Source organism: Micromonospora sp. NPDC050795 (assembly GCF_044456785.1).
Lineage (GTDB): Bacteria > Actinomycetota > Actinomycetes > Mycobacteriales > Micromonosporaceae > Micromonospora.
Genome location: NZ_JBITGE010000012.1, coordinates 1 through 57,671 on the forward strand (window position 1 = coordinate 1; position 57,671 = coordinate 57,671).

Consider the following 57,671-nt stretch of genomic DNA (forward strand, 5'->3'; position numbering starts at 1 on the left):
CCGGCGAGGACGCCCGAGCCAGTCGTCGATCTTCACGTACAGTGCGGTCAGAAGGGTGTTGAGGTCTGTCGTCACAAACAGATCTTCAACACCCTTCGTCTATGCCCACACCCCGGGGTCGTTAGGACTTACTCGTCTAGGGGTGGTCCCGGGGGACTATTTCGGTGGCTGTCCCGGATTCGGCTGGGGTGTGTGCGGCGACAGGCTCAGAGGCATGCCTGTTACCCGGAGTACCGGCCTGCTGGCCCTGGGCGGGATCGCCCTGGCGGCGCTGCTCACAGTGATCGGCCACCTCGAAGTCAACGACGACCTCAACCCGTGGGCGTTGACCATCAGCGACTTCGCGGTCTCCGACCGCGGCGGCGTCATCGACATCGCCATGGTGGTGCTCGCGCTCGCCACCGTGGCGTTGCTGTACGGACTGCGCCGCGCCAGCCCACCCCGACCGCGCTCCGGTCGAACGGCAGAGCTGCTGCTCGGCGCGTGGGTGGGTGGGCTGCTGCTGGCCGCCGTGGTGCCGACGAACGAGCCGGGCACCGCCATGACCACCGCCGCCTACCTGCACCGGTACGCGTCGGTGATCGCCTTCCTGGCGCTGCCGGTGGCCGGTTGGTTGCTCGCCCGCCGACCCGACCTGACGCCCGCCGCCCGGACGCTACGCACCCTGGTCCTGTTGAGCCTGGCCCTGGCGGCGGCGATGATCTGGTCCGCCTACCCCGGCGACCGGATGCTCATCGGCCTGGCCGAACGCCTCCTGATCCTCGCCGAGGTGGCGGTCCTGGTGACGGTGGCGACGAGCCTGACCCGGCCCGCACGCCGGTCGGGTCACTCCAGCTCGTGCAGCATGAGCTGACGGGCCGCCTCGGTGATGGAGCCGGACAGGCTCGGGTAGATGGTGATGGTCTGGGCCAGCTCGTTGACCGTGAGGTTGTTCTCCACCGCCATGGTGATGGGCAGGATCAGCTCGCTGGCCTTCGGCGCGACCACCACACCGCCGATCACCTGACCGCTGGCCGGACGGCAGAACAGCTTCACGAAACCGTCGGAGAGGTCGTCCATCTTGGCCCGGGCGTTGCCGGACAACGGCAGCATCACCTGCCGGGCCGGCACCTTGCCCGCGTCGACCTCGTCCTGCGAGACACCCACGGTGGCCAGCTCCGGGTCGGTGAAGACGTTCGCCGCGACGGTACGAAGCCGCAGCGGGCGGACCGCCTCACCGAGCGCGTGCCACATGGCGATCCGGCCCTGCATGGCGGCGACACTGGCCAGCAGCAGCACGCCCGTGCAGTCGCCGGCGGCGTAGATGCCGGGCACGTTGGTCCGGGAGGCCCGGTCGACTGTCACGTAGCCGCCCCGGCCCAGCTCCACCCCGTACTCGGTCAGACCCAGGTTGGCGGTGTTCGGGATCGAACCGACGGTGATCAGCGCGTGTGAGCCGGTCACCTTGCGGCCGTCGGAGAGCTCCACCTCGACGCCGTCGGCGGTACGCCGGACCGCGTCGGCCCGGGAGTTGTTGAGGATCTCCATGCCCCGGTTGCGGAACACCCGCTCGATGGCGGAGGCGGCGTCGGCGTCCTCGTGCGGCATCACCCGGTCCCGGCTGGAGACCAGGGTCACCTCGACCCCCATCGCCAGGTACGCGCTGGCGAACTCCGCGCCGGTCACGCCGGACCCGACCACGATCAGGTGCTCGGGCAGCTCCGGCAGGTCGTACACCTGTCGCCAGGTCAGGATGCGCTCACCGTCCGGTACGGCGGTGGGCAGCTGACGGGGCGTCGAGCCGGTGGCCACCAGCACGGTGGACGCGTCGATCGAGTATTCCTCCGCGCCGTCGGCGGGGGTGACGACGACCCGGTGGGTGTGCCCGAGGGAGTCCTCGCCGAGCCGGGCGGTGCCGGCCACGAAGGTGACTCCCGCCTTCAGCAGCTTGGCGTGGATGTCCGCGGACTGCGCCAGGGCCAGTCGCTTGACCCGCCCGTGCACCGCGCGCGCGTCGACGGTGACCGCCTCCAGGCCGTCCGAGTGCACCCCGAACTCCTCGGTGTCGCGGTAGCCGGTGACCACCCCCGAGCTGGCGATGAACGTCTTCGACGGTACGCAGTCGGAGAGCACGCAGGCACCGCCCGCACCGTCGGCCTCCACCACTGTGACATCGGCGTCCAGCTGGGCGGCGACCAGTGCCGCCTCGTACCCGGCCGGCCCCCCACCGATGATCACGATCCGGCTCACAGCGTTCGCCCTTCGTTGATGCTCACAGTGACTTTCTTCTCCCGAGCGCATTCGACACGCACTGTCGTATTCTCCCCCACCCGTCGGCCGGGCTATCGTCATCGCCGTGCGTCATCACGCCGCCTACGGCTCAAATCTCGATCCCGCCCGGATGCGCGCCTACTGTCCGCATTCGCCGATGGTCGGCACCGGCTGGCTGGAGGGCTGGCGGCTGACCTTCGCCGGGGCGGACGTGATCGGCTGGGAGGGCGCGGTGAGCACCCTCGTCGAGTCTCCCGGCGACCGGGTCTTCGTGGCGCTCTACGACATCCACCCCTACGACGCGGGCCAACTCGACGAGATCGAGGGGGTGACCGCCGGCACGTACCGCAAGCTGCACGTCCGGGTCTCCGCCCTCGACGGCGACGTGACCGCCTGGATCTACGTCTTCAACGGGTACGAGGGTGGCCTGCCGACCTCCTGGTACCTGTCGGAGATCGCGAACGCCGCCGAGAAGGCGGGCGCCCCGGACGACTACGTCACCGAGCTGCGGGCCCGCCCCACCGGCACCGCCTCGGCGTAGCAGCGCGTATCGCACGCCCCCAGTGTGCTACCGCTGTCGACCGGAGCGCCGGTCGGGCCGGACCGGGGTCGTCAATCACACACCGGTCGCCGGCACGGAAAGTTCGTACATGTCGGTCCACTGCGTCTCCCGCAGGCCCACCGACCGGTACAGCGACAGCGGGGCGGTCGGGTTGGTGAGGTCGACGCCAGGCCGACCGCGCGCCGCCCCTTCTCGGCGTAGCGGGCGAAGGCGCGGCGCAGCAACGCCGCACCCACACCCCGACGACGGTACGCGGACCGCACCGACAGACTCTTCACCCAACCCGACTGCTGGTCGAGCGCCTGGTCCGAGGACTGCAACGCGCCGACCGGCACCCCGTCCACCTCGGCGACGAACCACTCGTCCCAGGCGGTCAGGTCGCCGATCCGGGCCCGCCACCGCTCGTACGACAGCGGCTCGTGGTCCGGAGTGTCGCCGAAGGCGTCCTCGTAGATCCGGTGGAACTCCACCAGATCGGTCTCGTCGTCCGGACGGACCGGCCGCACCGTCACGGCCGGCGGCCCGGTCGGCTCGTCGGGCAGGTCGTCCAGCGGCCGGCTCATCCGGACGTACCGCTTGACGAGGGCGAACCCGAGCCCGCGCAGGGCGTGTTCCCAGTCACGTTCCGGCGCGAAGACCGCGCAGCGGACGGTGAGTGACGGCAGCCCCCGCTCGGCAGCGCGCTCGGCGACGCGGTCCAGTTGGCGCAGCAGCAACGGCGCGCGGACGGCGGCGGCCCGTACCGGATCGACGTAGACCTCCACGAACTCCCGGCCCACCCCGGTCGGGTTGTCCACCGTCGCCCAGCCGACAACGGTGTCGTCGGGGTCGATGGCCAGCCAGGAGTCCCGGGTCGGGTCGAAGTGGGCGGCGGTCAGCGACGCCGCGACGTCCTCGGCGTCGAAGTCGGGATGACCGATGGCGAAGGTGTCGGCGGCGTGCACCACCGCGAGGATCGCCGACACGTCGTCGAGGGTGGGTCGGCGCGTCGTCCAACCAGCGGGAAGGGTCACGGCAGGACATCCTGGCAGCCGATCCGCTCCGGCGCCGCCCATTTTTCCGGCCGACGGGAGGCTCAGCCGAGGTCGACCCGGGTGCGGTGCAGCAACTCCACCAACTCCGCGCCGTCGGCGGGCCCGAGGGCCGTGAACGCCGGCGCGGCCAGTCGGTTGGTCACCGCCTCCGCCCAGAGCCGGCGGCGCACCAACGGCCCGATCGGCGGGTACGGCGGCGGCCAGCCACAGGCCACGGCCCCGGCCTCGCCCTCCGGCCCGGACAGCACGGCCTCCAGCGGGGTCATCCCGGCCGCGCGTACCGCCAGCAGGTAGGCGCCGGTGAAGTGTTCCCGGAGCAGCCGCAGCCCGGCGGCGCTGCGAGCCCCGGGTGAGAGATCCGGAAGCGGCATGGCCCGCCACGCGGCGAAGAGCGGCATCCCACTGGCCTCCGCCGCCACCACCGCCCGCTCGACGAGCGCCGACAGGCGCTCGGTGCCGGGCAGCGGCCCGAGCTGCTGCGCCCCCCACCGGCAGCATTCGGCGAGGCTCGCGGCGGCCACCTCGAACGGCGGAACGACCCGGGCGGCGGCGTCCCAACCGTCGGCGACCGCGTCCGGGGCGATGAACCCGAGGGCGGCGGCGGCCGTCTCGGCCCGCACACCGCCGAGCGCGCCGGCCCGGCCGCTGATGTAGAAGGCCCAGCCGGAGATGCCGAGCAGTCGGGCCCGGCGCAACGTCGTCGGATCCCGACTGAAGGCGTCGCCCAGGTCGAGCACGACAGGCTTACTGGCGGCCGCGACCTGCTCCGGAGTCACCGCGCCGCCCCGCTCGGGCAACCCGGCCCGGCGACCACGACCACGCCCCGACCCGGGGCCACTCGCCGTGTACGGCGCGCACACTCGTCGTCGTCCATCGATGCTCAGTCTGCCGCGCCACCGCCCGCGTCCGCATCCCCCTCTTCGGCCGCCAGTGCCTCGACCGCCGCCTCGACCTCACCGGCGCGCCGCCGGGCCACGGTGACTGCCCGCTCGGCGGCACGCCGCGCGAGCCTGGCCCGGCTGAGGTCCTGCTCGGCGACCGCGCGCCGCCGCTCCAGCTCGGCCAACTCGGCCTCAAGGCGATCGAGTACGGCCACACCGTCGCGCTCCTGCCCGGTCGCCTCGGTCAGCTCGGTCTCCGCCCGCTCCTGGTCGGCCTGGGCCTTCGCCAACTCCCGGTCCAGGGCGCGGCGCTGCCGGGCCCGCTCGGCTCGGGCCGCCCGCTGTGCGGCCCGTTCGGCCTGCTCGGCACGCTCGGCCGCCCGGTCCGTACGGGGTGCCGCCTCGGGACGGCCGCGTTGGGGGCCGGGTCGGCGGGTCGGGCGTTCCTCCTCGTGCTCCTCGTCATCGTCGGTGACCAGCCGCAGTTGAGGCCGGGGCACCTCACCGAAGCCGGCGTAGCTGGCCGCCCGCAACAGGCGCCCCGCCCGCACCTGCTCGGCGACCTCGACGTCGGAGAACGCCGCGTTCAGCGTCGCCTCCACCTTGGCCAGGGGCAGCCGGCTCGCTGGTGGCGCGTCCGGCTCGGCAGCGGCGAGCTTGCGAACCTCGGCGACCAGGGCACCGACCACCGCCCGGCGTTGCGCTGACAGCTCCCGCAGTCGGGGCCCCCGCAACTCACGTTGGGCGACTCGCAGGGCGTCGGCGAGCTGCACCAGATCGGCGACCAGCTCCGGGCGTTCGATGGCAAGCAGGTTCACCAACCAGGCGGCCACCGTCGGGCGACGCAGCCGGGCCAGTTGCCGGGCGGTGGTCGGGTCGCCGGCCCGGCGGGCCTCGGCCACAGCGGCGTCCCGGGCGGCCACGAACCGGTCCGGTGGGGTGCGGTAGAGCTGCTGCACCAGCTCCGCGGAGAGGCCGGGCATCGGGTCAGACGTCCACCCGGCTACCCGGCTCCAGTCGCTGGTACTCGGTGCCGGACAGCGCTGTGTACTGCCGGTCGAGCACACCCAACCCGTTGTCGTTGAGCAACGCGTCGTGCAGGGCGTACGCGCGCCGCGGCGCGACCGCGCGGATGAAGTCGACCACCTCGGAGAACTTCGACCAGGGGGCGTGGATCGGCGCGAAGAGCGTGTCGACGGGGGTCTCGTCGGGCACGACCAGAGAGTCGCCCGGGTGGTAGACCACGTCGTTGATCAGGTAACCGAGGTTGTCGACCACCGGGATGTCGGGGTGGATCACAGCGTGCCGCCCCCCGTACGCGCGCACGGCGACCCCGGCGGCGGTGAACGACTCACCGGCGCTGACCGGGCGCAGCACGTCGGCCGCGTCGCCCAGGGCCTCGCCGAGCGAGGCGGGCCCGTGGATCGGGAACGGCTGTCGGTCGAGTTGGAGGCGTACCGCTGCCAGATCGAGGTGGTCGGGGTGTTCGTGGGTGATCAGCACCGCGTCCGCACCGTCCAGCGCCGCCGCTGCGTCGCTGAACACCCCGGGATCGACGACGAGCACTCCCCCGTCATGTTCCATCCGAAGGCAGGAGTGGGCGTACTTGGTGAGCCGCATCGTGACTCCTCGATTATCGAATCGTGACGTCCTCAGCGCAGTCTGCCGGAACCAGCCGGCGTGCGCGTCGCGTCCGAGCTATCGCCACACCGGTTGACGACGATGGGAGCGGGGATGGACGGACAGGTGGGACGACGACGCAGTGCGCTGCTGGCGGCGACGACACTGGCGGCGGCCCTGGCGCTGACGGGGTGCGGTGCCGGCGACAGCGGGGCGCAGGACAGCGCGGGCACGGCGGCCAAGGCGCCAGCCGCCAACGGCGGTGAGGTGAACCGGGACGCCGCCGCGGGCGCACCGGAGGGGGCCGGTGCGGGCGCACCCGACCTACGGGTCGACCAGCGGGCGATCATCTACACCGGAAAGATGCGGGTGCAGGTGGACGATGTGGACTCTGCCGCCCGCGAGGCCACCGCGGTGGCCGGTCGGGCCGGCGGCTTCGTCGGGGGCGACCAGCGGCACAGCGCCGACGCCGACGCGGTGGCGGAGTTGGAGTTGCGGGTGCCGGCGGCGAAATTCACCGGCGTGGTGGAGGAGATCGCGAAGCTCGGTCGGCAGCAGAGCCGGGAGATCAACACTCAGGACGTCACCGAGGAGACGGTCGACCTGGAGGCCCGGATCACCAGTCAGCGGGCCCGGGTGGAGAGCGCCCGCCGGTTGCTGTCCCGGGCCACCTCGATCACCGACCTGGTGTCGCTGGAGAACGAGTTGGGTCGACGGGAGGCCGACCTGGCCTCGCTGGAAGCCAAGAAGCGACGCCTGGCCGACCTGACCGCCCTCTCCACGATCACCGTGTCGCTGGCCGGGCCGGCGGCGAAGGACGCCGACGAGAAGGCCGAGACCGGTTTCCTGGTCGGGCTCAGGGGCGGCTGGAAGGCGTTCGTCGTCTCGATGACCGTCCTGCTCACGGTGCTGGGCGCACTGCTGCCGTGGCTGGTGGCACTGGGCGTACCGCTGGTGGCGCTGCTGGTGGTGCTGCGCCGGCGGCGCAAGCCCTCGGCTCCGGTCGCGCCGGTCAGCGCGCCGCCGCCAGTGCCCGCAACGCGGTCTGCACCATGACGCGGACGCCGACCGCGATGGACCGCTCGTCCACGTCGAAGCTCGCCCGGTGCAGGTCGACGTTGGGGCCGCTGCGACCCACTCCGAGCCGGGCGAGGGCGCCGGGGACGTACTCCAGGTACCAGGAGAAGTCCTCGCCGCCCATGCTCTGCGGTGTCTCGGCGATCCCGTCCGGACCCAGGGCTGCGGCGGTGGCGGCGGTCAGCACCTGGATGGCGCGGGCGTCGTTGCACACCGGCGGTCGGCCGCGCAGGTATTCCAGGTCGACGGTGGCACCGGTCGGCGCGATCACGTCCCGCACCACCTGAGCGACGATCTTGGGAGCCTTCTCCCAGGTGTCGCGGTCCATCACCCGGAGGGTGCCGGACGCGCTCGCCTCCGACGGGATGACGTTGTAGCGGGTGCCGGCCGAGGCGTGGCCGAAGACCAGCAGCAGGCCGCTGTTGGCCGGCACCCGACGACTGACCAGGGCCGGAACCTCGGTGATCAGCCGACCGAGCGCGTCGACCATGTCGACGGTCAGGTGCGGGCGGGCGGTGTGCCCGCCCGGGCCGGAGAGTCGGACGGTCACGTTGTCGGCGGCCGCGGTGATCGGGCCGACCCGCAGGCCGACCTGGCCCACCGGCAGGTTCGGGTCGCAGTGCAGCGCGAAGATCTGCACCACGTCGTCCAGACCGCCGGCCTCGATGACCTCCAGCGAACCGCAGGGCAGGATCTCCTCGGCCGGCTGGAAGATGAGCCGGACCCGACCGTCCAGCTCACCGAGGTCGGCAAGCTGGGCCAGCAGCATGCCGACGCCGAGCAGGACCGAGGTGTGCACGTCGTGCCCGCAGGCGTGGCAGACGCCCTCCACGGTCGACCGGTACGGAACGTCCTTGGGGTCGTCCAGCGGCAGCGCGTCGATGTCGGCGCGCAGCGCCACGACCGGGCCGTCCGGCCTGCCGTTGACGTCGCAGATCACGCCGTTGCCCTTGGGTAGCAGGCGCGGGCTCAGCCCGGCCAGCGACAGCTCCCGGGCGATCAGCGCGGCCGTCTCGAACTCGTTGCCGGAAAGCTCAGGGTGCGAGTGGAGGTGACGGCGCGTAGCGATCAGCCCCGGTACCCGGAGCGCGAGAAGGTGGTCCAGCTCGCGGGGCAGAGGCTCGGATCCCGGTGGCGTCTCCGGCCAGGACGACGCCAGCTGGCCACTCGTGGGCAGCGTCAACGCACTCGTCACGTCGAATTCTCGATCACTAGGAATGGATGGATCATCGGGGACAGCAGACAGCCTAGACCTCCGACGGTGACGCTGCGCAACCTCGTTACGGTAATGATCGGACCGCGCAGAGTCACGTATGCCCTGATGAGGCCGCTCGTCAAGGTGGGGGACCGCAGGTAGATCACGGTCGAATGCCGTCATCAGCCCCTCACCTCCTACAACGCGTAACCGATCGGGGTGGTCCCGAATCCCGGTCGACAGTCGGAGACCCGTTGCCAAATTGTCGCATTAGTCGGGGTGATGAACTGACACTCCGACAATAAGCCGACCACACAGCGCAACGAGCCGGATAAGGACGCTCACACGCACCCACCCACCGTGGGCGCACAGGGTGTGCGTCCCGGCTCAACCGACCGGATACCCGCTGAGGGCGCCGGACACACCGCAGCCCGAGGCCGCAGTCGCGGCGCGCCCCGAGGCCGCAGTCGCGGCTGGACGCTCAGAAGCGGTCGGTGGGGCGGTACAACCCCCACACCTCACGCAACGTCCCGCAGACCTCACCCACTGTCGCCCGGGCCCGCAGTGCCTCCTTCATCGGGTACAACACGTTCTCCGTACCCTCGGCGGCGGCCCGAAGATCGGCGAGAGCCCGTGCCACCGCGTCGGCGTCACGCTCGGAGCGCAACCGGGCCAGCCGGTCGGCCTGGGCCGCCTCGATCGTCGGGTCGACCCGCAGCGGCTCGTACGGCTCCTCCTCGTCCACCGTGAAGCGGTTGAGCCCGACCACCACCCGCTCCCCCGAGTCGATCTCCTGGGCGATCCGGTACGCGGACTGCTCGATCTCCCGCTTCTGGAACCCGGCCTCGATCGCGTCCACCGCCGAGCCGTGGTCGGCCACCCGCTCCATCAACTCGACGGCGGCAGCCTCGATCTCGGCGGTCATCGCCTCCACCACGTACGACCCGGCGAACGGGTCGACGGTGGAGGTCAGGTCCGTCTCGTAGGCCAGCACCTGCTGGGTACGCAGCGCGAGCCGGGCCGCCTTCTCGGTGGGCAGCGCGATCGCCTCGTCGAAGCTGTTGGTGTGCAGCGACTGGGTGCCACCGAGCACGGCGCCCAGACCCTGCACCGCCACCCGAACCAGGTTCACCTCCGGCTGCTGGGCGGTGAGCTGCACGCCCGCGGTCTGGGTGTGGAACCGCAGCATCATCGACTTCGGATCCTTGGCGCCGAAGTCGTCACGCATCAGCCGAGCCCAGATCCGCCTGGCGGCGCGGAACTTCGCCACCTCCTCCAGCAGCGTGGTGCGGGCCACGAAGAAGAACGACAGCCGGGGAGCGAAGTCGTCGACGGCGAGCCCGGCGGCCAGCGCCGCCCGCACGTACTCCACCCCGTTGGCCAGCGTGAACGCGATCTCCTGCGCGGGCGTCGCGCCGGCCTCCGCCATGTGGTAGCCCGAGATGGAGATGGTGTTCCACTTCGGCACCTCGCTGCGGCAGTACGCGAACGTGTCGGCCACCAGGCGCAGCGACGGCTTCGGCGGGAAGATGTACGTCCCCCGGGCGATGTACTCCTTGAGGATGTCGTTCTGGATGGTGCCGTTGAGCGCCGTGCCCGGCACCCCGTTCTCCTCGGCGACGAGCTGGTAGAGCAGCAGCAGCACCGAACCGGGCGCGTTGATGGTCATCGAGGTGGACACCTTGTCCAGTGGAATGTCGGCGAAGAGCAGCCGCATGTCCTCGATGGAGTCGATCGCGACACCCACCTTGCCGACCTCGCCGTGCGCGATCGGCTCGTCCGAGTCGTAGCCCATCTGGGTCGGCAGGTCGAACGCGACCGAGAGGCCCATCGTGCCGGCCCGCAACAACTGGTGGTACCGCGCGTTGGACTCGGTGGCGGTGCCGAAGCCGGCGTACTGGCGCATCGTCCACGGGCGGGAGGTGTACATGGTGGGGTAGACACCCCGGGTGTACGGAAACTCGCCCGGGCTGCCGAGCCGGGAGTCCAGGTCCTCCGGAAGGTCGGCCTCCGTGTAGACGCCGTTGATCGGAAAACCGGACTCACTTGACCGCCGTTGGTTCATCCCCGGATGGTAGGACGCCTGGCCACGTCGTCGGGTGAGGGATACCGCACAGTGCGTCCCGACCGGTCGACACCAGGTGAACGACAGGGCACGTTCTGTCGACTTCGACAAACGTCCGCCGCGTCGGCTTTCGCATCCGGCGTCGGAACCAGCAAGATAGGGGGGTTGTGTCCCAGCCCCCCTCGATTTCCCCCGGTGGCTTTTCTGTGACTCAGATCCCGACGTGGAGCGGCGGACCAGTCAGTCCCGCCAACGGACGAGCGGCGCCCGGCACCACCATTGGTGACCGGTACTCGCTGCGGTCCTCGGTGGGCAACGGCGGCATGGGCACGGTGTGGCGCGCCACAGACACCCTGCTGCGCCGTGACGTGGCGGTGAAGGAGGTCGTCCTGCCCCCGGGGCTGGCCCCCAGCGACCGCGACGCGATGTACGAACGCACCCTGCGCGAGGCCCGCGCCGCCGCCGCCATCCAGCACCCCGCCGTGGTGCAGGTGTACGACGTGGTCACCGAGGCGGGCCGGCCGTGGATCGTGATGGAGCTGCTGGACGCCCGCAGCCTCGCCGACATGGTGATCGAGGACGGGCCGGTCGCGCCCCGGGCCGTCGCTAAGATCGGCATTGCGCTGCTCGGCGCGTTGGAGGTCGCGCACGCGATCGGCGTCCTGCACCGCGACGTCAAACCCGCCAACGTGCTGATCTGCACCGACGGGCGCTGCGTGCTGACCGACTTCGGGGTCGCCCGGATGCCCACCGACGTGCAGCTCACCACCCCGGGCATGGTGCTCGGCTCGCCGCACTTCATCTCGCCCGAGCGGGCCATGGGCCAGGAGTTCGGGCCGCCGAGTGACCTCTTCTCGCTGGGTGTGACGCTCTACACCGCTGTCGAGGGGCGCCCCCCGTTCGACAAGGGCGACCCGATCGAGACCATGCACGCCGTGGTGGAGGACCCGCCCGCCCCACCGCAGCGCAGCGGCCCGCTGACCCGGGTGCTGATGGGTCTGCTCGAGAAGGACCCGGCACGCCGACTCGACGTGCACACCTCCCGGGCCATGCTTCGCGAACTGCTCGCCGGCCCGCTGGGCAGCACCGCGACGGCCGTGCACTCGGTCACCGACCCGTACGCCGTGGTGCCGGTGCAGCAGCGCCCCATCCCCGTCCTCCCGCCGCCCCAGCCGGAGCCGAAGCCGGACAGCCAGATCGGTGGCAAGGCGATGCTGGCCCCGGGCGAGTCCCTGACCGACCGGCTGGCGTCGCTGCGCCGGGGCGAGCGCCCGCAGGCGGCAGCTCGCCCGGCCGGCACCACCGGGGGTCTCGACGAGACCAGCGCCGACGCGTTGGCCGGCCCGCTGCACACGCCGACCGGCGCGATGCCGACGACGGGCCGACCGGCCGCCGGGCGCACCTACGGCGGCAACGCGGACGCCACCCAGCGGGTGGACGCCGGCGGGCACCCCGACGCCACACAGCGGGTCAGCTACGGCAGCCCCGCCGATGCCACCCAGCAGGTCGGGTACGGCGGCGCAGCACCGGAGGCCACCCAGCGCGTCGGCGGCACCTACGGCGGCGGCAACCAGTGGTCGGTGCCGGGCACCGGCCAACCCTGGGCGACCACGCCCGCCGCTTCGGGCGGCAGCGCGCTGGACAAGGCCCGGGCCACCGGTGGTCAGCTCGTCACCACGGTCAAGGGCTGGCCGCGCAAGGTGCAGCTCGCCGCGGCCGGCGGCCTGGTCCTCGTGCTGCTGCTCACCGCGGTGGCGCTCTCCGGCGGCGACGACGCCCCGCCGAGCACACCGGCCGCGCAGCCCACCACGTCCGCCCCGGCGGCCCCCACTGTCGAAATGCAGGAGCACACGGCCCGCGGAATCCAGGTCATGGTGCCGAAGGGCTGGAAGAAGGCCACCGGCGGCTCGTACACCGACTACATCGACCCGGCCGACAGCGGCCGCAAGGTCCGCATCATCACCGAGAAGTGGACCAGCAGCTCCGTCCGGTGGGCCGAGACGGCCGAGAACGGCCTCAAGACCCGGAGCACGTCCTGCGTCAAGCCGTACAACCAGATCTCCTCCACCGAGACCGAACTGGCCAGCAAGCCGGCAGCCGAATTCGAGTACACCTGCGGCGCGGGTGACGCGATGCGGCACGGTGTCTGGCGGGGCGTCGCGCAGGACGGCAAGGCGTACTCGTTCTACCTCACCGCCACGGACGCCAAGTTCGCGGAGAGCAAGGCGATCTTCGACGAGATGGCACGGACCTTCCAGCTCACCGGGAACGGCTGAGCCGGAGGGAACCCACAGGGGTGATCCGTCGCCGTGCTATCAAGAGGCATGGCGGCGGACAGCACTGACATCGACGACATTCGTGAGCAAGCCCGGCGTTGGCTGGCCGACGACCCCGACCCGGCCAGCCGGGACGAGCTGACGGCGGTGATCGACGGTCTCCCGGCGAGCGGCCCGGAGCTGGCCGACCGGTTCGCCGGCCCGCTGACCTTCGGCACGGCGGGCCTGCGCGGCCCGCTACGCGCCGGCCCGAACGGGATGAACCTCGCCGTGGTCACCCAGGCCGCTGCCGGCCTGGTCACCTGGCTCGCGGCCCAGGGGGGCACCGGCCCGCTGGTGATCGGGTACGACGCCCGGCACGGCTCCCGGCAGTTCGCCGAGCGCACGGCCCAGGTGGCGACCGGTGCTGGCCGCCCGGCGCTGGTGCTGCCCCGCCCGCTGCCCACCCCGGTTCTGGCGTACGCCGTGCGGCACCTCGGCGGTGTCGCCGGCGTGATGGTCACGGCCAGCCACAACCCGCCGCAGGACAACGGCTACAAGGTCTACCTCGGCGCCGAGCTGGGCGGCGAGTTGGGCGCCGGCGCGCAGATCGTGCCACCCGCCGACGCCGGTATCGAGGCCGCCATCCGATCGGTCGGGCCGCTGGCCCAGGTGCCGTTGGGCGAGCCCGGTCAGGTGCTCGGCGACGACCTGGTCGCCTCGTACGTCGAACGGGCCACCGCGGTGATCGACCCGGACGGGCCACGGGACCTGACCGTGGCGTACACCCCGCTGCACGGGGTGGGCGCGGCGGTGCTCACCGCCGCGTTCGCCAGCGCTGGTTTCCCGACCCCCGGGGTGGTGCCCGACCAGGCCGAGCCGGACCCGGCGTTCCCCACCGTGTCGTTCCCCAACCCGGAGGAGCCGGGTGCGGTGGACCGGCTGATCGCCCTGGCCGACTCCACCGGGGCGGACCTCGCCATCGCCAACGACCCGGACGCCGACCGTTGCGCGGTGGTCGTCCGGGACCGCGACGGCTGGCGGATGCTGCGGGGCGACGAGGTGGGCGTCCTGCTCGCCGATCACCTGATGCGCCGGGGGGTGACCGGGCTCTACGCCACCACCATCGTGTCGTCGTCACTGCTGCGGGCGATGTGCGCGGCGCGGGGCCTGCCCTACGACGAGACGCTGACCGGCTTCAAGTGGATCGTGCGGGCCGGCGGAGGAAGCGCGCCGCTGGTCTTCGGCTACGAGGAGGCGCTCGGCTACTGCGTCGCCCCGGAACACGTGCGGGACAAGGACGGCATCACCGCCGCGCTGACAGTGGCCGAGTTGGCCGCCGGCCTGAAGACGCAGGGTCGCACGCTGACCGACCGGCTGGACGAGCTGGCTGCCGAGTTCGGCGTACACCACACGGACCAGCTCTCCGCCCGGGTGGACGACCTGCGGGTCATCACCGACGCGATGGCCCGGATCCGGGCGGCCACCCCGGCCACCCTGCTCGGGCAGCCGGTGGACAGCGTCCGGGACCTGCTGCCCGAGTCGGACGTGGTGATCCTGCGGACCGCGGTGGCCCGGGTGGTGATCCGCCCGTCCGGGACCGAGCCGAAGCTCAAGGCGTACCTCGAGGTGGTGGAGCCGGTCACGGATGGTGACGTCCCGGCGGCCCGCAGCCGGGCGGCGCAGGCGGTCGTCGCGCTGCGGGCCGAGATCGGCGCCGCTCTCGGCATCTGACGCCGCAGGACCCATCCACCCGGCACGTTCCCTTTGCTCTGCACCCGCGGATGCGCCATGTGCCATCGGGGGGCCGGCATGCGGCCGACGCCAAGCGCCGGCCGCTCGTGGTGCATCTTCGGGTGCAGAGCAAAGGACGGCAGGGGCGTGCCGGGTCCGACCGTCAGGCGCGTTTGCCGAGGGCCTGGTCGACGGCCTTGGCCAGGGCCGCGACGACCAGGCCGACCGACGGGCGGACCACCGAGTCGTCGGTGCTCACCTCGCCAGAGAACCCGGCGCCGGTGGCTATCTCCGTCAGCCGGCGGCGGGCGTCGGCGGCGGCCTCGCCGCTCACCCCGAGCGCGGACTCCATCCGGAGCACCACCACCAGGGTGGCCAGCGCGGCGGTCCGCTCGTCCGGGGCTGCCGCGCCGGTCAGCGCCTCGGCCAGCCGCTGCCGGGTCTCCGCCTCGACGGAGGTGTCCACGACCGGGTAACGGTGCACGTGGATGAAACCCAGCTCGGTCTCGTCGACGTCCCGGACGACGCCCTGCCGGCACAGGTCGGCGAGGATGCGGTCGCGCAGGCCGTGCCGCAGACGCTGCACCCAGGACGCCGGGCTGTGCGGGGTGTCGGCGGCGATCCGGCCGAGGACGTCGTCGCTGAACGGCTCGCCGGTCGGCGTCGGGTCGATCACCGCCAGGGACCCGTCGGCGTACGCGATCCGGCCGGTCAGGGCCAGCTCGACCAGCACCGCGGCGGCCATGCCCAGGTCCAGGCTGATCCGTGGCATCGTCGCCTTGCCGGTCGTGTCGTCGTAGGCGAGGAGCAGCAACTCCTCGGCGAGCGCAACACCAGTCATGGCCGGAGACGGTAGCGGGTCCGCGCACCCCGTGCACGGACCCCGCCGGACCCGGCACCGACCGGGTCTCCCGTCAGAAGCGGGGCATGCCACCGAACTGGCGGTCGCCGGCGTCGCCGAGGCCGGGAACGATGAACATGTGGTCGTTGAGCCCCTCGTCGATCGAGGCCGTGACCAGGCGCAACGGCAGGCCGGAGCGCTCCAGCCGGTCGATGCCGACCGGGGCGGCGAGCACACAGAGCACTGTGATGTCAGTGCAGCCGCGGTCGGCCAGCAACTGGCAGCAGTGCTCCAGCGAACCACCGGTGGCCAGCATCGGGTCGAGCACCAGCACCGGCAGCCCGGCCAGGTCGCGTGGCAGCGACTCCATGTACGCGCGGGGCTCGTAGGTCGCCTCGTCGCGGGCCAGGCCCACGAAACCCATCGAGGACTCGGGCAGCAGACCCAGCGCGGCGTCCGCCATGCCCAGCCCGGCGCGCAGCACCGGGACCAGCAGCGGCGGGTTGGCCAGTCGGGTGCCCTCGGTGCCGGTGACCGGCGTCTGCACCGGGTACCGCTCGACGGGGAAGGAACGCGCCGCCTCGTACACCAGCATGGTGGTCAGTTCGTGCAGCGCCGCCCGGAACGTCGAGGAATCGGTGCGCGCGTCCCGCATGGCGGTCAACCTTGACTGGGCCAGCGGGTGGTCAATGACGTGTACGTCCACGATCGCTCAACCTACCGGTCCGTACCGCGCGACGGTGCGGGTGCGGTCGGACCAGGGACGCCGCTCACGTCGGAACGTCACCGAGCGGTCGTGAGCAAGATCACTCGGCGGTCTCGTGCGTAGACTTCTCGGCATGACGGCGACAACGACGTCGGCCCGGTCGGAGCTCTCCGAGCTGGGACGATCCGAGACCGCTCTGCGGACCTTCCTGCACGGCTTGCCCGGCGTGGACCAGGTCGGCGCGGAGCAGCGGGCGGCACAGCTCGGCACCCGCTCCATCAAGACCACCGCCAAGGCCCAGGCGATCGACCTGGCGATCCGGATGGTCGACCTCACCACCCTGGAGGGGGCGGACACCCCGGGCAAGGTGCGCGCGCTCGCCGCGAAGGCCCTGCGTCCGGACCCGGCCGACCCATCCTGCCCGCACGTCGGCGCGGTCTGCGTCTACCCGGCGATGGTCCCCCACGTGGCCGAGGTGCTGCGCGGCTCTGGTGTGCACCTGGCCAGCGTGGCGACCGCGTTCCCCTCGGGTCAGGCGCCGTTGGAGATCAAGCTGGCCGACACCCGGGCCGCCGTCGCGGCCGGCGCCGACGAGATCGACATGGTGATCAACCGAGGTGCGTTCCTGGCCGGGCGGTACAAGGAGGTCTACGACGAGATCGTGGCCACCAAGGAAGCCTCCGGGGACGCCCATCTCAAGGTGATCCTGGAAACCGGCGAGCTGGCCACCTACGACAACGTCCGGCGGGCCTCCTGGCTGGCCATGCTGGCCGGCGGCGACTTCATCAAGACCTCCACCGGCAAGGTCCCGATCGCGGCGACGATGCCGGTGAGCCTGGTGATGCTGGAAGCGGTGCGCGACTTCCGCGAAGCTACCGGGCGGCAGGTGGGCGTGAAGCCCGCCGGTGGCATCAAGACCACCAAGGACGCGATCAAGTACCTGGTGATGGTCAACGAGACCGTCGGCCCGGACTGGCTCGACCCGGACTGGTTCCGCTTCGGCGCGTCCAGCCTGCTCAACGACCTGCTGATGCAGCGCACCAAGCTGACGACCGGCGTCTACTCCGGTCCCGACTACTTCACCCTGGACTGATAGCCGATGTTCGAATACGCCCCCGCCCCCGAGTCCCGCTCGGTGGTGGACCTCAAACCCTCGTACGGGCTGTTCATCGACGGCACGTTCGTCGACCCGACCGACGGTGGCAGCTTCAAGTCGATCAACCCCGCCTCCGAGGAGGTGCTGGCCGAGGTCGCCGAGGCCGGCGCCCAGGACGTGGAACGCGCGGTGCGCGCCGCCCGCAGGGCGTACGACAAGGTCTGGGGCCCGATGCCGGGCCGGGACCGGGCGAAGTACCTGTACCGGATCGCCCGGCTCATCCAGGAGCGCTCCCGCGAGCTGGCCGTCCTGGAGTCGCTGGACAACGGCAAGCCGATCCGCGAGTCCCGCGACGTCGACCTGCCGCTGGTCGCCGCGCACTTCTTCTACTACGCGGGCTGGGCCGACAAGCTTCCGCACGCCGGCTTCGGTGCCAACCCGCGCCCCATCGGCGTGGCCGCGCAAGTCATCCCGTGGAACTTCCCGCTGCTCATGCTGGCCTGGAAGATCGCCCCGGCGCTGGCCGCAGGCAACACGGTGGTGCTGAAGCCGGCCGAGACCACCCCACTGACCGCGCTGCTCTTCGCCGAGATCTGCCAGCAGGCCGAGCTGCCGGCCGGTGTGGTCAACATCCTCACCGGCGCTGGCGACACCGGCCGTGCGCTCGTCGAGCACCCCGGCGTGGACAAGGTCGCCTTCACCGGCTCCACCGACGTGGGCCGGGCCATCGCCCGTTCCGTCGCCGGCACCCGCAAGAAGCTCACCCTGGAGCTGGGCGGCAAGGCCGCCAACATCGTCTTCGACGACGCACCCATCGACCAGGCCGTCGAGGGCATCGTCAACGGCATCTTCTTCAACCAGGGGCACGTCTGCTGCGCCGGCTCCCGACTGCTGGTTCAGGAAAACGTGGCCGACCGGGTGCTGGACTCGCTGAAGCGACGGATGGCTCAGCTCCGGGTCGGTGACCCACTGGACAAGAACACCGACGTCGGCGCGATCAACTCGGCCGCCCAGCTGGAGCGGATCCGTGAGCTGTCCGACGCCGGCTCGGCCGAGGGCGCCGAGCGCTGGTCACCGCCGTGCGACCTGCCCGACCGGGGCTTCTGGTTCGCGCCGACCATCTTCACCGGTGTCACCCAGGCCCACCGGATCGCCCGCGAGGAGATCTTCGGCCCGGTGCTGTCGGTGCTGACCTTCCGCACCCCGGCCGAGGCCGTGGAGAAGGCCAACAACACGCCGTACGGGCTGTCGGCCGGGATCTGGACCGACAAGGGCTCCCGGATCCTGTGGATGGCCGACCGGCTGCGCGCCGGCGTGGTCTGGGCCAACACCTTCAACAAGTTCGACCCCACCTCGCCGTTCGGTGGTTACAAGGAGTCGGGCTACGGTCGCGAGGGCGGCCGGCACGGGCTGGAGGGGTACCTCAATGTCTGAGCGGGTCGCGGTACGCAAGACGTACAAGCTCTTCATCGGCGGGAAGTTCCCGCGCAGCGAGTCGGGACGGTCGTATCTCGTGCAGTCCTCGAATGTGTCACTGGCCTCCCGCAAGGACGCCCGGGACGCGGTGGTCGCCGCCCGCGCCGCCGTCAAGGGCTGGGCCGGCGCGACCGCGTACAACCGGGGTCAGATCCTCTACCGGGCCGCCGAGATGCTGGAGGGCCGCCGCGAACAGTTCGTCGCCCTGGGCATCCCCGGCGACGAGGTGGACGCCGCTGTCGACCGCTGGGTCTGGTACGCCGGCTGGGCCGACAAGGTGGCCCAGGTGTACGGCGGCGCCAACCCGGTCGCCGGCCCGTACTTCAACATCTCCGCGCCCGAGCCGACCGGCGTGGTCGCAGTGGTCGCCCCGGAACGCCCGGCGCTGCTCGGCCTGGTCAGCGTGATCGCCCCGGCGATCGTCACCGGCAACACGGTGGTGGTGGCGGCATCCCCGAGCGAACCGCTGGCGGCGGTGACGCTGGCCGAGGTGCTGGCCACCTCCGACCTGCCCGGCGGTGTGGTCAACATCCTCACCGGCGCGATCACCGAAACCGCGCCGACGCTGGCCGCGCACATGGACGTCAACGCGATCGACCTGACCGGGGTCACCGACGCCGCGCTCGCCACCGACCTGGAGGTCAAGGCGGCGGACAACCTCAAGCGGGTGCTCCGGCCAGCCGCGGCCGACCACGACTGGACCGGTGACCCGGGGGTGGCGCCGATGACCGCGCTGCTGGAGACGAAGACGGTGTGGCACCCGAAGGGGGTGTGATCGTCTTCTTTCGGCCTTGTGGTTTCGGGGCGGTTTTCCGGTGGCGGTTTTCCGGTGGCGGTTTTCCGGTGGCGGTTTTCCGGTGGCGGTTTTCCGGTGGGAGCCCGCCCACTCCGGGCGGTCAGGCTTGATCCCTGCGTGGGCGGGCTCCCCCCGGAAAACCTGACGTGGGCCGGGTTCGTCGGGGTGGGTCAGCTCGGGGGTTATGCCTCGGGTCGGGTTGCCGGTCAGCGGGGCGTCGACTGACCTCGCCGCACCGCCCCGCCCGGGTCCGCACCGCACCGCCCGGGTCCGCCCGCAGGGCGCCGCCCGGGTCCCGCCCCGCACCGCCCAGCCCGGGTCCGCCCGGGTCCGCCCCGCACCGCCCGCCCAGGGCTGCCCGGGCCGCCCGGTCCGCTGGCGTGCTGATCCGGGTCCGCTGTTGGCGGCCCGTCAGGATCCACGGCAACTTCAGGGATGTTGCTGCCTCCAGCGCCTCGGAGGCAGCAACATCCCTGTTCTTGTCCTGCGCTTGTCCTGCGCTTGTCCTGCGCTTGTCCTGTCCCCGCGGATCTCACCCTGGTGATCATGGGGTTGGCAGGGGCTTTGATCTCTTTCGGCCCGGTCAATCCCATGATCGCTGGCGGCGAGGGCGAGGGTGGGTGGGTGGGTGGGCGGGTGGGGACGGGTGGGTGGGTGGGTGGGACGGGCGGGTGGGGGTCTACTACCGGGGGTAGGATTGGTTTGTGACTCGGTTGGGCGATCTTGAGCGTGCGGTGATGGACGTGCTGTGGGACGTGGTTCCCGGCACGTCGGACGGGGTGACCGTGCGCGAGGTGGCCGACGCGCTCGATGGCCGCGAGCTGGCGTACACCACTGTGATGACAGTGCTGGACCGGCTCGCCGGCAAGGGCATGGTGCAACGAGAGCGGGAGGGTCGGGCCTGGCGGTATCGTCCGGCGGCCAGCCGCGAGGCGCACATCGCTCAACTCATGCTCGACGCCCTCGACCTGGGTGGCAGCCGGGACGCCGCGCTGGTGCGCTTCGCCCGCTCGGTGACCGGCACCGAGGCTGAGGTGCTGCGAGCAGCTCTGGGCAATGAAGCCGGCCTGACCGGGCCGGGCTCCACCGGCGGCGACGCGGGCAGGGCCGACGCCCTGACCGACCGGGTGGACGGGCCGGCGGGCCGGCGAGCCGCCGGCGAGACAGCGGAGCGGTAGGGGCGCGCCATGGCCTACGCCGTGCATTTCGCCGCCACGATGCTGGCCTGCTATCTGACCGCCCAGGTGTTGGCCCGTTCCACCTGGACGTGGCGCAGCCCGCGGGTGGCGATCGTCTGCTGGCAGGCCGTCGGGCTGGCGTTGGGCCTCTCGGCGATGGGCCTGCCGATGGCGCTCGGGTTGAGCGCGTACGACCGGTCGACCGGTAGCGCCCTGCTCGCCCTGGCCAACGACCTCGCCCACGGCGCCCTGCCGATCGGGGTGGGCACGTTCCACCTGGCCGGCGTCGGCGTGGGCTTCGGCATCGGGGCGGTGCTGGTCACGACGACCGTTCGCAGCATCCACGGCACCGTACGCGCCCAGCGTCGCCACCGCGACCTGCTCTCCCTGGTCGCTCGGAACGACCCGGCCGCGCCGGGCGCGCTGGTGTTGGATCATCCGAGCGCCGCCGCGTACTGCCTGCCGGGCGTGAAGCCGCAGGTGGTGATCAGCGCCGGCACCCTGAGCCTGTTGGACCGGGCCGAGTTGGCCGCGGTTCTCAGCCACGAGCGTGCGCACGCCCACGAGCGGCACGATCTGGTGCTGCTGCCGTTCACCGCGCTGTGCCGGGCGTTGCCGTGGTTCGGCTGGGTGCGCGACGCGCACGAGCGGGTCGCCCTACTGGTCGAGATGCGCGCCGATGACAAGGCCCGCGAGCTGCACGCCGATGCGCCGCTGGCGGGTGCGCTGCGCCGGTTCGCCGCCGCCGGGCACCGGATCACCCCGGCCGGCGCGCTCGGCATGGGCGACCGGGATCTCGACGTACGGGTGCAGCGCCTGCTGGTCAGCGACCGGCCGCCCCGGGTGCTCGGCGCCACCGCCCTCGCGGTCGCCGCCACGCTGGTCGCCCTCCCGGTCACCCTCTTCCTGAGCTGACGCCCGCCGGGCACCTCGGGCGGCAACCCGCCGCCCCCACACCGCCGTCCCTGCCCTCGCACCCCCCGTCGGCCCGCCCCGCCGATCTTGCGGTTTCGGTCGTCGATAAGCACTGTATGTGCCCTTTGCCGGGACAGAAACTGCAAGATCGCGGCCCGGTCGGGTTGATCATGGGGGTTGTGGTGCCTGGTTTGTGCACTAACGGGGACCTTGTCACCACTCCAAGATCGATGGGGTGGGGCGGTGACGGATCGGTGGGGTGGGGCGGCGACGGACCCGGGGCGCTGCGGCACGGGAGCCGGGGTTGCGCGTGGGCTTTATTACTACGTGGCGTAGTAATATTTTCTACGACGCGGCGTAGTAGGGCTTACCAGTAGGCTAGCTACGTGTAGGGTGGCTACCACAAGGGAGCCAACGCTATGGAGGGCTGGTCATGGACACCCTGCTCCTCGCCCGCCTGCAGTTCGCCACAACAACCTCGATCCACTTCCTGTTCGTGGTGGTCACGCTCGGGCTGGTCACCCTGCTCGTCGGCATGCAGACCGCCTGGGTGCTCACCGGCAACCCGAAGTGGGAGCGGCTGACCCGCTACTGGGGCCAGCTCTACGTGATCAACTATGTGCTCGGCATCGCCACCGGCATCGTGATGGAGTTCCAGTTCGGGCTGAACTGGAGCGGCCTGTCGCGCTACGTCGGCAACGTGTTCGGCGCACCCCTGGCCATCGAGACGCTGGTGGCGTTCTTCCTGGAGTCCACCTTCCTCGGAATGTGGATCTTCGGCTGGCACCGGCTCGGCAAGGGCGTCCACCTCGCGCTGCTCTGGGGCGTGGCGATCACCGCGTACGCCTCGGCGTTCTGGATCATGGTGGCCAACTCGTGGCTCCAGAACCCGGTCGGCTACGAGGTCCGCGACGGGATCGCCCACCTCACCGACTTCGGCGCGCTGCTCAGCAATCCCAGCCTCGGCATGGCCTTCGGGCACGTGGTCTCGGCTGCGCTGCTGGTCGGCGGGATGCTGATGGCGGCGGTCAGCGCGTGGCACCTGATCCGGCGTACCCCGGACTTCGCGCTCTTCCGCACCTCGCTGCGGATCGGCCTGGTCACCGCGGCACTGGCCATCTCGATGGTGCAGGGCTTCGGTTTCGCCCAGTTCGGCCCGGTGGGCTCGGTGCAGCCGACCAAGTTCGGCGGCGACAGCCCGGAGAGCCAGGCGCTGATCGCCGAGTGGACGACGCGGTTCGGCCCCGGCGACTACACGCCGCCGGTGCTGGCCAGCGTCGGGTTGGGCTTCATGATCCTGATCGGCTTCACCCTCGGCTGCGTCTGGCTCCTGCTGCCCCTGCTCTTCCGGGACTGGGTCATCCGACTGCGCTTCCCGCTCTGGCTGATCCTGCTCGCCCTGCCGCTGCCGTTCATCGCGGTGATCCTCGGCTGGATCTCCCGGGAGGTCGGCCGTCAACCCTGGGTGGCGTACGGGCTGCTCCCCACCGAGCAGGCCGTCTCCCCGGTCAGCGCGCCGCTGATGCTCGCCTCGCTGATCGGGTTCAGCCTGCTGCTGGGCACCCTCGCGGTCACCAACTGGGTGCTGCTCGCCCGGTACGCCAGACGCGGCGCGGCCGACCCGGCGCTCGGCCGCCCACCGGTACCGCCCAGCGATCCGGCCCACCCCGAACCCGCCCTCCTGTAGAGGAGTAGACAGTGGACCTCGCCTGGTACGCAGTGCTCGGCTTCTTCTTCGCCAGTTACCTGGTGCTCGCCGGCTACGACTACGGCGTCGGGCTGCTGCTCGCCCGCGGCGTCGGTCCGGCCGGGCGCCGGGAGGCGCTCACCGCGCTCGGCCCGTTCTTCCTCGGCAACGAGGTCTGGCTGGTGGCCGCCATGGGCATTCTCTTCGGCGCGTTCCCCCTCCTGGAGGGCGAGTTGCTCGCCGGCTGCTATCCGGCAGTCGCCGGTGCCCTGGTCGGCGTCATCCTGGTCACCGTCGGGGTGCAGTTGCGCAGCCGGCCCAGTGACGAGCGGATCCGCGCCCGTTGGGACCGCGTCGTGGTGATCGGCAGCGCCCTCGCCGCGCTGGGCTGGGGTGTGCTGCTCGCCGCACTGTTGCAGGGCGTACCCCTGACGGCCGACGGGCACGTCGCCGGGGTGACACACCTGGCCACCCCGTTCGCGGCCGCCGCCGGCCTGGCCATGGTCACCCTGGTCGCGGTGCACGGTGCGACCTTCCTCACCCTGCGACTGTCGGCCGAGGCCGCCGCCGTGGTCGGCCGTACGGCCCGCCGGTTGGTGCCGGTGGCGCTCACCGCGGTCGCCCTGGCCACCGTCGTGGGCCTGCTCTCCGCCCGGGTACGCGACGCCGTGCAGCGGCCGGCGGTGGCCGTACTCCTGCCGGTGCTGCTCGTGGCGGCGCTGCTGGCGGCCCGCGCGGCGCTGGCCCGGCGGCGGCCGGGGTGGGCTGTGGTCGCCACCGGCGTGGCCCTGGCGCTGCCGGTGCTGCTGGTCGGAGCAGCTCTCTGGCCCTACGTGCTGGTGTCCACGACCGACCCGGACGCCTCGCTGCGGGTGGCCGACGCGGCCGCCAGTGTGCCGACCCTGCGGCTGCTGGGCTGGGTGGCGCTGCCGCTACTTCCGGCCCTACTAGGCTTCCAGGCGATGTGCTGGTGGGTTTTCCGAGGACGGACCGACGGTAGGGCACCGGTGTACTGGTGAGCCGCCGTCCGTTCGACCCGCGTCTGCTGCGCCGGGTCCCTGCGGCCCGGGGCGATCTTGCCGTGCTCGCGCTCCTGGGGGTGCTGGCCGCCGGGTTGATCGTGGCGCAGGCCACCGCGCTCGCGTCGCTGCTGGCCACCGCGATCGACGGTCGGCTGGATCGACCGGCGCTGGCCGGCTTCGTGGTCGCGGTCGCCGCCCGCGCGGGCCTGGTGTGGGCGCAGGGCACTGTCTCGGCGCGGGTCGCCGCCACGGTCAAGGCCACGCTGCGGGCCGACCTGCTCGGCGCGGTGGGCCGGCACGGGCCCGGGTGGGTGGCCGGGCAGCGGGCCGGTGAGATCGCCACCCTGGCCGGGCGTGGGTTGGACGCACTGGACGCGTACTTCACCGGGTACCTGCCGCAACTGGTGCTCAGCGTGACGGTGCCGCTCGCGGTGCTGGCGCGGGTCGTCTTCGCCGACTGGAGTTCGGCGGTGATCATCGCGCTGACCCTGCCGCTGATCCCGGTCTTCGGCGCACTGCTCGGCTGGCAGGCACAGGCCGCCACCGAGCGGCAGTGGCGGCGGCTCGCGCTGCTCGGCGGGCACTTCCTCGACATGGTCGCCGGGCTGCCCACGCTGCGCGCGTTCGGGCGGGCCCGGGCGCAGACCGACGTGGTACGACGGATGGCCGACGGACACCGCGTCGCCACCATGAAGACACTGCGGATCGCGTTCCTCTCCGCGCTGGTCCTCGAACTGGTCGCCACCCTCTCGGTGGCGCTGGTCGCGGTGCCGGTCGGCATCCGATTGCTCGGTGGCGGGCTGGCCCTGCAGACCGCGCTGCTGGTGCTGCTTCTGACCCCGGAGGCGTACCTGCCGTTGCGGGCCGCCGGCAGCCGCTTCCACGCCAGCATGGAAGGACTGGCCGCGCTGGACGAGGCGTTGACCATCTCCGCCGCACCCACCGCGCCCCGGGCCGCCGAGGGTGCCTCCGTCCCCGACGCGCGGGCCGAGATCCGGTTCGAGGGGGTGACGGTGGCGTACGAGCGGACCACAGCGCTGCGCGACGTGACAGTGACCATCCGACCCGGTGAGCGGATCGCCATCATCGGGCCCAGTGGCGCCGGCAAGAGCACGCTGCTCGGCCTGCTGCTGGGTTTCGTGGCACCGACCAGCGGCCGGATCACGGTGGACGGGGTCGACCTCGCCTCCGCCGACCCGGACGCCTGGCGCCGGCAGCTCGCCTGGGTGCCGCAGCGGGCGCATCTCTTCGCCGCGTCGCTGGCCGACAACATCCGCCTCGGCGCGCCGGACACCCCGGCCGACGCACTCACCGCCGCGGTGCACGACGCCGCCCTGGACGACGTGGTGGCCGGCCTGCCCGACGGCCTGGACACCCTGCTCGGTGAGCGCGGCCACGGGCTGTCCAGTGGGCAGCGGCAGCGGGTGGCACTGGCCCGGGCGTTCCTGCGCTCCACCCCGGTGGTGCTGCTCGACGAACCCACCGCCCGACTCGACACGGCGGCCGAGGCGGTGGTGCTCGACGCCACCCGTCGCCTGGTCGCCGGGCGGACGGCGCTGCTCGTCGCACACCGACCGGCGTTGCTGGCCGACGCCGACCGGATCCTGCGCATCAAGGACGGTCAGGTCACCGAGTTGACGCCCGAACCGACCGGGAAGGCCGCCCGATGACTCGGCAGAAGGGGTCGGCACCGGCCGGACGGGCCGCCGGCGAGCGGGCGGTGCTGCGACTGGCCCGGCCGTACCTGGGCCGCCTGGTCGGCGCCGGACTGCTGGCGGCCGCCACCGAGTTCGCCGGCCTGGCCCTGATGGCCACCGCCACCTGGCTGCTGATGAGCGCCGCCGGTCAGCCTCCGCTGGACCGCCTCACAGTGGCGATCGTCGCGGTCCGGGCGCTGGCGATCAGCCGTGGCGTGTTCCGCTACACCGAACGACTCGCCGGGCACGACGCGGTGCTCCGCATGATCACGGACGTCCGGGCCCGGGTCTTCGCCACCCTGGCGGCCCGCCGTGGCACGACGCACCGCTCGGGGGACGTGCTGAGCCGCCTGGTCTCCGACGTGGAGGCCGTCCAGGACCTGCTGCTGCGGGTGCTGGTGCCCGCCTCGGCGGCGGCCCTCGTCGGTGTGACGGCGGTCGCCGTGGCGGCACTGATCTCACCACCGGCCGCCCTGGCGCTCGCCGTCGGGCTGCTGGTGGCCGGGGTGGCGCTGCCCGCGTTGGCCACCGCGGTCACCCGCCGCAGCGCGGCCGAGGTGGCCCCCCTGCGGGGCGCGCTGGCCACTGACGCGATCGACCTCACCCACGGTGCCGCCGACCTGGCCGCGTTCGGGGCGACCGACGTCACGCTGCGCGCCGCCGAGCAGCGCGCCCACCGGCTGGCCCGGCTGGAACGTCGGCTCGCCGCCACCGGGTTCGCCGTGGACGCGGCCGGCGTACTGGCCGCCGGCGTGACCGCTGCGGCGGTGGTGCTGGTCGCGCTCGCCGCCGACGTGCGGGGGGTGCTGGTGGGCGTTCTGGCCGTCGGCACGCTGGCCGCCGTCGAGGTGACGCTGGCGTTGGTAGCGGCGGCCCGGCAGTGGACGCAACTGCGGCCCGGCCTGACCCGGGTGGCGGACCTTCTCGACACCGACCCGCCGACCGCTCCGACGGCGACCGGTCCAGCGGACCTGACCGGCCCGCACGACCTCCGCTTCGCCGACGTGACAGTGCGGCACCGGGCCGGCGCGGCACCCGCCCTGGACGGGGTAAGCCTGGACCTGCCGGCGGGACGCCGGATCGCGGTCGTCGGTCCGAGCGGCGCCGGCAAGAGCACACTGGCCGCCGTGCTGACCGGTGCCGTCCGGCCCGCGTCCGGCCGGGTCACCCTGGACGGTCAAGACCTCTCGGCGTACGCCGAGGAGGCGCTGCCGCGCGCGGTCGGCGGGCTACTGGCCGAGGCGTACGTCTTTCATGCAACGGTGCGGGAGAACCTTCTGCTCGGGCGGCCCGCAGCGGGCGAGGAGGAGCTGACCGGGGCCACCGCCGCCGCCGGCCTGCTGGACTGGGTCCGTGCCCAGCCGACGGGCTGGGACACGCTGGTCGGCGAGGAGGGCGGGCAGCTCTCCGGTGGGCAGCGGCAGCGGTTGGCGCTCGCCCGGGCACTGCTCGCCGCGCCGCCGGTGCTGGTGCTCGACGAGCCCACCGAAGGTCTGGACCCGGCCGCCGCGGACGCGGTGCTCGCGTCCGCCCTCGCCGCCACCCCCGCCGGGCACTCGGTGCTGCTGATCAGCCACCGGCTCAGCGGGCTGGCCGAGCTGGACGAGATAGTGGTCCTGGACGGTGGTCGGGTGATCCAGCGCGGTCGGCACGCCGAGTTGGTGGCGGCCCCGGGCTGGTACCGGGACCAGTGGCTGCTCCAGGCCGCGGCCGAACGGGGTTACCTGGCGCTCGCCCCCTGACCCGGCTCCGGGGCGGACCAGGGTTCTCCCGGACGTCGACCGGCCGGGGTCCGTGGCACTGTGGTGCCATGTGGCGCGGTGAGGACGTGATGGTCGACGAGCACCTGCGGGAGTTGGCCGCCCGGTTGCAGGGGCCGGCACGACTCAAGTCCGACCTGCTGACCGAGGCCCGGCACGGGTTGCTGGACGCCGTGGAGGCGTACCGCGAGAGCGGGGTGCCACCCACCGAGGCGCAGCGCAGGGCGGTGGCCGATTTCGGCTCACCGGCGCAGGTGCTCCCGTCCTGGCAGGCCGAGCTGGCGGTGGGTGCCCTGCGTGGACTCTCCCTGCGGATGCTGGCGGTCGCCGGGGTGGGGGTGGCCGCCGGCGATCTGACCTGGCGCGGGGCGAGCTGGAGCGACGGCCCCCGCCCGCCCGCCGGCTACCTGCTGCTCTCCAACTCGGTCGACTGGATCTGGATGAGCACGCTGCTGCTCTCGGTGGCCGGCCTGCTGGTGGTCCGGGCGAGCGCACGGGCACCCCGGCCGGGCCTGGCTCTGGCCCAGCGTGCCGTGGGCACCGGCCTGACCGGCGCCCTGATCCTCGGCATGGTGGCCGGCGCTGCCCTCTTCACCTGGTCGTTGAACCTCTGGGACGCGGCGCTGCGCTGGCCCCCGATGATCATCGGAGCGGTGTTGGTGGGAGCCGCCTACTTCTCGCTCACCCGCGCGGCGCGGGGCTGGTTGCTAGCCACCAGCCGCTGATCACCGGCCGGCGCGAACGGGCCAGCCCGGAGTGGGCGCATCAGCCGTGGGCGCGTCAGGCCGGGGTGGGCGGGCTGCCGGAATCGAGGAACCGGCCGACGGTCAGTTGGAACTCGCGCCAACCGGCCCGCTCCCCGGCCAGCGCCCGCCGGCCGGAGTCGGTGAGCTGGTACGTCCGCCGTTCCCGGCCGCTGACAGTGCTCCAGGTGCTCGCCACGTGACCGGCGCGTTCCAGGCGACGGAGCGCCGGATAGATGGTGCCGGTGGGCAGATCCAGACTGCCGTCACTGCGGGCACGCAGCGCCTCGATGATCGCGTAGCCGTGCAGCGCGCCCTGTTCGAGCACGGCGAGCAGCAGAGCATCGAGATGGCCGTGCAGCGCCTGGGCCTTCATGCGTAGCTACGCTACTTGTCGAACCGTCACTTCGCCAGCGACCACGACCAGCAGGTCGGACCCGTGCGCCAACCGGCCACCGGGGTGCGGGCACCGGTCACCCAGGGCCGCCGACTAGGGTATGTGCCCAGAGTCACTCGCCGGTCAGAGACCCCGGTGGGTGGGCAACCCGAAGCACACGGAGGTCAGCGTGGCCCGCCAGTCGCCCCAACGGCCCGACGCCGACGAGCCCGAGCTCGACGACACCACCGGCGCGGCCGAGCCAGACGAGGTCGAGACCGACCGCCCGTCGGCGTCGATCGACCGCTCGCTCTGGGACGAGCTGCGCATCGACCCAGTGGAGATCGCTCTGCCCGCCGGTACCGGCTTCACGCTCCGGGCGTACCGACCGGCCAGCTCGCTGACTCCGACCGACGTGACCGAGCGCGACCAGGACGACCCGTTCCTCGCCCGCCGCCAGGCGATCGAGGAGGAGGACGAGGACGACGAGACCGTCGTCATCCTCGACGAGGAGTTGGCCCAGGAGTTCGCCGAGGAGGACGACGAGTCGACGCGCCGCCGGGACGGCGCCGCCACCGACACCGAGACCGACGACGAGTCGGACGAGGCCGCCGCGGACGAGGCGGACGACGAGGAGGTGCCGGTCTTCCTCAGCAACCGGGGCAAGCTGCTGCTGTTCAAGACCCCCGAGTCGCTTGTCAGTTTCATCCGATCCGGTGCGCCCAACGATCTGTCCCAACTGGACAGCTGGAATGAATTGTCCGAACGGGTGGAGCCGGCAGATATCGCTCCGCTGGACGAGGACACCTACGAGCTCGACCTGGTCGTGGAGAACCTGCGCGGCGGGCACGACACGTGGGATTCGACCCTGCTGATCGAGGCGGGCGAGGCCGCGCGTGACCTCTCGTACGCATTGCGGCTGCCTGCGGTACTCGACATGCTCTCCGCCGGCTCCAGCCTCGACGACCTGGACGAGGCTCTGCGTGGCACCGCCAACGGCGGGATCGGCGCGTTCATGGCTCGGCGACGGCTGAAGAAGATCGGGGCGCAGACCGCAAGTTTGGGTTGGCGCACCATTGTCGGCAAGATCTCTGCGGTGGTGGACTGGCGCGACTGACCCGTACCGGGGAGCATCAGTTGCTGGCAGAGGAAAGACCTGTCCCGGGAGGAGGACGACGCCGTGGCGCTCGTGCGCGTTTACTGCGGTCTGGCCTCGGCGGATCCGGCTGACCGACCGGCCTCCGCCGGTTCGACGCTGACGTCCGCTGTGGTCGACGACGCAGGCCGTCTGCTGCATGTCTGCGAGATCAGCGATGACGCCGCTGGCTACGCCCAGCTCGTCGCGCTGCTCGTGGAGCGGTCGGGCGGGCCGAGCGGTGCGGCCATCGCCGCTGACAGCGACGACCACACGGTCACGTCGCTGCTGAGCGCGGCGGGGCGACCCCTGGCGATCGCTGACGACGACTCGGTGGACGACTTCGCCGAGCGCTTCGCCGACGACGACTCTCTTGAGGAGATGCAGTCGCCTCCGGCCGAACGACGGGCGGTCGGCCTCGCCCGCGCGTTGCAGGCGGGGGCGCTCTCCGCCGTCACCCTGCCGGCGCCCCGGGACCTCGCCGGATACAAGCAGGTGCTCTCCGCGCACGCCGCGCTGGCCAGTGGCCGGCACTCCGCCGCCGTGGCGCTGCGCGAGGTTCTGCGTGAGCTCTACCCGGCGGCCCTGCGCGCCTACCCGGACCCGGCCGAGCCGGTCTCTCTGGCAGTGCTGGACGCGCTGCCCGAGCCGGGCATGCTCGGCGGCACCGTGGCCCGGGGCCGCGAGGTGTCGGTCGCGGCGGATGCCATCGCCGCGCACCTCGCCGCGGACGGGGTCGCCGATGCCGACGAGATCAACGAGGCCGTCACCGCCCTGCGGGTCGCCATCTCCGAGACACCCCGACGGGCCGCGGTCAACCGGGCGCTCACGTCCGCGGTGGCCGAGACGGTCCGCCAGGCCGTCGCATCCGTACGAGCCTGCGACGCCGGGTGTGAGGCGCTGGTCAGCGCGCTCAGCTCGCGGGTCAGCACGCCGGTCCAGGCGCCCGGCCGCCGGGCTGCGGCCCGCCGCGGCGAGTCCGTCGGCGAGTTGACCGGCCTGGCCGGCACCAACGCCGGGTTGACCGGCCTCGCCGGCACCAACGCCGGGTTGCGGTCGGTCCGACCCACCCCGCCCGCAGCCGACCCGGCACCCGCTGTCGGGCGGCGCAGCCGTCCGGAGCCGATTCCCGGTAACGCGCCGTTGGCGTCGCCCCGCCCGCTCGGGCCGCCGCCGGTCGCACCCGCCCCGGTCACGCCGCCGCCGGTCGCACCCGCGCCGATGACTCCGGCGGCGATGGCCGGTCCGCCGTCGTCCACGCTGCCCGGTCGCAGCGAGCCGCTTCCGAGCCGGATCGACGGCCCGACCAACCGGCCCGTCTCCGCGCCGCCGCCTCCGCCGCCCGGGATCACCCCGATCGCGCCGGCGCAACGGGGCATGGTGCCGCCGGCCGAGGCCGGTGAGCCGTTCCGGCCGACGCTGACCACTGCCGCCATCAACAACGCGCGGGCCGAGCGGCAGCGGACGGTCATTCCGCCCCGCCCCAAGACCAACGGTGAGCCCCGGCCGAGCCACCTGCAACGCCCGGTCGACGAGCCACCCACCGGTGGGTTCAGCGCCACCGATCTCAGCATTCCGGTGCCGACCCCCCGACCGGGGCAGGAGGCCGCACCGCCCGGCTCCCGTGCGAACTGGCCGCTGGTCAACAACCCGGAAGACCCGTCCGACAGCTCACCGAACAACCCGGTGGCCTACTCGTACGGCGGCAGCCGCGGTGTCGAAGCCCCGACCGACCCGGGTCGGGCCGACGGTCGGGTCACCCCGCCGTGGTTGGCGGACGACCTGCCGCCGGAGCCGCCGATGCTGCGGCTGGTGGAGCCGCCACCGCTGGCCGACCGTGCGCTGCGCGAGGGGCTCAACCCTCCCGCGGACCAGCACCTGGAGACGCCGCCGCTGCGCCTGGTCGACCGCGAGCAGGCCGCTCGTAACGGTCGGGCGGCCGCCCGCACCGAGCGCGCCGCCGAGCACCGGCCGTCACCCCCGGTCGAGCACCGGCCACCGCCCATGGAGCACCGGCCGCCGCCGGTCGCCGACGAGGGCGACGGCGATCTTCTGATCTTCGCGCAGGCCAAGTCGGCCTGGTTCGTCGGTCAGGCCGAGGAGTCCGACCTGGACTGGTCGACCACCGCCGACACCGGCTGGCAGGCCGCAGAGCAGGCCGCCCGCCCGGCGGTGGGCGCCGAGACCAACGCCGGGCTGCCGAAGCGCGTGCCGCAGGCCAACCTGGTGCCGGGTTCGCCGCTGCGCGAGGAGCGCCCATTGCGCATAGTGCGTGATGCGGCAAGCCTCGCGGAGAACACCACCGGCTACTTCCGTGGCTGGCGTCGCGGCCAGGAGATCGGCGGTTTCGCGGTGGGTGGTCGGCCCGGTCGCGAGGCGGCCGGCGGTTGGGACTTCAGCCGCGACCACGGGGACCGCGACGACGACCGGGAGTACGAGTACCGCTCGGCGGGCTACCAGTCCTGACCCCTTCGCACACACGGAAACGCCCCCAGCCGGCTGGCTGGGGGCTTTTCTGCCTGTGGTGCGGGGGGCGGATCTCCCCGGGCACGCAGAAGCCGCCTCGTGAGGACTGTGGGTGGCCGGTGCCCCGGAAAGGGGCTGAAGGCTTCCAGGATCGTCAGGAGGCGGCTCGGCGGCACGCTGGTTCGTCCGAGCGACGAGCCAGCGCTGGGGTACTCACCCGGGCGGCTAGCAGCGCCCGATGGCGGCCGGAGCCACCACCGGGGCGTGCAGCGTCCCGGATCAGGCCGGGGCTACGGCGCGCGTACGGCGCATGGTCAGCACGTACTCGACCAGCGAGATCAGCACGTGCTTCGTCGACTCCCGGTTACGGGCGTCGCAGGCCACCACCGGCACGTCGCTCGAGATCGCCAAGGCGTCCCGGACGTCCTGCGGGTCGTGGTACTGCATCCCGTCGAAGCAGTTGATCGCCACCAGGTACGGCAGGCGTCGGTGCTCGAAGAAGTCGATCGCCGCGAAGCAGTCGGCCAGCCGGCGGGTGTCCACCAGCACGACCGCACCGATCGCACCCCGCACCAGTTCGTCCCACATGAACCAGAAACGGGTCTGACCCGGCGTACCGAACAGGTACAGGATCAGGTCACGGTCGATCGAGATCCGGCCGAAGTCCATGGCCACCGTGGTCGTCGTCTTGCCCGGCACCTGCCGGGTGTCGTCGACGCCCACGCCAGCGGAGGTCATGATGGCCTCGGTGGTCAGCGGCGTGATCTCCGAGACCGAGCCGACCAGCGTCGTCTTACCGACGCCGAATCCACCGGCGATAACGATCTTCGCCGACGTCACGCGGCCGCTCGGGTTCGGCGGGCGGTGCGACATGTCAGAGCCTGCGAAGTCCACTCAGCACCCTCTCCAGCAGTTCAGTGCCCACCGCGTCGTCGGAGTCGTCCAAAATGGTCGGCTCGTGGACCGCGACCAGGCCGTCCGTCGCCATGTCGGCGATGAGCACCCGGGCCACACCGAGCGGGAGCTGCATCCGCGCCGCGATCTCCGCGAGCGATTGCACGCGACCGTCACACAGCGCGGCGATGTACTGGTGTTCACGGCCACCACCGTTGCCATTGGCAGCGGTACGGCCGCGCACCGTCGTCTCGACGAGCGCCTCCAGCGCGATGTCGAGCCGGGGACGGGTGCGACCACGGGTCACGGCGTATGGACGGACCAACGCCCCGGTTGGTTCGTCACGATCGGCCATCTCGCCGCTCACCTCCTTCGCACCCGTTACCGGCTCCCACCGGTGAAACCCGTCGTTGTCGTTGTTGAAGTCGTGCCGACCTCACGATCGGCGAGACGTCAGCCCAGCATGCCCGCAGCCGCACGCGGCTGCGGGGTCAGCGCGTCGCCCACCCGGTCGACCAACAGCGCCATCTCGTAGCCAACCTGGCCCACGTCGGAGCTGCGGGCTGCCAGCACGGCGAAGGACGAGCCGTCGGAGATGGACATCAGGAACAGGAAGCCATTGTCCATCTCCACGACGGTCTGCAACACCGCGCCTCCCTCGAAGCAGCGTGCTGCCCCCTGGGTCAGGCTGACCAGACCCGATGAGATCGCGGCGAGCTGGTCTGCCCGGTCGCGCGGCAGATCCCGTGACGACGCGAGGAGTAGGCCGTCCGCCGATACGGCGACCGCATGCGCGACGCCGGGCACCCGGTCGGCGAAGTTGGCCAGCAGCCAACCAAGATCCTGCGTAGTTGTCATCCTTCTTGCTCCTTCTGCCCGCTCCCGGCCACCGGGCCTGAGCCAGACTGCGAGGATTGCCCTCCCGGAGTCGCCTCCGGGCTGGTCGGGTTGTCCGAGGTGCTACGCCCTCGCTGCACGCCCCGGTGGTAGGCGGAGAGCAGGCCACGAACCGCCTCCGGGGAGCGTCGCTGGACCGAGGTGGTGGGCTTCTCCACCGCGCCAGGTACCAGCTGCGCCATCGGCTTGCGCTTCGGCAGACCGGTCGTGGTGGTCTCGCTCACCGGCGCCGCGCCAGCCGCCGCGGAGGCAGCACGCCAGCCGTCGTCGGCGGCGGTCTGCCAGCCGTTGCTCTGCGATTGGGGCCGGCGGTTCGGCAGGCTCTCGGCGAGGCTGGGGCGGGCGCCCTCGTTCGCTGTGGAGCCGTTGTCCCGCGGCGCTCCTCCGACCGTCGGAGTGTCTGCCATCGGTGTGTTACCTGTCGTCCCGGGTGGTGTCTTGTGGACTGCCCGACCGGTGGCCTCGACCACGGCGAACTGCTGGGTCGCGGAGTCGCCGTTCGTCGCTGGCTGAGCGCCGGCCGCGGTCTCCTCGGAGCCCGGGCGACGGGTACGGAACCAGGCCGACTCGAGCTCCCGGAAGATCGGAAGCTCCATCGTCTCATCCGCGTACCGCTGACGGTTCTGCGCCTGCGGCTGTTGCGGCGTCGGCCGGGTCTGCCGAGCCGGAGCCGGAGCCGGCGCTGCTGCCGGGGTCGGCGCAGGAGCCGGAGGCTGGGCTGCGGCCGGCTGCTCGCCGGGTCGTGGCACCCGCGGCAGCTCCGTCGTCATGTCCAGCGCGGCGGCGAGCCGCTCGGGCACCGGCGGGGTGGCCGTGTCCCGGTCGCTACCCGGCACTGGCGGCCAGGCCGGCGGCGCCGGGGCGTTGGGTGCCTGCGCGGGCGGGGCGGACCGGGGCGCGAAGCCGCTGAACGACTGGCTGGAGGCCGGCGGCGCCGAGTACGGCTGGTTGGCGTACGGCTGACCGGACGCCGGCGAGGCCGAGACCGGCGACGCGGACACCGGCGGACCGGCGTACGGCTGCCCGGAGGCCGGAGCGGCGGACACCGGCGCGCCGCCGTACGGCGCACCCGAGTAGGGCTGCCCGGAGTACGGCTGGCCGGAGGCCGGCGAGGCGGAGACCGGGGCACCGGAGTAGGGCTGCGCCGAGACCGGCGGCGCCGAGTACGGGTGCGCCTCGGGGCTGCTCGGCAGCTGACGCGGAATGGACGGCTGCTGGTCGGTGGTCGGGGTCTCGTCCCCGCCCCGGCGCTGCGGCAGCGGGTCGATGCCGTGGCCGTTGGCCGATCGGGGGGTGAACCCGTCGCCGCCGTTGACGCCGTTCGTCCCGGCCGCGCCGGTCAGGTCGGACCAGGCCGGCATCGACCGGTACGCGCCGCCGTTGGCGGGCGTGCCGGCACCGTTGCGCGTCGCGGGGTCGAACGGGCGACCGCCCAGGGTGACCTGGTTGCCGGACTCGCTCGGGCGAGGACCGTTGCCCAGCGCGGGCAGCGCGCCGAAGACCGGCGCGGGCCCACCGGACTGCGGACCACCGAACTGGGGAGCACCGAACTGGGGAGCACCGGCGGCCGGCAGCGCCGGAGGCTGCTGCACCCGACCGGAGAGCGCCCGGGGAACCAGCACCGAGGTGGGCAGGGTCACGTCGGCGACGGTGCCGCGATCGTTGCCGGGTCGCAGCTCGACCCGCACCCCGTGCCGGGACGCCAGCCGGGCGACCACGACCAGGCCCATCATCCGGGACACGGCCACGTCCACCTGCGGCGGAGTCGCGAGCCGCTCGTTGAGGTCGTGCAACTGCTCGGCGCTGATGCCGATGCCGCGGTCCTCGACGTACAGCGAGGAGCGGTCGCCGACCCGGCGAGCCTCGACCATGACCTGCGAGTCGGGCGGCGAGAACGCGGTGGCGTTGTCGAACAGCTCCGCGACGAGGTGCACCAGGTCGTTGACCGCGTGCGCGGCGACCTCGATGTCACGGTCGATGACACCGAACTCGATCCGGGTGTAGTGCTCGACCTCGGACTGCGCGGCGCGCAGCACGTCGATGAGAGCGGCCGGCTCACGCTGCACACGGGTGGAGTCGGCACCGGCGAGCACCAGCAGGTTCTCGTCGTTACGGCGCATCCGGGTGGCCAGGTGGTCGAGCTGGAACAGCTCGGCCAGCCGGTCCGGGTCCTCCTCGCCGCGCTCCAGCCGGTCGAGGTGCCCGATGAGGCGGTCGACCAGGATCTGGGAACGACGGGCCAGGTTGACGAACATGGTCGCAACGGAGGCACGCAGTGCCGCCTGCTCGGCGGCCGTGCGGACGGCTTCCAGGTGGACGGCGTTGAACGCCTCGGTCACCTGGCCGAACTCGTCCTTGCTGCGCACCGGCAGCGGTTCCGCGATCTGGTTGGCCAGCTGCACCGGCGAGATCTGCCCGACGACCTGCGGGTCGCGCAGACGGGCCACCGCCTGTGGCAGGCCGTACTGGGCCACGGAGAGCGCACCCTGCCGCAACTCACGCAGTGAGCGGGCCATCGAGCGGGCCACCAGGTAGGCGAAGAGGATGGCCAGCAGCAGCATGCTGAGCAGCAGGCCGGTCTCCAGGAAGACCTGGCGCTGGACGTCCGAGCGGAGCGCGTCGGCCTGGTCGACCACTTCGCTGTCGAGCTTCACCTCGACGGTGCGGATCAGCTTGGCGTTGGCCGTCATGGCGGCTTCCCACTGGTCCGGGCCGAACGGCGCACCGCGCATGTTGCCGGTGGTGTTGCCGTCGATCCAGCCGGTGTAGTTCTGTGCCTGCCGACGGTCGCCGCCCGCGACCGTCTGGTCGTGGAACTTGGCGTCGTCCGGGGTGGCGACGGCCTTGAAGCTCTGCAGGGCCTGCTGCTGGCCGGTGTCACTGGCGACGTAGTCCCGACGCAGTGCCGGGGTCAGGCGCTGTCCGCCCTTCACACCCAGCGCGCGGTGCACCACGACCCGGCGTACGGCGAGGAACTCCTTCTCCCGGGCGACCGCCGCGGCGGCGCGCATCCGGTCGCTCAGCTGGTTGTCACCGGCGAGCTGCGTGGACGAGTCGCGGATGGCGAGCAGGTCACTGATCAGCCCCTCGTACGCCTGCACGGTCTCGGTGAGCGCGAGCTTGCCGTTGAACACCTGGCTGCGGATGCCCGACAGGTCCTGAAGGTTCTGGTCGATGCTGTCGAGCAGGCCTTCCAGGCTGCTCGGCAGGTCCTCGACCTCGGCCCGCTGCTGCCGGTAGGGGGCCGCTGCCTGGTCCACCCGGGAGTTCACCCGGTTGTAGGCCTCCTGGTACTGCGCCGTCGGCTGCGTCCCGTCCGCACCCAGCAGCAGTACGGCGGCGGTCCGCTCGTCCTGGAGGGTGTCGACCAGGTCACCTGAATAGCTCGACAGATTCGCCAGGTCGCCAGCTCGGTTGGCATTGTTGAGCGTCTCCACGTGGTCGATGAGACCACTGGTGCCCACCACGACCGTGGCGATGGTCGGCACGATCATGATGAGACCGAGCTTGGACCAGATCGGCATGTCCCGGAGCCGGCTGGCCGGCCGGCGCAGCCGCGACAGGAAGGAGCCCGCCGTCTTTGGCCGTTTGCTCACGTCACCGCCCTCGCGATTACAGCTTGAACGCGTTGCCCCGGGCAACGCTCAGCGACCGACCCGGCGGGTCGGACCCCCGAGATTCCATCACGCCGGTCGACAAGAAGAAAGCCCAGGTTGTCCCAGACCGAAGGTGTGATGAGATGTTGATGCGATTTGATAGCAGTCTGTCTGGCCGGAGTAACTGAAGGTAATGGAACATCCGCACCGAGTTGTCCTACTGGCCGGCCCATCGGGGTCCGGAAAGTCGTACATAGCGCAGCAAACCGGCTTGCCGGTGCTGTGCTTGGACGACTTCTACAAAGACGGCGATGACCCTACGTTGCCGAGACGAAACGGCCAGGTGGATTGGGAATCGCCGCACTCCTGGGACGCCCTCAGTGCGGTGGAAATCATTGTCCAACTTGCCCGTGAGGGCCGAGCCGATGTGCCGGTTTATGCGATCGGCGCTGATCGACGGGTGGCCACCCGGCCATTTGATGTCGCCGGATCGCCACTTTTCGTGGCCGAAGGGATCTTCGCCGCCGAGATCGTCGAGGAGTGCCGTCGCCGCGGCCTGCTCGCCGGGGCGTACGCGCTGCGACGCCCGCGCGGGGCCACCTTCCTGCGCCGACTCGCCCGCGACCTGTCCGAGCAGCGCAAGGCGCCCCGGGTGCTGATTCGGCGTGGGGTGACGCTGCTACGGGCCGAGCCTGCCGTGCTGCGCCGGCAGATGGGCCTCGGCGCGGAGGCGGCCCGGGCCCGGGAGGTGCTGCGCCGGGTGGCCGGGCTGCTCGCCGGCCACCCACATGGCTGAGCTCAGGCCAGCAACTTCGCGTACGCCGGCTTGATCACGTCATCGATGATCCGCAGCCGCTCGTCGAACGGGATGAAGGCGCTCTTCATCGCGTTGATGGTGAACCACTGCAACTCTTTCCAGCCGTAGCCGAACGTCTCCACCAGCAGCGACATCTCCCGCGACATCGAGGTGCCGCTCATCAACCGGTTGTCGGTGTTGACGGTGGCGCGGAAGCGCAGGTCCCGCAGCAGGCCTATCGGGTGGTCCGCGATCGAGGCCACCGCGCCGGTCTGCACGTTCGACGAGGGGCACAACTCCAGGGGGATCCGCTTGTCCCGGACGTACGCGGCCAGCCGGCCGAGTGAGCCGTCGGGGGCGATGTCGTCGACGATCCGCACCCCGTGGCCGAGCCGGTCGGCCCCGCACCACTGGATCGCCTGCCAGATCGACGGCAGACCGAACGCCTCGCCGGCGTGGATGGTGAAGTGGAAGTTCTCCCGTTGCAGGTATTCGAAGGCGTCCAGGTGCCGGGTGGGCGGGAAGCCCGCCTCGGCGCCGGCGATGTCGAAGCCGACCACCCCGGCATCCCGGTGCCGCACGGCCAACTCGGCGATCTCCTGGGAACGGGCGGCGTGCCGCATCGCGGTGAGCAGAGTGCCCACGCGGATGGTGAGGCCCGCCTCGACCGCCTGGGCGGTGCCCTCGGCGAACCCGGCCAGCACCGCCTCGACCACCTCGTCCAGGCTGAGGTCCCGTTCCAGGTGCTGCTCCGGGGCGAAACGCACCTCGGCGTAGACCACGCCGTCGGCGGCCAGGTCCAGGGCGCACTCACGGGCCACCCGACGCAGCGCGGGCGCGGTCTGCATGACGGCCACGGTGTGCGCGAACGTCTCGAGGTAGCGCTCCAGGGAGCCGGAGTCCGCCGCGTCCGCGAACCAGCGTCCGAGCGCCTCCGGGTCGGTGGTGGGCAGTTCGTGGCCCACCTCGGCGGCCAGGTCGACGATCGTCGCCGGCCTCAGCCCACCGTCGAGGTGGTCGTGCAGCAGCGCCTTCGGGACCTTGACGATGTCCTCGTACCGGATAGTTGCGACCATGCTCAGACCCTAGTCAGCGGCCTGGGCGGACGGGTACGGGACCGGCCGGGCGTCACGGCCGCCAGCCGTACACCCGGTGCACGTCGAGGCGGATCACCAACCGCCCGTCGGCGACCATGGCGGCCCGGTACTCCGCCCAGTCCGGGTGGTCGCCGCGGATCCGGCGGTAGACCTCGACCAGTTCGTCGACCGTCTCGTCGGTGGTGGCCATGGCCGGCTCGCTGAGCGTCACGGCCCCCTCCGCGACCGCGTACGCGCCGCCGTCCGGCGTGGTGACGTGGAAGCTGGCCCGGGGATCGCGGCGCAGGTTGCGGACCTTCGCCCGGTCGCCGGTGGTGGAGCAGCGGAGCAACCCCGGCTCGGCCAGGTAGTCGAGGTTGGACAGCTGGGGCCGCCCGTCCCGGCGCACTGTGACCAGCACTCCGCGCCCCCGTTGACCGAACAGCTCCCACAGCCGGTCACCACCGGCGGCGGTCGGCGCGCCGGGCCGTTGGGGAGAATTAGTTGACATGTCATCGAATCTATGGGCACATCGATGACATGTCAACGAAAGCGTTAGACTCGACGGATGGACGCACCCCGGTGGCTGGACGAACGGGAGGACCGCGCCTGGCGCGGCTACCGCCGGATGCGTCGACTGCTCGACCTGGAGCTGGCCCGGGAGCTGACCCAGGACGCCGGCCTCTCCGAGGCCGACTACGACGTGCTGTCCGACCTCTCCGAGACACCGCAGGGGCGGCTGCGCCTGCGGGAGCTGGCAGACCTGATGCTCTGGTCGCGCAGCCGGCTCTCCCACCACCTGACCCGGATGCAGCAGCGCGGCCTGGTGACCCGGGAGGAGTGCGCCGATGACGCCCGGGGCTCGGTCGTCGTCCTCACCCCCGCCGGGCGGCAGGCCATCGAGTCCGCCGCCCCCGGTCACGTGGCCGCCGTCCGCCGGCACCTGATCGACCTGCTCACCCCCGCCGAGGTCGACGCCCTCGGCGCGCTCACCCACCGGGTGGTCGACCAGCTCGGCGGGCGGGCGCCCCAGCCTCGGCACGACGCGGAGGTCTGACGTGGACCCCCGCATCCTCGACCGGCTGCGCTGCCCGGTCTGTGGCGAGCCGCTCGCGCAGGCCACCGACACGAGGGCGCTGCGCTGCCCACGCCGACACAGCTTCGACATCGCCCGCCAGGGCTACGTCAACCTGCTCACCGGTCGGTCCCCGCACGTCGGCGACACCCCCGAGATGGTCGCGGCCCGCGCGGACTTCCAGGCCACCGGGCACTACGACGTCATCTCGGCCGCCCTCGCCGCCGCCGCGACGGACGCTGTCGGCCGTCTCGGCACCACGGACACCCCGCAGCCGGAATCCGCGGCAGCAGAGGTACAACCGAACGACTTCGGGGCGTACCCCCTGGTGGTGGACGCCGGCGCCGGCACCGGCCGGTACCTCGGCGCGGTGCTGGCGGCGCTGCCGGACGCCGTGGGTCTGGCCCTGGACGTGTCCAAGCCGGCGCTGCGCCGCGCGGCCCGCGCGCATCCCCGGGCCGCCGCCGCGCTCGCCGACACCTGGCAGCGACTGCCGCTCGCGGACGCCTCGACCGCCGTCCTGCTGAACGTGTTCGCCCCGCGCAACGGCCCGGAGTTCCACCGGGTGCTCGACCCGGCCGGCACGTTGCTGGTGGTCACACCCGACACCGACCACCTCGCCGAGTTGGTGGACACCCTCGACCTGCTGCGGGTGGACCCGGACAAGGCCGACCGGGTCACAGCCAGCCTGGGCGGGCACTTCACGCTGGTCAGCTCGGCAGTGCACCGGGCCGGGTTGGCACTGACCCGGCCAGAGGTCGCCACAGTGGTCGGCATGGGCCCCAGCGCCTGGCACACCGACGCAGCCGTGCTCGCCACCCGACTGGCCGCGCTACCCGAACCGGTCCGGGTCACGGTGGCGGTCCGGCTCGACGTCCTGCGACCTCGCTGACCTCAGGTGGAGAGGTCGACCTCTTCCCAGCCGGGCGGCTCGTCGTGGTACGGCCCGCGCAGGATCACCGCCCACTCCAGTGCCCAACGCCGCTGCCCGATCGCGTTCGCGTCGACCAGCCCCGGCGCCCGCCGACCGCCGCGCTCGGTTTCCAGGTACGCCCAGTCCAGGCAGTAGTGCAGGTCGAGCAGGGCTGCCGCGTCCGCCGGGTGCTGTGGCGCCGTGAGGATCCGGGAGCGCCAGTGCGGAAAGGTCTCCCCCTCGACGATGTGCGGCAGCCGCTCGACCAGCCGCTCGTCGACGGCCAGCGTCGGGTCGAGCTGCTTGCTCAGCCCGAGCACCCAGGCCAGCGCGAAGAGCGCGTCGTGGTGCAGCACGAACGACCGGTGGTCGCCCTTGCCGCCCATCACGAACTGCCACTCCGGCGGGGTGACCATGTCGACCAGGTGCGAGCCGAGCAGCCAGCTCATCGCGGCCTGCGGGGGCATCCCGAAACAGCGCGCCAGGATCAGGTGCAGCACCGCGATCCGCGCCTCGATCTCCACGGTCGGACGCAGGTCGATCTGGTCACCCGGCTCCCAGACGAGGGGAAACTGGGCCGGCGGCAACGGCAGGCCGAGCCGGGACAGCTCGTCCAGGCTCGCCTCGCGCACCTCACGTGGGTCGGGGGCAGCAACGGTCACGGCGGATCTTCCTGTCTGCTCGCGCCGGCGCAAGGCCGGTTGTCCCCCCTTGGCCTGCGACAATAGCGCTCCCACGTGACCGGCACCACGCCAGGGCGACGCCGGATCGATCAGCCGACGCGTTCGATGACCAACGACGTCGCCGCCGGGGCCGTCGACCCGATCCGCACCGCGTTCGCGGCCTCGGTCAGCGCGGCCGGAATTCGCGTCGCGTCGTCGGCACGCAGCTCGTAGAGCGGGTCACCGGCCCGCACCTCGTCACCCGGCCGCTTGTGCAACACCACACCCGCCGGCACGCTGACCGGGTCCTCCTTGCGCGCCCGGCCCGCGCCGAGCCGCCACGCCGCAACCCCCATGGCGTACGCGTCGACGGCCGCGACGTACCCGTCCCGCTCCGCGCGGACCACCTCCACCTCGGCTACCGCCGGCATCGGCGCGTCCGGGTCGCCGCCCTGCGCCCGGATCATCGCCCGCCAAGAGTCCATGGCCCGGCCGTCGCGCAGCGCCGCGGCCGGATCGGCGTCCGGCATACCGGCGGCGTCGAGCATCTCCCGGGCCAGTGCGAGGGTCAGCTCCACCACGTCGGCCGGTCCCCCACCGGCCAGCACCTCGACCGACTCGGTCACCTCGACCGCGTTGCCGATCGCCAGGCCGAGCGGGGTGGACATGTCGGTGAGCAGGGCGACCGTCCGCACCCCGTGCGCGCCGCCCAGCTCGACCATGGTGCGCGCCAACTCGCGGGCCTGGTCGACGGACTTCATGAACGCGCCCGAGCCGACCTTGACGTCGAGGACCAGCGCCCCGGTGCCCTCGGCGATCTTCTTGCTCATGATCGAGCTGGCGATCAGCGGGATCGCCTCCACGGTGCCGGTGACGTCCCGCAACGCGTACAGCTTGCGGTCGGCGGGGGCGAGCCCGGCACCGGCCGCGCAGATCACCGCACCGACCTCGTCCAGCTGGGCGATGAACTCGTCATTGCTGACCGTGGCCCGCCAGCCCGGGATGGACTCCAACTTGTCCAACGTGCCGCCGGTGTGCCCGAGACCCCGACCGCTCAGCTGCGGCACGGCCGCGCCGCACGCCGCCACCAGCGGAGTGAGCGGCAGAGTGATCTTGTCGCCGACACCGCCGGTGGAGTGCTTGTCGACCGTCGGCCGGCGTACCGCCGACAGGTCCAACCGCTCACCACTGGCGATCATCGCGGCGGTCCACCGAGCGATCTCCGGCCCGGTCATGCCGTTGAGCAGGATCGCCATCGCCAGCGCCGACATCTGCTCGTCGGCGACAACCCCCCGGGTGTACGCGTCGACCACCCAGTCGATCTGCGCGTCCGACAGCACACCGCCGTCCCGCTTCACCCGAATGACGTCAACAGCAGCAAAACTCATCAGAAGATCTTCCTAGTCCTTTGGTGGAACCGACGCACGGCCTTGCCGACGCGGGGCGGGGGCCGACCGTGCCCGGCGGAGGGATCAAGCCTGACCGCCCGGAGCCGGGCACGGTCGGCCCCCGCCCCCAAGCTCAGCCACCAGACCACCGAGACGGGATCTCCAAAGGCGGCTCACCCTCGCCTGCCCAGAAGATGGTGCCGGTCGCGTCCACCACGACCACACGCGGTGTCCGGGCCAGGCCCCAGGTGATCGCCTCGGCCGGGTCGTCCCAGCTCGGCGCCTCCTCCAGCACCCCGGTCTCGGCGCCGGCGTCGTCGCCTGCCGACCGCTCCCAGTACGCCGTCCAGACCTGCTGACCGGCGGACATGTCCGGGTGCACGAAGACGGTGCCGCGCCCGCGCCAGGCGGCGAGCCGCTCCGGGACCACCGGCACCGGCGTCTCCCCGGTGACTGCCTCCAGGTCCTCCACGCCGAAGGCGTGCGGCAGCAGCTCCGCCATCCGCAGCGGCCGGGTCTTGCTCTCGATCAGGCACTCCGGCCCGCCGTGCTCCCAGAGCAGCTGCCGGCAGCGGCCACACGGCATCAACGGCTCGCCCGTCGCGTCGACGCAGGAGAGCGCGACGAGCCGGCCGCCACCGGTGGCGTGCAGGCTGGACACCACCCCGCACTCGGCGCAGAGCGTCACCCCGTACGCGGCGTTCTCCACGTTGCAGCCGACCACCACCCGGCCGTCGTCGACAAGTGCGGCCGCGCCAACCGGGAACGTCGAGTACGGCGCGTACGCGTGCCGCATCGCCTCGATGGCGGCAGCGCGCAACCGTGCCCAGTCAATGTCGGTCATGCCGCCATTCTGCCCAAGCTGCCCAGGTCAGAAGCGGGCAGGGGCAACCGCCCGCCGTGATCAAGTGATGAGAAGTAGGCCAGGAACGGTCCCGGCACCTACTTTTCATCACTTGATCAAGTGGGAGCGGACCCGCCCCCGGAGGTCAGCCCTTGATGTAGGGCTTGCCGTCGGCGGCCGGTGCCCGGACCCGACCGACCAGCCCGGCGACCGCCAGGATCGTCGCCAGGTAGGGCAGCATGGCCAGGAACTGGCTGGGGATCGAGCTGCTGATCGCGCCCAGGTACGTGGCGAGCTGGTCGGCGAATCCGAAGAAGAGCGCGGCGAGCAGCGCGCCGGTCGGGTTCCAGCGGCCGAAGATCAGCGCAGCCAGGGCGATGAAGCCCTTACCGCCGATCATGTTCTTGGTGAACGAGTAGAGCGCCAGGGTGTAGGACGCGCCGCCGATGCCGGCGACCACACCGGCCAGCAGCACGTTGCGGTAGCGCACCCGCAGGACCTTGACGCCGAGCGTGTCGGCGGCGATCGGGTGCTCGCCGACCGAGCGGGTCCGCAGCCCCCACCGGGTGCGGAACAGCCCGATGTGGATCACCAGCACCAGGAGCAGCCCGAGGTAGAGGAAGATGTTGCCGCGGAACAACGCCGGACCGAGCACCGGGATGTCCTTCAGCAGCGGGATCTCCCAGTTGCTGAAGCGAGGCGCGCTGTTGTACTTCGCGGCGTCGGTCTGCATCAGCCGCTCGTAGAGGAAGCCGGTGACGCCGACGGCCAGCAGGTTCAGCACGATGCCCATGACGACCTGGTCGACCAGGTAGCGGATGGCGAAGACGGCCAGCAGCAGCGAGATGAACGCGCCGCCAATGGCTGCGGCGACCAGGCCCACCCACACGCTGCCGGAGATGCTGCCGAACAGGGCCCCGCTGAACGCGCCCATCAACAGTTGGCCCTCGATGGCCACGTTGACCACGCCGGACCGCTCACAGAGCACCCCGGCGAGCGCGCCGAAGATCAGCGGCAGGGCCAGGATGAACGTACCCCGGATGATGTTGACCAGCGGCATGAAGTTCTGCCCGGCCGGCGCGGCGCTGACCTGCCAGCAGAGGAACGACAGCACGAAGGCGACCAGCCCGACGCCGAGCACGGGAAGGAACCACCGCTTCGGCACCCCGGCGAGCAGCGCCGCGCCGGCGGCGATCGTGATGATCCCGAACAGGATCGCCCCGATCGTGCCGTTGATCTCCAGTGCGGCACCGGCCGCGTCGTCGCTGAGGGTGAACCGGGCCTGTTGGTCGGTGGCGAGCGCGCCGAAGAGCACCGCGGCCAGCAGGCCGAGCGCCAGCAGCGTGAGACCGACCTTCCGGCTGCGGGTCCAGAAGCCCTCGTCGACCGGGGCGACCGCGATGTCGGGGACAGCCATGGTGGACATGAGTTACCAGCCCTTCGCCAGGCTCGTCTGCAACCGGGCGGCGCGCGCGGCCCGGAGCTGGAAGATCGCCTTCACCAGAGCCGGTGCGGCGATGAAGATGACGATCAGCGCCTGGAGCACGGTCACCAGCTCCAGCGAGATCCCGGAGTACGACTGCATCCGGTTACCACCGGCCTGAAGCGCGCCGAACAGCAGCGCGGCCAGCAGCACCCCCCAGGGCTTCACCCGCCCGAGCAGTGCCACCAGGATGCCGTCGAAACCGATCTGCGCGACCACCAGCGGGGTCAACGCGCTGGCGGTCGAGCCGAGCACCATGTTCGAGCCGCCGAGGCCGGCCAGGATTCCGGCGAAGACCATGATCAGGATGTACGTCCGGGTGACGCTGATGCCCGCGGTCCGGGCGGCGTCCGGGTTGGCGCCGACCGCGCGCAGCTCGAAACCGAGCGTCGAGCGGTTGAGCAGCCAGGCGACCGCCCAGGTGGCCAGCACGGCGAGCAGGATGCCGGCGTGCACCCGCAGGTTGTCGCCGAGCAGTCGGGGCAGCTGGGCGGAGGGGTCCACCGCCCTGCTGATCGCGTCGGTGCGGTTCGGGTCCTGCACGCCGTTCTGCACGATCAACCAGGTGAGGAAGTACGTGGCGACGTAGTTGAGCATGATCGTGTTGATCACCTCGTGCGCGCCGGCACGGGCCTTGAGGATGCCGGGGATGAAGCCCCAGATCGCTCCACCCAGCGCGCCGGCCAGCACCGCCACCAGCAGGTGCAGGCCAGGCGGCAGCGGCAGCAGGAAGCCGGCCAGCGCCGCCATGATCACACCGATGGTGGCCTGGCCCTGGGCGCCGATGTTGAACAGGCCGCCCCGGAAGGCCAGCGCCACCGACAGGCCGGTGAAGACCAGCGGCGCCGCGTAGGTCAGCGTCTCCGAGATCGGCGCGAGCACCGCCTGCCAGCCGTTGGCGCCGTCCAACCAGCCGGAGAACGCCTCGGGGTCGAAGATCGAGCCCTTGAACAGGTTCGCGTACGCCTCGCTGACGAGCGTCCAGCTGGAGTTGATCGCGTCGGACGGGCGGGAGGTGATGTACGAGTAGGTGGCGAGCACGTCGGGATCAGAGATGATCATCAGCACCGCGCCGACCACGATCGCCAGCACCAACGACAACAGCGTCACCGTGAAGGTGTTCGCCGCCCAGAGGTTGTCCAGGAACAACCGGCCCAGGCTCGGCTTCGGCTCCGGGGCCGGCTTCGTGGCCGAGCGGTCCGGCTCGGTCGCCACCTCGGCGCGTTCGGTGTTGCCGAGCGCGTTCTGCGCGGCCTGCGCCTCGCTCGCCGGCTCCTTGTCCGGCGAGCCGGACTGCGGATTGGGGTTGGTCATGCCTCGTCCTCGCTCGCGGAGCCCGCGTCGCGCGCCGGGCTCCCGTCTGCCGCGCCGGGCTTGTCGGGGGCGGGTGCCGCACCGGGCCCGTCGGCGGCGATTGCCGCGTCGGGCTTCTCGGCGACGGCGTCGTGGGCCTCGTCCGGGCTGATGCCGGCCATCAACAGGCCGATCTCCTCACGCGGGGTGTCCGGGCCGACGATGCCGATGATCCGGCCGCGGTACATCACCGCGATCCGGTCGGCCAACCCGATCACCTCGTCGAGTTCGCTGGAGACCACCAGAACGGCGGTGCCGATGTCTCGTTCGCGGATGACCTGGCTGTGGATGAACTCGATCGACCCGACGTCGACGCCACGGGTCGGCTGGGCGGCGATGAGGAGCTTCAATGGCCGGGACAGCTCCCGGGCCACGATCACCTTCTGCTGGTTACCCCCGGACAGGGTGCCCACCGCCGCCTCGGCCGATGAGGTACGGACGTCGAACTGCTCGATCCGCTCCTTGGCGGAGGCGGCGATCGCGTCCGGCTTCAGCGCGAGCCCGGCACCGAACGGCGGCCGGTCGTAGATGTCCAGCACCAGGTTCTCCGCGACGCTGAACTCCTTGACCAGGCCGTCCACGCTGCGGTCCTCAGGTACGTAACCGACGCCCGCCCGGAGCACCCTCTTCGGCTTCCAGCCGTTGATCTGGTCGCCGGCCAGGCTGATCGTGCCGGCCAGCACCGGGCGCAGGCCCATGATCGCTTCGATCAGCTCGGTCTGACCGTTGCCCTGTACGCCCGCCACGCCGAGGACCTCGCCCGCGCGCACGGTCAGGTCGACGCCGTCGACCGCGCGGATCTGCCGGTCGTCGTCGACGACCAGCCCGGCCACCTCCAGCACCGGGTCGCCCGGCGTGGCCGGGGTCTTGTCCACGGTGAGCCGGACGTTGCGCCCGACCATCAACGCGGCCAGTTCGTCCCGACTGGCCTCGGGCGAGGCGGTGCCGACGGTCTTGCCGCGTCGGATCACGGTGATCCGGTCGGCGATGGCCTTGACCTCGCCGAGCTTGTGGGTGATGAAGACGATCGACTTGCCGGCCGCCTTGAGCGACCGCATGACCGTCAGCAACTCCTCGGTCTCCTGGGGGGTGAGCACCGCTGTCGGCTCGTCCAGGATGAGCAGGTCGACGTCGCGGGTGAGCGCCTTGACGATCTCGACGCGCTGCTGGATGCCGACCGGCAGGTCCTCGATCACCGCGTCCGGGTCGACCCGCAGGTTGTAGCGCTCGGACACCTCGGTGACCTCGCGCCGGGCCCGACGCCGGTCCAGGAAGCCGGCGATGCCGCCCCGGACCTGCTCGGCGCCGAGCATCACGTTCTCGGCGACGGTGAAGACCGGCACCAGCATGAAGTGCTGGTGCACCATGCCGATCCCGGCGCCGATAGCGTCGGACGGGCCCTTCAGCTTCAGCGGCTTGCCGTCGACCAGGATCTCGCCCTCGTCGGGCTGGTAGAGCCCGTAGAGCACGTTCATCAGGGTCGACTTGCCCGCGCCGTTCTCGCCGAGGAGGGCGTGAATCTCTCCAGGCTCCACCGTCAGGTCGATGTGATCGTTGGCGACCAGATCACCGAACCGCTTGGTGATGCCGCGCAGTTCGAGTCTCAGCGCAACCTCCTGGAGTGCGAGCGATGGTGCAGCCTAGCTGCCGTGGAACCAACCGGGCCGGGCCGGCTGCCGTGGTGCGCGATCGGCCGCTCCGACCCCGCGGGGTATCCGCAGAGCCAGAGCGGCCGATCGGGTCGTACCTGTCCCCACCGACCTCCCCGATGATCTCACCGGAGGGGTCGGCCGGTTGTCACTTGGTCGGCTGGGCCTTCGAGGTGACGGTGATGGTGCCGGCGGCGATGTCCGCCTTGATCTTGTCGACCTCGGCCTTCAGCTCGGCCGGGACCTTGCTGTCGAAGTCGTGGTACGGGGCGATCGAGACGCCGGTGTTGGCCAGGGTGCCGACGAAGCCCGGCTTGGCCTCCAGCTTCTCGCCACCGGCGGCCTTCACCACGGCCTCCTTGACGGCCTCCGGGATGTTCTTGACCACGGTGGTGACGATCGCCGAGCAGTCCGGGGTGCTCTCGCAGCCGTCGACGTCCACCCAGATGGTGCTGTACTTGCCGCCCGAGGCCTTGGCCGCGGCGGTGGTGCCGAGGCCGGAGCCGCCGGCGACCGGCATGATGATGTCCGCGCCCTGGGCGACCAGCGCGTCGGAGACCTTCTTGCCCTCGTCCTGCTTGGCGAAGTCGTTGGTGAAGGAACCCTTCTGGGTGTCCTTGTTCCAACCCAGCGCCTGGACGTTCTTGCCCTTGGTGGTGTTGAAGTACTTCACACCGTCGACGAAGCCGTCCATGAAGATCGTCACCGGCGGGATCGGCAGACCACCGTAGGTGCCCACCTTGCCGCTCTTGCTCATCCCGGCGGCCAGGTAACCGGCCTGGAACGCGGCCTGGGCGGTGTCGAACTGCATCGGGTAGACGTTGGCGTCACCCGGGTTGGCGTCGACGATGCCGAACTGCTGGTTCGGGTTCGCCTTGGCGATCTTCGAGGTGGCGTCACCCATCAGGCCACCGACCGCCAGGATGAAGTCGCACTTCTGGTTGACGTACTGCGTCAGGTTCGGCTCGTAGTCGGCCTCGGCCTTCGACGCGACGAACTTGATGTCGATGTTGTCGTTGGCGGCCTTGGCGTCCTGCAGACCCTTCCAGGCCGAGGTGTTGAACGACTTGTCGTCGATGCCGCCGACGTCGGTCACCATGCAGGCGCTGAACTTCTTGCCGCCACTGCCGGCGTTGTTGTCATCCTTGGGCGCCTCGCCACAAGCAGCGGCGGTGAGCGCGAGCCCACCCACCGCGAAGATCGAAGCGATCCGCATCCCACGCACCGAGCGCAAGACGTCTCCTTCCCATTGCTCACCGCGCCTTGTGCGGTGGCAGCCCATCAGCCGGCCTGCGGGTGTGCCGCCGGCTGTCCCACGTTACGGACGGGAGCGTACGCCCGCGCCCACCCACCGGCCGACAATCGTGCACGACTGTTGAGCGCCTGTTACCCGGGTGTAACCCTTGCGTGGGGCACGTCACTCTTCGTGCTGGTAACCGTGCGCCGCAGCGTCCGCAACGTCCGTTTTCTGGAGGCGTTTCCCTCCTCGGACGTTACCGCCAAAAGACCGCGACCGCCGCGTTGACCAGGGTCAGACCGACGATCGCCAGGAAATGACCGCGGTTGACCACGTCCCGCTTCCGGGAGAAGAAGACCATGACGAAGATCAGCAGCGCGATCACCAACTTCGTCACAAGTTTTGCCGGGTTCGGCTCGTCGTCGCCGCCGCCGCGCAGCGGCGCGGAGAGGCCCAGCCCGGTCAGCAACTGGATCACAGCGCCCCACAGCATGGCCGGGTTGATCCGCAGTCGACCGCTGGCGTACTGGGCGATCGAGCCACCGAGCAGCAGGGCGAACCCGATCAGATGGACGTAGAGAAGGATGAGTCTGAGAGCTTCCACGCCCGCCATACTCCCCTATGAACGACGGATCGTAGTAGAGGGAATCGCCCACGGACGCGGATCAGTCGATCAACCGGCCGCTGGAACGCCGACCCCTCTCAGCCCTTGACGGCTCCCGAGGTCAACCCGGAGACGATGTAGCGCTGCAGGAACTGGAAGACCAGCACCGTCGGGATCGCCGTCAACAGGGTGCCGGCCGCGAAGATGCCGAAGTTGTTGTTGCGCTCGTTGCCCTCCAACAGGCCGTACATCCCCACCGCCAGGGTCTTGGAGTCGGTGCTGGTGAGGAAGACGTTGGCCATCAGGAACTCGTTGATGGTGCCGATGAAGGCCAACAGCCCGGCGACCGCCAGGATCGGCGCCACCAACGGCAGCATGATCCGGAAGAAGACCTGGGCGTGCGAGGCGCCGTCCATGGTCGCCGACTCGTCCAGCTCCCGGGGCAGCGTGTCGAAGAAGCCCTTCATCAACCAGGTGTTCACCCCGAGCGCTCCACCCAGGTAGAGCAGCAGCAGCCCCCAGGGAGTGTTGAAGCCGATCGACGGCCACAGGTCGGTGATCGTGCCGAAGATCAGGTAGATCGCCACGATCGCCAGGAACTGCGGGAACATCTGGATCAGCAGCAGCGAGAGCAGCCCCACCCGGCGGCCGCGGAACCGCATCCGGGAGAACGCGTACGCGGCGAGCGCCGAGAGGAACACCGACGCGAACGACGCCACCCCGGCGATCAGCAGCGAGTTGAGAAACCACCGCCCGAAGGCGGTTCGCTCGAACAGCCCACCGAAGTTGCCGAGGGACACCCCGCCGGTCGGCACCAGCTCGGTGGTCGACAACGTGCCGAGCGGATTGAGCGCGGCGGAGAGCACGAACACGATCGGGAACAGGCTGAACAGCACGGCGAGCAGCGCCACCAGGTGCCGCCAGCCGACCTGGGCGAACCAGCGGTTACGCCGACCGGTCCGGTTGCGGTTGACCGCGCTCACGGAAGCCACCTTTCGTTCGCGACTGCGGGGCTCGCGCTCACGCGTACACCTCTTCCTGTTTGCGCGTCCGCCGGAAGCTGACCGCGGAGACCACCGCGACGATGGCGAAGATGAACAGAGAGATCGCGGCGGCGAAACCGAACTGCGCGCCCTGCCCGCCGAAGGCCAGCCGGTAGGTGTACGTGATGAGCAGGTCGGTGGCGCCGTTGGCCGGGTTGTCGGCGGGGAAGGGAGCACCCTCGGTGGTCAGGTAGATCGCGTTGAAGTTGTTGAAGTTGAACGCGAACGACGAGATCAGCAGCGGGGAGAGCGCGACCAGCAGCAGCGGCAGGGTGACCGCGCGGAAGGACTGCCAGGGCGAGGCCCCGTCGACCGAGGTGGCCTCGGTCAGCTCGCGCGGAATGGCCTGCAACGCGCCGGTGGCGACCAGGAACATGTACGGGTAACCGAGCCAGAGCTGCACCAGGATGACCGCGAAGCGGGCCGTCCACGCCTGCCCGAACCAGTCCACGTCCACCCCGAACAGGTTGTTGATCAGTCCGAAGTCGGCGTTGAACATGTCCCGCCACGCCAGCAGCATCGCGAACGACGGCATGGCGTACGGCAGGACGAGCACCACCCGGTAGAGATTGGTGCCGCGCATCCGGGGCGAGTGCAGGACCAGGGCGATCAGCATGCCGAGCAGGAACGTTCCACCGGTGGAACCGATGGCGAAGGCGAAGTTCCAAATGAGACTGCCCAGGAACGGGCCGGAGATGTTCTCGTCGGTGAGCACCCGGGTGAAGTTGGTCAGCCCGACGTTGACCTTCCAGCCCTGGGCCAACCGCTCACCGTCGGCGGCGACGAAGGCGCCCACCTCGGCGTCGGCCGTCCAGGTTTGCCCGGTCTCGGTGTCCCGGACGCAGTCGCAGCCGGCGTCGTACGCCCGCACCGCCTTGCCCTCGTACGCGCGGGACAGACCGCTGGAGCGCACCGCGCCGCCCGGGGTGGGCACCACCAGGTCGGTGATCTCCTTGCTGCGGGAGCTGGCCTGACCGACGGTCAGCACGGTGTACCCGTCGGCGGCGGTGACCCGGCCACCGGTGGCGACAGTGACGTCGGCGGGGTCGAGGCGGCGCAGCCCGTCGGTGTCGCCGACGGAGACGGCGCCGGTGCCCGGGTCGGTGACCAGGAAGACCAGCGCCCCGGTGGCCGGATCGCCCGACGTCGCGATGGACAGCGCGTACTCGGTGGATCCGGGAACCTGGGTGACCGACGAGGACTCGACGGCGACGATCGCGTCGTCCTTGCTGCCCCGGTGCCCGTCACCGTAGTTGGTGAAGGCGGTGCTGGCGGTGTAGAGCACCGGGAGGACCTGGAAGGCGATCAGGAACAGGGTGCCGGGGACCAGGTACTTGGCCGGGACGTGTCGGCGGGTGAGGTACAGGTAGAACAGCCCGGCGGTGGACGCCGCCAGCAGTGCCAGGCCGGCCCACATCTCGGCGGCGACGAGCGGGAACGCCGCCCAGACCGCGACTCCGGCGGTCAGGCCGAGCAGGAGCACCTTGCCGGCGAGCCCGGTCACTGTGACCGGCGCGTCGTCGCGGGTGCGCGAGGGCGCGGGGCGGGAGCCGGTGGGCTCCCGGCCCGGGGCCTGCGTGGCAGACCCCGGGCCGGACAGCGGCGTACTCATTACTTGATCTGGCCGGAGATGGTCTTGCCGGCCGCGGTGATGGTGCTGGTCGGGTCTGCCCCGCCGATGACGGCGGCCTCGGCCTTGCCGAACGGGTCCCAGATCGCGGCCATCGCCGGGATGGCCGGGAGGACCTGCCCGTTCCTACCGGCCTCCTGGAACTTGGCCAGATCCGGGTCGGTGCCCTTGACCTGGTCGAGGGCGGCGGTCAGCGCCGGCGGCCGGGGCTCGGCGTCGTACAGCGCGACGGCCAGCTCGGGAGTGGTGGTGTAGTTGGCGACGAACTCCTGGGCCAGCGCCTTGTTCTTGCCCTTGGCGGCGACGTAGAACGCCTGCACACCCACGAACGGCTGGGCCTCCTTGCCACCGGCGAAGCCGGGGATCGCCGAGATGTCGTACTTGATGTTGGCCTTCTTCACGTCGGCCACGGCCCACGGCCCGGAGACCAGGTACGCGCACTTCTTGCCGGTGAAGGTGGCGATCGAGTTGGTGTCCGCGATGGAGCGCTTGAGCACTCCCGCGCCCTTCTCGCCGAGCGCGCCGATCTTCTTGAAGGCTTCGATCGACTCGGGCTTGCCCACGCCCAGGTCCTTCGGGTCGTAGTCCCCGTTGGCGCCGGTCCCGAACAGGTATCCGCCGGCAGAGGTGTAGAGCGGATAGATGTGGTACGCGTCGCCGTTCTGGCCGACCTGGAGGCAGAGCGTCTCGGTGGCCTTCTTCGACGCCTTGAGCGTCCGGCCGGTCGCGACCAGGTCCTCGATGGTCTTCGGTGCCTCCGGGGCCAGCTCGGTGTTGCGGATCAGCGCCAGGTTCTCCTGCGCGTACGGCACGCCGTAGAGCTGACCGTTGAAGGTGACCGCCTTGATGGCGGTCGCGTTGAAGGCGCTCTTCTGTTCGGCGGCGAGCTGCACCGGGTCGATGGCGCCGTTCTGGACCAGGTTGCCGATCCAGTCGTGCGCGCCGACCACGACGTCGGGCCCGCTGCCCTGCTGGGACGCGGTGACGAAGTTGGTCTGGAGGTCCTTGCTGACGGCCTGGACCTCGACGCTGACGCCGTTCTCCTGGCCGAACTTCTCGGCGAACGGCTTGAGGGCGGCGGTCCGCTTGTCGTCCGCCCAGATCACCAGTTTGCCGCCGGCGGCCTTGGGGGTTTCCTTCGCGGCCGGCTCGTCGCTGTCGCCACCGCAGCCTGAGGCGGCGAGCGCCAGGGCGAAGAGGGCGACCACACCCGCGGTACGGATGCGCATCGGTACTCCTGTCGTCATGGCGGCTCGCCGGGGGACGGGCGGCTCGCCAGTGGAAAGTCTGGAAGTTCTTGCCGATCGGCGCATGGATGCTGCGCCGCCGCTCTCGCATGTTGCGGGGACGTTAGCAAGACGTTGCAAGTAATGGAAGGGCTTGCAGAGGACCCCGCAAGAACTTGCCGGTGGGCTAAAGTGCCGCCATGCGCGCTCGACTGTCCGACATCGCCCAGCAGGCCGAAGTCAGCGAGGCCACGGTGTCGCGGGTGCTCAACGACCGCCCCGGCGTGGCTCCGGAGACCCGGCAGGCCGTCCTCACCGCCCTCGACGTGCTCGGGTACGAGCGGCCGGCCCGGCTGCGTAAGCGCAGCGCCGGTCTCGTCGGCCTGGTGGTGCCGGAGCTGGACAACCCGATCTTCCCCGCCTTCGCCCAGGTCATCGAGTCCACCCTGGCGCAGAGTGGATTCACGCCGGTGCTCTGCACCCAGACCGCCGGCGGCGTGACCGAGGACGAGTACGTGGAGATGCTGCTGGACAGGCAGGTCTCCGGGATCGTCTTCGTCTCCGGCCTGCACGCCGACACGGCCGCCAACCACGACCGCTACCGGGCGCTGCTCGCCCGGCCGTTGCCGGTCGTGATGATCAACGGGTACGTCCCCGGCATCGGTGCGCCCTTCGTCTCCTGCGACGACCGGGAGGCCGCCGAACTGGCAGTTGCCCACCTGGTCGCGCTCGGGCACCGACGGATCGGCCTGATCACCGGCCCGGACCGGTTCGTCCCGGTGCAGCGCAAGGTGGCCGCCTGGCGTTCAGCGATGACCCGGCTGGCCGGCGTCGCCGAAGCCGACCTGGGCCCGCTGGCCGAGCTGTCACTGTTCGGAGTGGAGGGTGGCGAGGCGGCGGCCGGCCGCCTGCTGGACCGCGGCGTCACCGGAGTGGTCTGCGGTTCCGACCTGATGGCGCTCGGCGCGATCCGGGCCGCCCGTCAACGCGGCCTCGACGTGCCCGGCGGCCTCTCCGTGGTCGGCTACGACGACTCCCCGCTGATGGCCTTCACCGACCCGCCGCTGACCACCATGCGGCAACCGGTCACCGCGATGGCGGTGGCCGCCGTCCGCGCCCTGGTGGACGAGATCAACGGACACGGCGCCCCGCACTCGGAGTACCTGTTCCGTCCGGAGCTGGTGGTGCGCGGCTCCACGGCTGTCGCGCCGAGTTCCGCACGCTTGTCTTACGCAAGATCTGCTTGACTCTTGCAACGGCGGGCCGGCATATTGCTCGAATGATCAGCACCGCCACCCCACCGCAGACCACCGACGACGACTGGTGGCGCTCTGCGGTCGTCTACCAGGTGTACGTCCGCAGCTTCGCCGACAGCGACGGCGACGGCACCGGCGACCTCCAGGGCATCCGGCAGCGCCTGCCGTACCTGCGCGACCTCGGGGTGGACGCGCTCTGGCTGACCCCCTTCTACACCTCGCCGATGATCGACGGCGGGTACGACGTGGCCGACTACCGGGACGTCGACCCGATGTTCGGCACACTCGCCGACTTCGACGCGATGATCACTGACGCGCACGCTTACGGCCTTCGGATCATCGTCGACCTGGTGCCCAACCACACCTCCAGCGCGCACCACTGGTTCACCGCGGCGCTCGCCGCCGGCCCCGGCTCACCGGAGCGGGCCCGCTACCTCTTCGCCGACGGTCAGGGCACGCACGGCGAGTTGCCCCCGAACGACTGGGAGAGCATCTTCGGCGGCCCCGCCTGGACCCGGGTCGCTGACGGCCAGTGGTATCTGCACCTGTTCGACAGCTCGCAGCCGGATTTGAACTGGCGTCACCCGGAGGTTCGGGCCGAGTTCGAAGACGTGCTGCGGTTCTGGCTGGACCGGGGCGTCGACGGATTCCGCGTCGACGTGGCGCACGGCATGATCAAGGCCGAAGGGCTGCCGGACGTCGGCTTCAGCACGGCGACCACCGGCCAGCGCCAGGTCGAACTGCTCGGCAAGGGCCGGCTGCCGTACTTCGACCAGGACGAGGTGCACGAGATCTACCGGGCCTGGCGGCCCATCCTGGACAGCTACCCAGGCGGTCGGATGGCGGTCGCCGAGGCGTGGGCCGAGACGCCACAGCGCCTCGCCCGCTACATCGGCCCGGACGAGTTGCACCAGGCGTTCAGCTTCGACTTCCTCGACGCCACCTGGTCGGCCGACTCGTTCCACAAGGTGATCGACACCGCGTTGGCCGAGGCGACCGTCGTCGGAGCGCCCACCACCTGGGTGCTGTCCAACCACGACAAGCAGCGCCATGTCACCCGGTACGGCGACGGCGACGAAGGGCTGCGCCGAGCCCGGGCCGCCAGCCTGCTGATGCTCGCCCTGCCCGGCTGCGCCTACCTCTACCAGGGCGAGGAACTGGGCCTGCCGGAGGTCCTCGACCTCCCCGACGAGCTGCGCCAGGATCCTGCGTTCCTGCGTACCGGCGAGAGCCGCGACGGCTGCCGGGTGCCCATCCCGTGGGACGGTGAGCTGGCTCCGTACGGCTTCGGGCCGGCCGGCAGTGAGCTGAGCTGGCTACCCGCGCCGGCGCTCTGGCGGGCGCTGTCCGTCACGGCGCAGACCGACGTGCCCGGCTCGACCCTGGAGCTGTACCGGACCGCGCTGCGGATCCGCCACGTTCATCCCGCGCTGGCCCTCGACGCCGACGGGGTCACCTGGCAGGAGAGCGAGCCGGGCGTGC

Annotated in this window: 49 protein-coding genes (1 of these 49 running past the window's edge); 22 read left to right on the forward strand and 27 right to left on the reverse strand. The window is 71.5% G+C overall.

All coding sequences use genetic code 11. The annotated features are described in order from the left end of the window. Nucleotides 1-214: 214 nt before the first annotated feature. Entirely contained in the window at nucleotides 215-853 is a 639-nt protein-coding gene (locus tag ACIBEF_RS12855) for a DUF998 domain-containing protein (protein ID WP_357206019.1), read from the forward strand. Here the strand turns inward: ACIBEF_RS12855 and ACIBEF_RS12860 are convergent. Continuing rightward, a complete protein-coding gene (locus ACIBEF_RS12860; RefSeq protein ID WP_396793571.1) occupies nucleotides 826-2,229 on the reverse strand; it encodes an NAD(P)H-quinone dehydrogenase in 1,404 nt (467 codons plus the stop codon). The genes ACIBEF_RS12855 and ACIBEF_RS12860 overlap by 28 nt on opposite strands. 106 nt (nucleotides 2,230-2,335) lie before the next feature. Between ACIBEF_RS12860 and ACIBEF_RS12865 the strand changes: the two genes are divergently transcribed. After that, on the forward strand, nucleotides 2,336-2,791 hold the full coding sequence (locus tag ACIBEF_RS12865) for a gamma-glutamylcyclotransferase (RefSeq protein WP_396793572.1): 456 nt from the start codon (nucleotides 2,336-2,338) through the stop codon (nucleotides 2,789-2,791). Nucleotides 2,792-2,862: 71 nt separating this feature from the next. Here ACIBEF_RS12865 and ACIBEF_RS12870 read toward each other — a convergent pair whose 3' ends face one another. The 4 genes from ACIBEF_RS12870 to ACIBEF_RS12885 form a co-directional block, all read right to left on the reverse strand. Next, nucleotides 2,863-3,825: a GNAT family N-acetyltransferase gene (locus ACIBEF_RS12870; protein ID WP_396793573.1), complete on the reverse strand. Its 963-nt coding sequence runs from the start codon at nucleotides 3,823-3,825 to the stop codon at nucleotides 2,863-2,865. A 62-nt stretch (nucleotides 3,826-3,887) separates the two neighbouring features. Continuing rightward, on the reverse strand, nucleotides 3,888-4,622 hold the full coding sequence (locus ACIBEF_RS12875; RefSeq protein ID WP_357188423.1) for a hypothetical protein: 735 nt from the start codon (nucleotides 4,620-4,622) through the stop codon (nucleotides 3,888-3,890). A gap of 104 nt (nucleotides 4,623-4,726) precedes the next feature. Further along, entirely contained in the window at nucleotides 4,727-5,710 is a 984-nt protein-coding gene (locus tag ACIBEF_RS12880; RefSeq protein ID WP_396793574.1) for a hypothetical protein, read from the reverse strand. A 4-nt stretch (nucleotides 5,711-5,714) separates the two neighbouring features. Then, a complete protein-coding gene (locus ACIBEF_RS12885) occupies nucleotides 5,715-6,347 on the reverse strand; it encodes an MBL fold metallo-hydrolase (protein ID WP_396793575.1) in 633 nt (210 codons plus the stop codon). A 93-nt stretch (nucleotides 6,348-6,440) separates the two neighbouring features. Between ACIBEF_RS12885 and ACIBEF_RS12890 the strand changes: the two genes are divergently transcribed. After that, entirely contained in the window at nucleotides 6,441-7,403 is a 963-nt protein-coding gene (locus ACIBEF_RS12890; RefSeq protein WP_396793576.1) for a DUF4349 domain-containing protein, read from the forward strand. Here ACIBEF_RS12890 and ACIBEF_RS12895 read toward each other — a convergent pair. Next, the gene (locus ACIBEF_RS12895) at nucleotides 7,360-8,619 is read right to left on the reverse strand and encodes an amidohydrolase (RefSeq protein ID WP_396793577.1); all 1,260 of its coding nucleotides are present in this window, start codon (nucleotides 8,617-8,619) and stop codon (nucleotides 7,360-7,362) included. The genes ACIBEF_RS12890 and ACIBEF_RS12895 overlap by 44 nt on opposite strands. Nucleotides 8,620-9,100: 481 nt before the next feature. Beyond that, nucleotides 9,101-10,684, reverse strand: coding sequence for a methylmalonyl-CoA mutase (locus tag ACIBEF_RS12900; RefSeq protein WP_396793578.1), 1,584 nt, complete (start codon nucleotides 10,682-10,684; stop codon nucleotides 9,101-9,103). A gap of 206 nt (nucleotides 10,685-10,890) precedes the next feature. Between ACIBEF_RS12900 and ACIBEF_RS12905 the strand changes: the two genes are divergently transcribed. Together ACIBEF_RS12905 and ACIBEF_RS12910 are read left to right on the forward strand one after the other, a co-directional pair. Further along, on the forward strand, nucleotides 10,891-12,960 hold the full coding sequence (locus ACIBEF_RS12905) for a protein kinase (protein ID WP_396793579.1): 2,070 nt from the start codon (nucleotides 10,891-10,893) through the stop codon (nucleotides 12,958-12,960). A 48-nt stretch (nucleotides 12,961-13,008) separates the two neighbouring features. Then, nucleotides 13,009-14,673 carry a phospho-sugar mutase gene (locus ACIBEF_RS12910; RefSeq protein WP_396793580.1) on the forward strand — a complete coding sequence of 555 codons (1,665 nt, stop codon included), beginning with the start codon at nucleotides 13,009-13,011 and terminating at the stop codon, nucleotides 14,671-14,673. Nucleotides 14,674-14,836: 163 nt separating this feature from the next. On the opposite strand, the gene ACIBEF_RS12915 is transcribed toward ACIBEF_RS12910, so the two are convergent. Then, entirely contained in the window at nucleotides 14,837-15,514 is a 678-nt protein-coding gene (locus ACIBEF_RS12915) for a GPP34 family phosphoprotein (protein ID WP_355009487.1), read from the reverse strand. A gap of 73 nt (nucleotides 15,515-15,587) precedes the next feature. Then, a complete protein-coding gene (gene upp, locus ACIBEF_RS12920) occupies nucleotides 15,588-16,220 on the reverse strand; it encodes a uracil phosphoribosyltransferase (protein WP_355009488.1) in 633 nt (210 codons plus the stop codon). 133 nt (nucleotides 16,221-16,353) lie between these two features. On the opposite strand from upp, the gene deoC reads away from it, so the two are divergent. The 10 genes from deoC (at nucleotide 16,354) to ACIBEF_RS12970 (ending at nucleotide 28,572) form a co-directional block, all read left to right on the forward strand. Continuing rightward, a complete protein-coding gene (deoC, locus tag ACIBEF_RS12925) occupies nucleotides 16,354-17,313 on the forward strand; it encodes a deoxyribose-phosphate aldolase (protein WP_387350992.1) in 960 nt (319 codons plus the stop codon). 6 nt (nucleotides 17,314-17,319) lie between these two features. Beyond that, the gene (locus tag ACIBEF_RS12930; RefSeq protein ID WP_396793581.1) at nucleotides 17,320-18,750 is read left to right on the forward strand and encodes an aldehyde dehydrogenase family protein; all 1,431 of its coding nucleotides are present in this window, start codon (nucleotides 17,320-17,322) and stop codon (nucleotides 18,748-18,750) included. After that, nucleotides 18,743-19,567 (forward strand): aldehyde dehydrogenase family protein, encoded by an 825-nt coding sequence (locus ACIBEF_RS12935; RefSeq protein WP_396793582.1) that lies wholly within the window; start codon nucleotides 18,743-18,745, stop codon nucleotides 19,565-19,567. The genes ACIBEF_RS12930 and ACIBEF_RS12935 overlap by 8 nt, the downstream gene beginning before the upstream one ends. Nucleotides 19,568-20,292: 725 nt before the next feature. Continuing rightward, nucleotides 20,293-20,766 (forward strand): BlaI/MecI/CopY family transcriptional regulator, encoded by a 474-nt coding sequence (locus ACIBEF_RS12940; protein WP_355009492.1) that lies wholly within the window; start codon nucleotides 20,293-20,295, stop codon nucleotides 20,764-20,766. Between the two features lie 9 nt (nucleotides 20,767-20,775). After that, nucleotides 20,776-21,681 (forward strand): M56 family metallopeptidase, encoded by a 906-nt coding sequence (locus tag ACIBEF_RS12945; protein ID WP_396793583.1) that lies wholly within the window; start codon nucleotides 20,776-20,778, stop codon nucleotides 21,679-21,681. Nucleotides 21,682-22,114: 433 nt separating this feature from the next. After that, a complete protein-coding gene (locus ACIBEF_RS12950) occupies nucleotides 22,115-23,368 on the forward strand; it encodes a cytochrome ubiquinol oxidase subunit I (protein WP_396793584.1) in 1,254 nt (417 codons plus the stop codon). A gap of 11 nt (nucleotides 23,369-23,379) precedes the next feature. Continuing rightward, nucleotides 23,380-24,387, forward strand: coding sequence for a cytochrome d ubiquinol oxidase subunit II (locus ACIBEF_RS12955; protein WP_396793585.1), 1,008 nt, complete (start codon nucleotides 23,380-23,382; stop codon nucleotides 24,385-24,387). Further along, nucleotides 24,384-26,060 carry a thiol reductant ABC exporter subunit CydD gene (gene cydD, locus ACIBEF_RS12960; RefSeq protein ID WP_396793586.1) on the forward strand — a complete coding sequence of 559 codons (1,677 nt, stop codon included), beginning with the start codon at nucleotides 24,384-24,386 and terminating at the stop codon, nucleotides 26,058-26,060. The genes ACIBEF_RS12955 and cydD overlap by 4 nt, the downstream gene beginning before the upstream one ends. After that, nucleotides 26,057-27,829, forward strand: coding sequence for a thiol reductant ABC exporter subunit CydC (gene cydC, locus ACIBEF_RS12965; protein WP_396793587.1), 1,773 nt, complete (start codon nucleotides 26,057-26,059; stop codon nucleotides 27,827-27,829). The genes cydD and cydC overlap by 4 nt, the downstream gene beginning before the upstream one ends. Nucleotides 27,830-27,897: 68 nt before the next feature. Further along, entirely contained in the window at nucleotides 27,898-28,572 is a 675-nt protein-coding gene (locus ACIBEF_RS12970; RefSeq protein WP_396793588.1) for a permease prefix domain 1-containing protein, read from the forward strand. A 55-nt stretch (nucleotides 28,573-28,627) separates the two neighbouring features. Here the strand turns inward: ACIBEF_RS12970 and ACIBEF_RS12975 are convergent, their stop codons facing one another. Then, nucleotides 28,628-28,966 carry a helix-turn-helix transcriptional regulator gene (locus tag ACIBEF_RS12975; protein WP_357206520.1) on the reverse strand — a complete coding sequence of 113 codons (339 nt, stop codon included), beginning with the start codon at nucleotides 28,964-28,966 and terminating at the stop codon, nucleotides 28,628-28,630. Nucleotides 28,967-29,126: 160 nt separating this feature from the next. Between ACIBEF_RS12975 and ACIBEF_RS12980 the strand changes: the two genes are divergently transcribed. Continuing rightward, nucleotides 29,127-30,083, forward strand: coding sequence for a DNA primase (locus ACIBEF_RS12980; protein WP_396793589.1), 957 nt, complete (start codon nucleotides 29,127-29,129; stop codon nucleotides 30,081-30,083). A gap of 39 nt (nucleotides 30,084-30,122) precedes the next feature. Further along, a complete protein-coding gene (locus tag ACIBEF_RS12985; RefSeq protein ID WP_396793689.1) occupies nucleotides 30,123-32,567 on the forward strand; it encodes a transposase in 2,445 nt (814 codons plus the stop codon). Between the two features lie 279 nt (nucleotides 32,568-32,846). Here ACIBEF_RS12985 and ACIBEF_RS12990 read toward each other — a convergent pair whose 3' ends face one another. The 4 genes from ACIBEF_RS12990 to ACIBEF_RS13005 all read right to left on the reverse strand — a co-directional run bounded on the left by ACIBEF_RS12990 (nucleotide 32,847) and on the right by ACIBEF_RS13005 (nucleotide 37,954). Then, nucleotides 32,847-33,440, reverse strand: a complete 594-nt coding sequence (locus ACIBEF_RS12990) for an ATP/GTP-binding protein (protein WP_007455465.1) — start codon at nucleotides 33,438-33,440, stop codon at nucleotides 32,847-32,849. 1 nt (nucleotide 33,441) lies between these two features. After that, the gene (locus ACIBEF_RS12995; protein WP_124820399.1) at nucleotides 33,442-33,816 is read right to left on the reverse strand and encodes a DUF742 domain-containing protein; all 375 of its coding nucleotides are present in this window, start codon (nucleotides 33,814-33,816) and stop codon (nucleotides 33,442-33,444) included. A 98-nt stretch (nucleotides 33,817-33,914) separates the two neighbouring features. Next, on the reverse strand, nucleotides 33,915-34,319 hold the full coding sequence (locus tag ACIBEF_RS13000; protein ID WP_030329023.1) for a roadblock/LC7 domain-containing protein: 405 nt from the start codon (nucleotides 34,317-34,319) through the stop codon (nucleotides 33,915-33,917). Continuing rightward, nucleotides 34,316-37,954 (reverse strand): nitrate- and nitrite sensing domain-containing protein, encoded by a 3,639-nt coding sequence (locus ACIBEF_RS13005; RefSeq protein ID WP_396793590.1) that lies wholly within the window; start codon nucleotides 37,952-37,954, stop codon nucleotides 34,316-34,318. The genes ACIBEF_RS13000 and ACIBEF_RS13005 overlap by 4 nt, the downstream gene beginning before the upstream one ends. 502 nt (nucleotides 37,955-38,456) lie before the next feature. Between ACIBEF_RS13005 and ACIBEF_RS13010 the strand changes: the two genes are divergently transcribed. Further along, a complete protein-coding gene (locus ACIBEF_RS13010) occupies nucleotides 38,457-38,750 on the forward strand; it encodes a hypothetical protein (RefSeq protein ID WP_238690831.1) in 294 nt (97 codons plus the stop codon). A 2-nt stretch (nucleotides 38,751-38,752) separates the two neighbouring features. Here ACIBEF_RS13010 and ACIBEF_RS13015 read toward each other — a convergent pair whose 3' ends face one another. Next, nucleotides 38,753-39,826, reverse strand: a complete 1,074-nt coding sequence (locus ACIBEF_RS13015) for an adenosine deaminase (RefSeq protein WP_238680481.1) — start codon at nucleotides 39,824-39,826, stop codon at nucleotides 38,753-38,755. A gap of 52 nt (nucleotides 39,827-39,878) precedes the next feature. Further along, nucleotides 39,879-40,337, reverse strand: coding sequence for a PPOX class F420-dependent oxidoreductase (locus ACIBEF_RS13020; protein ID WP_396793591.1), 459 nt, complete (start codon nucleotides 40,335-40,337; stop codon nucleotides 39,879-39,881). A 57-nt stretch (nucleotides 40,338-40,394) separates the two neighbouring features. Here ACIBEF_RS13020 and ACIBEF_RS13025 point away from each other — a divergent pair, with 57 nt between their 5' ends. Together ACIBEF_RS13025 and ACIBEF_RS13030 are read left to right on the forward strand one after the other, a co-directional pair. After that, nucleotides 40,395-40,883 carry a MarR family winged helix-turn-helix transcriptional regulator gene (locus tag ACIBEF_RS13025; RefSeq protein ID WP_396793592.1) on the forward strand — a complete coding sequence of 163 codons (489 nt, stop codon included), beginning with the start codon at nucleotides 40,395-40,397 and terminating at the stop codon, nucleotides 40,881-40,883. Nucleotide 40,884: 1 nt separating this feature from the next. Then, on the forward strand, nucleotides 40,885-41,793 hold the full coding sequence (locus ACIBEF_RS13030; protein WP_396793593.1) for a putative RNA methyltransferase: 909 nt from the start codon (nucleotides 40,885-40,887) through the stop codon (nucleotides 41,791-41,793). Nucleotides 41,794-41,795: 2 nt separating this feature from the next. Here ACIBEF_RS13030 and ACIBEF_RS13035 read toward each other — a convergent pair whose 3' ends face one another. The 11 genes from ACIBEF_RS13035 to ACIBEF_RS13085 form a co-directional block, all read right to left on the reverse strand. Further along, on the reverse strand, nucleotides 41,796-42,476 hold the full coding sequence (locus tag ACIBEF_RS13035) for a DUF4272 domain-containing protein (RefSeq protein WP_396793594.1): 681 nt from the start codon (nucleotides 42,474-42,476) through the stop codon (nucleotides 41,796-41,798). A gap of 110 nt (nucleotides 42,477-42,586) precedes the next feature. Further along, nucleotides 42,587-43,867, reverse strand: a complete 1,281-nt coding sequence (locus ACIBEF_RS13040; RefSeq protein ID WP_396793690.1) for a thymidine phosphorylase — start codon at nucleotides 43,865-43,867, stop codon at nucleotides 42,587-42,589. A 130-nt stretch (nucleotides 43,868-43,997) separates the two neighbouring features. Then, entirely contained in the window at nucleotides 43,998-44,708 is a 711-nt protein-coding gene (locus ACIBEF_RS13045) for a cytidine deaminase (protein ID WP_396793595.1), read from the reverse strand. Between the two features lie 145 nt (nucleotides 44,709-44,853). Beyond that, complete coding sequence (locus tag ACIBEF_RS13050) at nucleotides 44,854-46,134, reverse strand: ABC transporter permease (protein ID WP_357199973.1); 1,281 nt, start codon at nucleotides 46,132-46,134, stop codon at nucleotides 44,854-44,856. 3 nt (nucleotides 46,135-46,137) lie between these two features. Next, nucleotides 46,138-47,505 (reverse strand): ABC transporter permease, encoded by a 1,368-nt coding sequence (locus tag ACIBEF_RS13055; protein WP_396793596.1) that lies wholly within the window; start codon nucleotides 47,503-47,505, stop codon nucleotides 46,138-46,140. Continuing rightward, complete coding sequence (locus ACIBEF_RS13060) at nucleotides 47,502-49,151, reverse strand: ABC transporter ATP-binding protein (RefSeq protein ID WP_396793691.1); 1,650 nt, start codon at nucleotides 49,149-49,151, stop codon at nucleotides 47,502-47,504. Before ACIBEF_RS13060 ends, ACIBEF_RS13055 begins: the two co-directional genes overlap by 4 nt. 190 nt (nucleotides 49,152-49,341) lie before the next feature. Next, nucleotides 49,342-50,409, reverse strand: coding sequence for a BMP family protein (locus ACIBEF_RS13065; RefSeq protein WP_396793692.1), 1,068 nt, complete (start codon nucleotides 50,407-50,409; stop codon nucleotides 49,342-49,344). A gap of 277 nt (nucleotides 50,410-50,686) precedes the next feature. Next, nucleotides 50,687-51,034 (reverse strand): hypothetical protein, encoded by a 348-nt coding sequence (locus ACIBEF_RS13070; protein WP_238671145.1) that lies wholly within the window; start codon nucleotides 51,032-51,034, stop codon nucleotides 50,687-50,689. Nucleotides 51,035-51,132: 98 nt separating this feature from the next. After that, nucleotides 51,133-52,017 (reverse strand): sugar ABC transporter permease, encoded by an 885-nt coding sequence (locus ACIBEF_RS13075; protein ID WP_396793597.1) that lies wholly within the window; start codon nucleotides 52,015-52,017, stop codon nucleotides 51,133-51,135. A gap of 37 nt (nucleotides 52,018-52,054) precedes the next feature. Then, entirely contained in the window at nucleotides 52,055-53,689 is a 1,635-nt protein-coding gene (locus ACIBEF_RS13080; RefSeq protein ID WP_396793598.1) for an ABC transporter permease subunit, read from the reverse strand. Then, a complete protein-coding gene (locus tag ACIBEF_RS13085) occupies nucleotides 53,689-54,936 on the reverse strand; it encodes an extracellular solute-binding protein (protein WP_396793599.1) in 1,248 nt (415 codons plus the stop codon). Before ACIBEF_RS13085 ends, ACIBEF_RS13080 begins: the two co-directional genes overlap by 1 nt. A gap of 197 nt (nucleotides 54,937-55,133) precedes the next feature. Between ACIBEF_RS13085 and ACIBEF_RS13090 the strand changes: the two genes are divergently transcribed. Continuing rightward, nucleotides 55,134-56,180, forward strand: a complete 1,047-nt coding sequence (locus ACIBEF_RS13090; RefSeq protein WP_355010194.1) for a LacI family DNA-binding transcriptional regulator — start codon at nucleotides 55,134-55,136, stop codon at nucleotides 56,178-56,180. 32 nt (nucleotides 56,181-56,212) lie between these two features. After that, nucleotides 56,213-57,671, forward strand: the 5' portion of a protein-coding gene (locus ACIBEF_RS13095) for a glycoside hydrolase family 13 protein (RefSeq protein ID WP_396793600.1). 176 nt of this gene lie beyond the right edge of the window; the window shows 1,459 of its 1,635 coding nt (coding positions 1-1,459); it begins with the start codon at nucleotides 56,213-56,215; the stop codon falls past the right edge of the window.

Excerpts from the sequence above, each read along its gene's own strand:
- ACIBEF_RS13085 (WP_396793599.1), bottom strand. The coding sequence starts at position 54,936 with ATGCGCATCCGTACCGCGGGTGTGGTCGCCCTCTTCGCCCTGGCGCTC.
- ACIBEF_RS12935 (WP_396793582.1), top strand. The coding sequence starts at position 18,743 with ATGTCTGAGCGGGTCGCGGTACGCAAGACGTACAAGCTCTTCATCGGC.
- ACIBEF_RS13065 (WP_396793692.1), bottom strand. The coding sequence starts at position 50,409 with ATGCGGATCGCTTCGATCTTCGCGGTGGGTGGGCTCGCGCTCACCGCC.
- ACIBEF_RS12970 (WP_396793588.1), top strand. The coding sequence starts at position 27,898 with ATGTGGCGCGGTGAGGACGTGATGGTCGACGAGCACCTGCGGGAGTTG.
- ACIBEF_RS13015 (WP_238680481.1), bottom strand. The coding sequence starts at position 39,826 with ATGGTCGCAACTATCCGGTACGAGGACATCGTCAAGGTCCCGAAGGCG.
- ACIBEF_RS12990 (WP_007455465.1), bottom strand. The coding sequence starts at position 33,440 with ATGTCGCACCGCCCGCCGAACCCGAGCGGCCGCGTGACGTCGGCGAAG.
- ACIBEF_RS12900 (WP_396793578.1), bottom strand. The coding sequence starts at position 10,684 with ATGAACCAACGGCGGTCAAGTGAGTCCGGTTTTCCGATCAACGGCGTC.
- ACIBEF_RS12855 (WP_357206019.1), top strand. The coding sequence starts at position 215 with ATGCCTGTTACCCGGAGTACCGGCCTGCTGGCCCTGGGCGGGATCGCC.
- ACIBEF_RS12950 (WP_396793584.1), top strand. The coding sequence starts at position 22,115 with ATGGACACCCTGCTCCTCGCCCGCCTGCAGTTCGCCACAACAACCTCG.
- ACIBEF_RS13090 (WP_355010194.1), top strand. The coding sequence starts at position 55,134 with ATGCGCGCTCGACTGTCCGACATCGCCCAGCAGGCCGAAGTCAGCGAG.
- ACIBEF_RS12945 (WP_396793583.1), top strand. The coding sequence starts at position 20,776 with ATGGCCTACGCCGTGCATTTCGCCGCCACGATGCTGGCCTGCTATCTG.
- ACIBEF_RS13055 (WP_396793596.1), bottom strand. The coding sequence starts at position 47,505 with ATGACCAACCCCAATCCGCAGTCCGGCTCGCCGGACAAGGAGCCGGCG.
- ACIBEF_RS12930 (WP_396793581.1), top strand. The coding sequence starts at position 17,320 with ATGTTCGAATACGCCCCCGCCCCCGAGTCCCGCTCGGTGGTGGACCTC.
- ACIBEF_RS13000 (WP_030329023.1), bottom strand. The coding sequence starts at position 34,319 with ATGACAACTACGCAGGATCTTGGTTGGCTGCTGGCCAACTTCGCCGAC.
- ACIBEF_RS13050 (WP_357199973.1), bottom strand. The coding sequence starts at position 46,134 with ATGTCCACCATGGCTGTCCCCGACATCGCGGTCGCCCCGGTCGACGAG.
- ACIBEF_RS12975 (WP_357206520.1), bottom strand. The coding sequence starts at position 28,966 with ATGAAGGCCCAGGCGCTGCACGGCCATCTCGATGCTCTGCTGCTCGCC.
- ACIBEF_RS13020 (WP_396793591.1), bottom strand. The coding sequence starts at position 40,337 with ATGTCAACTAATTCTCCCCAACGGCCCGGCGCGCCGACCGCCGCCGGT.
- ACIBEF_RS12880 (WP_396793574.1), bottom strand. The coding sequence starts at position 5,710 with ATGCCCGGCCTCTCCGCGGAGCTGGTGCAGCAGCTCTACCGCACCCCA.
- deoC (WP_387350992.1), top strand. The coding sequence starts at position 16,354 with ATGACGGCGACAACGACGTCGGCCCGGTCGGAGCTCTCCGAGCTGGGA.
- ACIBEF_RS13025 (WP_396793592.1), top strand. The coding sequence starts at position 40,395 with ATGGACGCACCCCGGTGGCTGGACGAACGGGAGGACCGCGCCTGGCGC.
- ACIBEF_RS12910 (WP_396793580.1), top strand. The coding sequence starts at position 13,009 with ATGGCGGCGGACAGCACTGACATCGACGACATTCGTGAGCAAGCCCGG.
- ACIBEF_RS12915 (WP_355009487.1), bottom strand. The coding sequence starts at position 15,514 with ATGACTGGTGTTGCGCTCGCCGAGGAGTTGCTGCTCCTCGCCTACGAC.
- ACIBEF_RS12885 (WP_396793575.1), bottom strand. The coding sequence starts at position 6,347 with ATGCGGCTCACCAAGTACGCCCACTCCTGCCTTCGGATGGAACATGAC.
- cydC (WP_396793587.1), top strand. The coding sequence starts at position 26,057 with ATGACTCGGCAGAAGGGGTCGGCACCGGCCGGACGGGCCGCCGGCGAG.
- ACIBEF_RS13080 (WP_396793598.1), bottom strand. The coding sequence starts at position 53,689 with ATGAGTACGCCGCTGTCCGGCCCGGGGTCTGCCACGCAGGCCCCGGGC.
- ACIBEF_RS13045 (WP_396793595.1), bottom strand. The coding sequence starts at position 44,708 with ATGACCGACATTGACTGGGCACGGTTGCGCGCTGCCGCCATCGAGGCG.
- ACIBEF_RS12995 (WP_124820399.1), bottom strand. The coding sequence starts at position 33,816 with ATGGCCGATCGTGACGAACCAACCGGGGCGTTGGTCCGTCCATACGCC.